This window comes from Paracoccus versutus (genome assembly GCF_000763885.1).
Lineage (GTDB): Bacteria > Pseudomonadota > Alphaproteobacteria > Rhodobacterales > Rhodobacteraceae > Paracoccus > Paracoccus versutus.
Window position 1 is genome coordinate 1 of the sequence record NZ_JRKO01000014.1, and the last position, 55,264, is coordinate 55,264.

At 64.2% G+C, this 55,264-nt stretch carries 54 protein-coding genes, 3 pseudogenes and 1 other annotated feature (1 of these 58 cut by a window edge); of the genes and pseudogenes, 35 read left to right on the forward strand and 22 right to left on the reverse strand.

The window, feature by feature from the left end; translation table 11 throughout:
* The 3 genes from IT40_RS07720 to IT40_RS30740 form a co-directional block, all read left to right on the forward strand.
* Window positions 1-212: 3-keto-5-aminohexanoate cleavage protein (locus tag IT40_RS07720; RefSeq protein WP_036752777.1), on the forward strand; the 212-nt coding region annotated here is incomplete at its 5' end.
* 4 nt (window positions 213-216) lie between these two features.
* Complete coding sequence (locus IT40_RS07725) at window positions 217-633, forward strand: acyl-CoA thioesterase (protein ID WP_036752780.1); 417 nt, start codon at window positions 217-219, stop codon at window positions 631-633.
* A 97-nt stretch (window positions 634-730) separates the two neighbouring features.
* Window positions 731-1,459, forward strand: coding sequence for an MFS transporter (locus IT40_RS30740; protein ID WP_425011725.1), 729 nt, complete (start codon window positions 731-733; stop codon window positions 1,457-1,459).
* Window positions 1,395-1,511, reverse strand: a sequence feature (AL1L pseudoknot). It overlaps the preceding gene by 65 nt.
* Before the next feature lie 90 nt (window positions 1,512-1,601).
* Here the strand turns inward: IT40_RS30740 and IT40_RS30745 are convergent.
* Window positions 1,602-1,790 (reverse strand): annotated as a pseudogene (locus IT40_RS30745) (transposase); the annotation flags it as partial.
* Window positions 1,791-1,831: 41 nt separating this feature from the next.
* Between IT40_RS30745 and IT40_RS30750 the strand changes: the two are divergent.
* Together IT40_RS30750 and IT40_RS07740 are read left to right on the forward strand one after the other, a co-directional pair.
* Window positions 1,832-1,963: pseudogene (locus IT40_RS30750) on the forward strand (transposase); the annotation flags it as partial.
* 309 nt (window positions 1,964-2,272) lie between these two features.
* Complete coding sequence (locus IT40_RS07740) at window positions 2,273-3,487, forward strand: M24 family metallopeptidase (protein ID WP_036752784.1); 1,215 nt, start codon at window positions 2,273-2,275, stop codon at window positions 3,485-3,487.
* A 56-nt stretch (window positions 3,488-3,543) separates the two neighbouring features.
* Here IT40_RS07740 and IT40_RS07745 read toward each other — a convergent pair whose 3' ends face one another.
* Window positions 3,544-4,323, reverse strand: a complete 780-nt coding sequence (locus tag IT40_RS07745; protein WP_036752787.1) for a creatininase — start codon at window positions 4,321-4,323, stop codon at window positions 3,544-3,546.
* A 100-nt stretch (window positions 4,324-4,423) separates the two neighbouring features.
* On the opposite strand from IT40_RS07745, the gene IT40_RS07750 reads away from it, so the two are divergent.
* The 5 genes from IT40_RS07750 (at window position 4,424) to IT40_RS07770 (ending at window position 9,391) form a co-directional block, all read left to right on the forward strand.
* Window positions 4,424-5,317 carry a LysR substrate-binding domain-containing protein gene (locus IT40_RS07750; protein WP_036752790.1) on the forward strand — a complete coding sequence of 298 codons (894 nt, stop codon included), beginning with the start codon at window positions 4,424-4,426 and terminating at the stop codon, window positions 5,315-5,317.
* 116 nt (window positions 5,318-5,433) lie between these two features.
* Window positions 5,434-6,561 carry a polyamine ABC transporter substrate-binding protein gene (locus tag IT40_RS07755; protein WP_036752793.1) on the forward strand — a complete coding sequence of 376 codons (1,128 nt, stop codon included), beginning with the start codon at window positions 5,434-5,436 and terminating at the stop codon, window positions 6,559-6,561.
* A 61-nt stretch (window positions 6,562-6,622) separates the two neighbouring features.
* On the forward strand, window positions 6,623-7,468 hold the full coding sequence (locus tag IT40_RS07760) for an ABC transporter permease (protein ID WP_036752796.1): 846 nt from the start codon (window positions 6,623-6,625) through the stop codon (window positions 7,466-7,468).
* A gap of 13 nt (window positions 7,469-7,481) precedes the next feature.
* A complete protein-coding gene (locus tag IT40_RS07765) occupies window positions 7,482-8,300 on the forward strand; it encodes an ABC transporter permease (protein WP_036752799.1) in 819 nt (272 codons plus the stop codon).
* 5 nt (window positions 8,301-8,305) lie between these two features.
* Entirely contained in the window at window positions 8,306-9,391 is a 1,086-nt protein-coding gene (locus IT40_RS07770; protein WP_116171150.1) for an ABC transporter ATP-binding protein, read from the forward strand.
* A 577-nt stretch (window positions 9,392-9,968) separates the two neighbouring features.
* Here the strand turns inward: IT40_RS07770 and IT40_RS07775 are convergent.
* Window positions 9,969-10,336, reverse strand: a pseudogene (locus tag IT40_RS07775) (IS66 family transposase); the annotation flags it as partial.
* A 173-nt stretch (window positions 10,337-10,509) separates the two neighbouring features.
* Here IT40_RS07775 and IT40_RS07780 point away from each other — a divergent pair.
* From IT40_RS07780 to IT40_RS26680, 7 genes are all read left to right on the forward strand, one after another.
* Window positions 10,510-11,355 (forward strand): ABC transporter substrate-binding protein, encoded by an 846-nt coding sequence (locus tag IT40_RS07780; protein ID WP_084196935.1) that lies wholly within the window; start codon window positions 10,510-10,512, stop codon window positions 11,353-11,355.
* 9 nt (window positions 11,356-11,364) lie between these two features.
* The gene (locus tag IT40_RS07785; protein ID WP_052095797.1) at window positions 11,365-12,030 is read left to right on the forward strand and encodes an amino acid ABC transporter permease; all 666 of its coding nucleotides are present in this window, start codon (window positions 11,365-11,367) and stop codon (window positions 12,028-12,030) included.
* A gap of 40 nt (window positions 12,031-12,070) precedes the next feature.
* A complete protein-coding gene (locus IT40_RS07790) occupies window positions 12,071-12,691 on the forward strand; it encodes an amino acid ABC transporter permease (RefSeq protein WP_166436103.1) in 621 nt (206 codons plus the stop codon).
* A complete protein-coding gene (locus tag IT40_RS07795) occupies window positions 12,688-13,410 on the forward strand; it encodes an amino acid ABC transporter ATP-binding protein (RefSeq protein ID WP_036752807.1) in 723 nt (240 codons plus the stop codon). Before IT40_RS07790 ends, IT40_RS07795 begins: the two co-directional genes overlap by 4 nt.
* 255 nt (window positions 13,411-13,665) lie before the next feature.
* On the forward strand, window positions 13,666-14,634 hold the full coding sequence (locus IT40_RS26675) for a cupin domain-containing protein (protein WP_147307286.1): 969 nt from the start codon (window positions 13,666-13,668) through the stop codon (window positions 14,632-14,634).
* A gap of 134 nt (window positions 14,635-14,768) precedes the next feature.
* Window positions 14,769-15,134, forward strand: a complete 366-nt coding sequence (locus IT40_RS07805) for a MarR family winged helix-turn-helix transcriptional regulator (RefSeq protein ID WP_036752811.1) — start codon at window positions 14,769-14,771, stop codon at window positions 15,132-15,134.
* Window positions 15,135-15,425: 291 nt separating this feature from the next.
* A complete protein-coding gene (locus IT40_RS26680; protein WP_084196940.1) occupies window positions 15,426-16,625 on the forward strand; it encodes an MFS transporter in 1,200 nt (399 codons plus the stop codon).
* Window positions 16,626-16,683: 58 nt separating this feature from the next.
* Here IT40_RS26680 and IT40_RS07815 read toward each other — a convergent pair whose 3' ends face one another.
* From IT40_RS07815 to IT40_RS07835, 6 genes are all read right to left on the reverse strand, one after another.
* Window positions 16,684-17,466, reverse strand: a complete 783-nt coding sequence (locus IT40_RS07815) for an inositol monophosphatase family protein (RefSeq protein ID WP_036752814.1) — start codon at window positions 17,464-17,466, stop codon at window positions 16,684-16,686.
* Window positions 17,467-17,491: 25 nt separating this feature from the next.
* Window positions 17,492-19,183, reverse strand: coding sequence for a putative 2-aminoethylphosphonate ABC transporter permease subunit (locus IT40_RS07820; protein ID WP_036752817.1), 1,692 nt, complete (start codon window positions 19,181-19,183; stop codon window positions 17,492-17,494).
* The gene (locus IT40_RS07825; RefSeq protein ID WP_036752819.1) at window positions 19,180-20,289 is read right to left on the reverse strand and encodes a putative 2-aminoethylphosphonate ABC transporter ATP-binding protein; all 1,110 of its coding nucleotides are present in this window, start codon (window positions 20,287-20,289) and stop codon (window positions 19,180-19,182) included. Before IT40_RS07825 ends, IT40_RS07820 begins: the two co-directional genes overlap by 4 nt.
* A gap of 63 nt (window positions 20,290-20,352) precedes the next feature.
* Entirely contained in the window at window positions 20,353-21,108 is a 756-nt protein-coding gene (locus IT40_RS07830; RefSeq protein WP_243700189.1) for an extracellular solute-binding protein, read from the reverse strand.
* The gene (locus tag IT40_RS29195) at window positions 21,048-21,377 is read right to left on the reverse strand and encodes a hypothetical protein (RefSeq protein ID WP_166436101.1); all 330 of its coding nucleotides are present in this window, start codon (window positions 21,375-21,377) and stop codon (window positions 21,048-21,050) included. The genes IT40_RS07830 and IT40_RS29195 overlap by 61 nt, the downstream gene beginning before the upstream one ends.
* 160 nt (window positions 21,378-21,537) lie before the next feature.
* Window positions 21,538-22,329, reverse strand: a complete 792-nt coding sequence (locus IT40_RS07835; protein WP_036752822.1) for a DeoR/GlpR family DNA-binding transcription regulator — start codon at window positions 22,327-22,329, stop codon at window positions 21,538-21,540.
* Between the two features lie 108 nt (window positions 22,330-22,437).
* Here IT40_RS07835 and IT40_RS07840 point away from each other — a divergent pair, with 108 nt between their 5' ends.
* From IT40_RS07840 to IT40_RS07855, 4 genes are all read left to right on the forward strand, one after another.
* Window positions 22,438-24,141 carry a GMC family oxidoreductase gene (locus IT40_RS07840; RefSeq protein ID WP_084196944.1) on the forward strand — a complete coding sequence of 568 codons (1,704 nt, stop codon included), beginning with the start codon at window positions 22,438-22,440 and terminating at the stop codon, window positions 24,139-24,141.
* Between the two features lie 171 nt (window positions 24,142-24,312).
* Window positions 24,313-25,386, forward strand: a complete 1,074-nt coding sequence (locus tag IT40_RS07845; protein WP_036752826.1) for a substrate-binding domain-containing protein — start codon at window positions 24,313-24,315, stop codon at window positions 25,384-25,386.
* A 32-nt stretch (window positions 25,387-25,418) separates the two neighbouring features.
* On the forward strand, window positions 25,419-26,216 hold the full coding sequence (locus IT40_RS07850) for an ATP-binding cassette domain-containing protein (RefSeq protein WP_036752827.1): 798 nt from the start codon (window positions 25,419-25,421) through the stop codon (window positions 26,214-26,216).
* Entirely contained in the window at window positions 26,209-27,423 is a 1,215-nt protein-coding gene (locus IT40_RS07855) for a sugar ABC transporter permease (RefSeq protein ID WP_036752829.1), read from the forward strand. Before IT40_RS07850 ends, IT40_RS07855 begins: the two co-directional genes overlap by 8 nt.
* Window positions 27,424-27,443: 20 nt before the next feature.
* On the opposite strand, the gene IT40_RS07860 is transcribed toward IT40_RS07855, so the two are convergent.
* A complete protein-coding gene (locus IT40_RS07860) occupies window positions 27,444-28,397 on the reverse strand; it encodes a LysR family transcriptional regulator (protein WP_166436100.1) in 954 nt (317 codons plus the stop codon).
* Between the two features lie 104 nt (window positions 28,398-28,501).
* Between IT40_RS07860 and IT40_RS07865 the strand changes: the two genes are divergently transcribed.
* Window positions 28,502-29,446 carry an amidohydrolase family protein gene (locus IT40_RS07865; protein ID WP_052095803.1) on the forward strand — a complete coding sequence of 315 codons (945 nt, stop codon included), beginning with the start codon at window positions 28,502-28,504 and terminating at the stop codon, window positions 29,444-29,446.
* Entirely contained in the window at window positions 29,443-30,660 is a 1,218-nt protein-coding gene (locus IT40_RS07870) for a metal-dependent hydrolase family protein (protein ID WP_036752832.1), read from the forward strand. Before IT40_RS07865 ends, IT40_RS07870 begins: the two co-directional genes overlap by 4 nt.
* A 7-nt stretch (window positions 30,661-30,667) precedes the next feature.
* Here the strand turns inward: IT40_RS07870 and IT40_RS07875 are convergent, their stop codons facing one another.
* The 9 genes from IT40_RS07875 to IT40_RS07915 all read right to left on the reverse strand — a co-directional run bounded on the left by IT40_RS07875 (window position 30,668) and on the right by IT40_RS07915 (window position 38,715).
* Complete coding sequence (locus tag IT40_RS07875) at window positions 30,668-31,537, reverse strand: DMT family transporter (RefSeq protein WP_036752835.1); 870 nt, start codon at window positions 31,535-31,537, stop codon at window positions 30,668-30,670.
* Window positions 31,537-31,851, reverse strand: coding sequence for an NIPSNAP family protein (locus tag IT40_RS07880; protein ID WP_036752838.1), 315 nt, complete (start codon window positions 31,849-31,851; stop codon window positions 31,537-31,539). The genes IT40_RS07875 and IT40_RS07880 overlap by 1 nt, the downstream gene beginning before the upstream one ends.
* A gap of 4 nt (window positions 31,852-31,855) precedes the next feature.
* Entirely contained in the window at window positions 31,856-32,617 is a 762-nt protein-coding gene (locus tag IT40_RS07885; RefSeq protein WP_208021331.1) for an SDR family oxidoreductase, read from the reverse strand.
* A gap of 3 nt (window positions 32,618-32,620) precedes the next feature.
* Window positions 32,621-33,418, reverse strand: coding sequence for an aspartate dehydrogenase (locus IT40_RS07890; RefSeq protein ID WP_036752840.1), 798 nt, complete (start codon window positions 33,416-33,418; stop codon window positions 32,621-32,623).
* Entirely contained in the window at window positions 33,415-34,212 is a 798-nt protein-coding gene (locus tag IT40_RS07895; protein WP_036752843.1) for an alpha/beta fold hydrolase, read from the reverse strand. Before IT40_RS07895 ends, IT40_RS07890 begins: the two co-directional genes overlap by 4 nt.
* 5 nt (window positions 34,213-34,217) lie before the next feature.
* Window positions 34,218-34,763 (reverse strand): cupin domain-containing protein, encoded by a 546-nt coding sequence (locus IT40_RS07900; protein WP_052095804.1) that lies wholly within the window; start codon window positions 34,761-34,763, stop codon window positions 34,218-34,220.
* Window positions 34,760-36,427, reverse strand: coding sequence for a choline dehydrogenase (locus IT40_RS07905; RefSeq protein WP_036752846.1), 1,668 nt, complete (start codon window positions 36,425-36,427; stop codon window positions 34,760-34,762). The genes IT40_RS07900 and IT40_RS07905 overlap by 4 nt, the downstream gene beginning before the upstream one ends.
* Window positions 36,428-36,439: 12 nt before the next feature.
* Window positions 36,440-37,462 carry a proline racemase family protein gene (locus IT40_RS07910; RefSeq protein ID WP_036752848.1) on the reverse strand — a complete coding sequence of 341 codons (1,023 nt, stop codon included), beginning with the start codon at window positions 37,460-37,462 and terminating at the stop codon, window positions 36,440-36,442.
* A gap of 74 nt (window positions 37,463-37,536) precedes the next feature.
* Complete coding sequence (locus tag IT40_RS07915; RefSeq protein WP_084196948.1) at window positions 37,537-38,715, reverse strand: substrate-binding domain-containing protein; 1,179 nt, start codon at window positions 38,713-38,715, stop codon at window positions 37,537-37,539.
* Between the two features lie 41 nt (window positions 38,716-38,756).
* On the opposite strand from IT40_RS07915, the gene IT40_RS07920 reads away from it, so the two are divergent.
* The 6 genes from IT40_RS07920 (at window position 38,757) to IT40_RS28475 (ending at window position 44,917) form a co-directional block, all read left to right on the forward strand.
* Complete coding sequence (locus tag IT40_RS07920; protein WP_084196950.1) at window positions 38,757-40,058, forward strand: ABC transporter substrate-binding protein; 1,302 nt, start codon at window positions 38,757-38,759, stop codon at window positions 40,056-40,058.
* A 60-nt stretch (window positions 40,059-40,118) separates the two neighbouring features.
* Window positions 40,119-41,045, forward strand: a complete 927-nt coding sequence (locus tag IT40_RS07925) for a carbohydrate ABC transporter permease (protein WP_052095805.1) — start codon at window positions 40,119-40,121, stop codon at window positions 41,043-41,045.
* Window positions 41,046-41,056: 11 nt separating this feature from the next.
* Window positions 41,057-41,899 carry a carbohydrate ABC transporter permease gene (locus IT40_RS07930; protein WP_036752857.1) on the forward strand — a complete coding sequence of 281 codons (843 nt, stop codon included), beginning with the start codon at window positions 41,057-41,059 and terminating at the stop codon, window positions 41,897-41,899.
* 4 nt (window positions 41,900-41,903) lie between these two features.
* Window positions 41,904-42,974 carry an ABC transporter ATP-binding protein gene (locus IT40_RS07935; RefSeq protein WP_036752860.1) on the forward strand — a complete coding sequence of 357 codons (1,071 nt, stop codon included), beginning with the start codon at window positions 41,904-41,906 and terminating at the stop codon, window positions 42,972-42,974.
* A 21-nt stretch (window positions 42,975-42,995) separates the two neighbouring features.
* Complete coding sequence (locus tag IT40_RS07940; RefSeq protein ID WP_036752863.1) at window positions 42,996-44,480, forward strand: aldehyde dehydrogenase family protein; 1,485 nt, start codon at window positions 42,996-42,998, stop codon at window positions 44,478-44,480.
* Between the two features lie 203 nt (window positions 44,481-44,683).
* Window positions 44,684-44,917 (forward strand): hypothetical protein, encoded by a 234-nt coding sequence (locus IT40_RS28475; protein ID WP_147307284.1) that lies wholly within the window; start codon window positions 44,684-44,686, stop codon window positions 44,915-44,917.
* A gap of 83 nt (window positions 44,918-45,000) precedes the next feature.
* Here the strand turns inward: IT40_RS28475 and IT40_RS07950 are convergent, their stop codons facing one another.
* A complete protein-coding gene (locus tag IT40_RS07950) occupies window positions 45,001-45,678 on the reverse strand; it encodes a GntR family transcriptional regulator (RefSeq protein ID WP_208021330.1) in 678 nt (225 codons plus the stop codon).
* Window positions 45,679-45,832: 154 nt separating this feature from the next.
* Between IT40_RS07950 and IT40_RS07955 the strand changes: the two genes are divergently transcribed.
* Genes IT40_RS07955 through IT40_RS07975 form a run of 5 tightly spaced genes read left to right on the forward strand, consistent with a single transcriptional unit; the run spans window position 45,833 to window position 51,374 of the window.
* Window positions 45,833-47,320: an ABC transporter substrate-binding protein gene (locus IT40_RS07955; protein WP_036752871.1), complete on the forward strand. Its 1,488-nt coding sequence runs from the start codon at window positions 45,833-45,835 to the stop codon at window positions 47,318-47,320.
* 43 nt (window positions 47,321-47,363) lie between these two features.
* A complete protein-coding gene (locus IT40_RS07960) occupies window positions 47,364-48,164 on the forward strand; it encodes an ABC transporter permease (protein ID WP_208855398.1) in 801 nt (266 codons plus the stop codon).
* 5 nt (window positions 48,165-48,169) lie between these two features.
* Window positions 48,170-49,090, forward strand: coding sequence for an ABC transporter permease (locus IT40_RS07965; protein WP_036752876.1), 921 nt, complete (start codon window positions 48,170-48,172; stop codon window positions 49,088-49,090).
* The gene (locus tag IT40_RS07970; RefSeq protein ID WP_036752878.1) at window positions 49,087-50,430 is read left to right on the forward strand and encodes a M20 family metallopeptidase; all 1,344 of its coding nucleotides are present in this window, start codon (window positions 49,087-49,089) and stop codon (window positions 50,428-50,430) included. The genes IT40_RS07965 and IT40_RS07970 overlap by 4 nt, the downstream gene beginning before the upstream one ends.
* Window positions 50,427-51,374, forward strand: a complete 948-nt coding sequence (locus tag IT40_RS07975) for a hypothetical protein (RefSeq protein WP_036752880.1) — start codon at window positions 50,427-50,429, stop codon at window positions 51,372-51,374. Before IT40_RS07970 ends, IT40_RS07975 begins: the two co-directional genes overlap by 4 nt.
* Before the next feature lie 6 nt (window positions 51,375-51,380).
* Here the strand turns inward: IT40_RS07975 and IT40_RS07980 are convergent, their stop codons facing one another.
* The gene (locus tag IT40_RS07980; RefSeq protein ID WP_036752882.1) at window positions 51,381-53,207 is read right to left on the reverse strand and encodes an ABC transporter ATP-binding protein; all 1,827 of its coding nucleotides are present in this window, start codon (window positions 53,205-53,207) and stop codon (window positions 51,381-51,383) included.
* A gap of 199 nt (window positions 53,208-53,406) precedes the next feature.
* Here IT40_RS07980 and IT40_RS07985 point away from each other — a divergent pair, with 199 nt between their 5' ends.
* Entirely contained in the window at window positions 53,407-54,402 is a 996-nt protein-coding gene (locus IT40_RS07985; protein ID WP_036752884.1) for a 1-aminocyclopropane-1-carboxylate deaminase/D-cysteine desulfhydrase, read from the forward strand.
* 60 nt (window positions 54,403-54,462) lie between these two features.
* Here the strand turns inward: IT40_RS07985 and IT40_RS07990 are convergent, their stop codons facing one another.
* Window positions 54,463-55,264: the 3' portion of a sulfurtransferase gene (locus IT40_RS07990; protein ID WP_166436099.1), read on the reverse strand. 35 nt of this gene lie beyond the right edge of the window; 802 of the gene's 837 nt are visible here — the last part of the coding sequence; its start codon lies beyond the right edge, outside the window; its stop codon occupies window positions 54,463-54,465.

The window sequence follows — 55,264 nt, forward strand, 5'->3', positions numbered from 1 at the left end:
TCGTGGCGCTGTCCACGATCCTGGGCGGCCATTGCCGGGTGGGGCTCGAGGACAACATCTACCTGGAACGCGGCGTCTTCGCCACCAACGGCCAGCTGGTCGAGCGCGCCAGCCGCATCATCGCCGATCTGGGCTGCGAGGTCGCCACCCCCGACGAGGCGCGCGGGATCTTGGGACTCGATGCGCTTGCCGAAAAACGCCTGGCGGGCTGAGGAGATGCGCTTTCCCGTTTCGCTCAATGCCGTGGTCGCGCATCGCTGGCATTGCGATCATTTCGGGCATCTGAACGCCCGCCATTACGCGGCCGCCTTCGACGACGCGACCTTCGTGTTTTGGAGCGGCCTTGGCTTCCGGCCTGACTCTGACAGTCCGATGCCGGTCACGTTGGAGGTGAAGATCAGTTTCCGCCAGGAAATTCCCGCCGGCAGCGTAGTCCGCATTGAGGCGCAGGTGAGCAAGGTTGGCAACAAATCTGTTGGCCTGACCTTTACTATGCGTGAAGCGGGCGGTGATGAACTGGCCATCTGTGAGGTGGTCGGGGTCTTTATACACCCAAAAAGCCGCCGGAGCTGTCCGATCCCTGCGGCCCTGCGGGCAGCTCTGTCGAAAGAGTCCCATTCACCGCCAGGTTGAGTAGCCCTTTGATCTGCATGGATACCCGGAGCATCTTCCTTCCAAGGCATTCGGAACCAAGGTCATGGGTAATCCCGAAGTGAGAAGACAGTCCAGCATGACGCTACGCCTGCTTATCCTGGCCTGTCTGACCAATGCGGTAATGGGGCTTCTCTATGTCTGGAGCCTGTTTCTCCTGCCGCTTGAGGCTGCGCTCGGGGCGCCGCGTTCAGCGCTTAGCCTGATTCCGGCGTTGGCACTCGTCACCTTTACTCTCGGCATGATGGTGCATGATCGGCTGCTCGCGGCATTGAGATTCCGAGCCTTTTCGCTGCTTGCCTTCGGCTTCGCAGGCGGCGGGCATCTTCTCTTTGCCTTCGACGGAGGCTACGCGGCGCTGCTGACTGGCTATGGTATGCTGTTCGGGCTGGGAGCGGGACTCGGCTATGGGCTGGCGCTCGCATTGGTGACCCGGCTACCCACCAGAGTTCGGAGCCTGGGTCTCGGGCTGGCGATGGCTGCCTTTGCGATCAGCGGGGTTGTTTTGTCGGGCCTCTTTGCCCAACCAATCCGTGAGACGGATCTGACCGCAGGCTTTCTGATCATCGGCCTCGCTATCCTTGCGGCAGGATCGGGGGTGACTGCCTTCCTGCCAACCCAGCCAGCGCGGCCAATGGCGGTGCAAGAGTGCGCGCGGCCGGCCGCAAAGCCTCGTCGCGGCGTGCGCGGTCCGACTGCAGCGCCGGGTCAGCCCGCTTCGCCAGATGATCGTAATAGGTGGACAGGGCGATCGGCAGCACGCTGCAGATCGGCTCGACCCGGTGTGTTTCCCGAAGCATATCAATGAACGACACCATCACTTCAATCGGCGGTCGAGCTCCGCCATGGCAAAATACGCGCTCGCCTTGCGCAGGATCTCGTTGGCTTGCCGCAGCTCGCGGTTCTCGCGCTCCAGGGCCGTCAGCTTCGCGGCCATCTCGGTCGGGATCCCTGTGCCTTCCGCTGTCCACCTCTGCCTTCTTGACCCAGTCGTTCAACGTCTGCGCCGAGCAGCCGATCTTCGCTGCAATCGACATGATCGCCTGCCAGCGCGATGGATGCTGGGCCTCGTTGTCGAGAACCAGTCGCACGGCACGTCCGCGCACTTCAGGGGAAAACTTGCTCGTCGTCTTGCTCATGATGCTCCATCCCTGAACTTGGTCAACTCGACCGACGACGGATCGCGGCCCTCGTCGGACTCGCACCACATGCCAATGAGTTGGGACACCGCCGCGGTAAACGCAGTATATGGGGTGGACGTGCTGCGATCAGGCCGGCTCTCTATCTAGCAGCACTCACCGCCAGCAGGTTCGACCCGCGGGTTCCACGCCTTCAAAGAGCACTTCCTTGCGTCCGGAAAGGCCAGGAAGCTCGTCATCGTCGCTTGCGCGCGCAAATTCCTGACTGTGCTCAACGCGATGATGAGAACCGGAACGGACTGCCGAGACGCAATCGCCTAAAACACAGTTCCTACTCAGGAGTTGGCGCCTCCGGCAAATCCGGCGCGGTTCACTGGCGCAGCCCCTCATTCGTCCAAATCCTGGGATTATCAAAACAAATTTTAGTCCCGCTGCAGCGGCGGATAGCCTCGTCCCCAGCAAACCGATGGAGGACGGATCCGATGACCGACGACATGCTTCATGTCATGGAATGGCACAATGGCGAGAAGGATTATTCCCCCTTCTCGGATGCCGAGATGCAGCGGCGCCAGGACGACATGCGCCGCTGGATGGCCGAGAACGGCGTCGATGCGACGCTGTTCACCTCGTATCATTGCATCAACTATTACTCGGGCTGGCTCTACTGCTATTTCGGCCGCAAATACGGCATGGTCATTACCCAGGATGCGGCGACGACGATCAGCGCCGGCATCGACGGCGGCCAGCCCTGGCGGCGCAGCTTCGGCAACAACGTCACCTATACAGACTGGCGGCGCGACAATTTCTATCGCGCGGTGCGGCAGTTGACCCCCGGCGTCAAGCGGCTGGGGATCGAGTTCGACCACGTCAACCTGGACTTCCGCCGCCAGCTGGAAGCGGCGCTGCCGGGGGTGGAGTTCGTCGATGTCGGTCAGCCCTCGATGTGGATGCGCTCGATCAAGTCGGCAGAGGAACACAAGCTGATCCGCGAGGGCGCCCGCATCTGCGACGTGGGCGGCGCAGCGGTGGCCGCGGCGGTCAAGGCGGGCGTGCCCGAGCACGAGGTTGCCATCGCCTCGACCAATGCCATGATCCGCGAGATCGCCGCCTCCTTTCCCTCCGTCGAGCTGATGGATACCTGGACCTGGTTCCAGTCGGGCATCAACACCGACGGCGCGCATAACCCGGTGACGAACAAGAAGATCAAGTCCGGCGAGATCCTGTCGCTGAACTGCTTCCCGATGATCTTCGGCTATTACACCGCGCTGGAACGCACGCTGTTTTGCGACAGCGTGGACGATGCGAGCCTGGACATCTGGGAAAAGAACGTGGCCGTGCATCGCCGCGGGCTGGAACTGATCAAGCCCGGCGCGAAATGCAACGAGATCGCGCTGGAGCTGAACGACATGTATCGGCAATGGGATCTGCTGAAATACCGCAGCTTCGGCTATGGCCACAGCTTCGGCGTGCTTTGCCATTACTACGGCCGCGAGGCGGGGGTCGAGCTGCGCGAGGATATCGAGACCGAGCTGAAGCCGGGCATGGTGGTCAGCATGGAGCCGATGGTCATGCTGCCCGAGGGCACGCCCGGCGCCGGCGGCTATCGCGAGCATGACATCCTGATCGTGACCGAGGACGGGGCCGAGAACATCACCGGATTCCCCTTTGGTCCCGAGCATAACATCATCCGCAATTGACCCGGCTGCGGGCAGGAAAGGGGCGGGCCCGCGATTGCGGGCCCCTTCCGCCTTGGTCAGGTGCCGAACTCGGCCCGCAGCGCGTCGACGATGCCTTTGGTGCAGACCTCGAGCAGGAACTCGCCCTTTTCGGCCGAGGCGTCCTTGGGCGAGGAAAGCGTGCCCGGCGCGGGCGTCCATTCCGGCTTGACCGGGTAGACGTCATAGGGCGGGAAGCTGGCCGGCGCGACATCCACCGCCCGCGACAGGTCCACGAATTGCGGGTAGAGCGCCAGCATCAGCGATGTCTCCAGCACGCCGCCATGCTCCAGATCCCAGCCGGGAAAGCCTTCGGGGTAAAGCCGGGCGATGTCCGCTTCGCCGACGAAATCCCAATAGGACAGCACCACGATCTTCATGTCGCGGATACCGTCCCAGCGCAATTCGCGCAGGGCCAGGTCGATGCCCTCGATGATGAACCAGGAATTCTCGAAATGCCCGTTCACCATGCAGATCCGGCGCACGCCATGGCGGGCGAATTCCTTGATCACGTCGCGCAAGGCCGCGACCAGCGTGGCGCCGTCCAGGCTGGTGGTGCCGGGCAGGTGGTTGCCGCCGCCGGATTTCTGATGCGACTTGTAGCCATAGGTAAAGGGGGGCGCCACCAGCCCGCCGATGTCCAGCGCGGCGCGGCGGGCGAATTCCGTCGGCAACAGCACATCGACATGCAAGGGCATGTGATGGCCGTGCTGCTCCATCGAGCCGATGGGGATCAGGATGGGCGTGGCGCCGTCCCTTACCGCGGCGTGGTAGTCGGGCCAGGCAAGCTCGGACGCGAATGCTGTCTTCTTCGGCATGATGCACCTTCTTGGGAAAGGGGGGATGCCGGAATTAGAGTTTCGCCTTGAATATAAATGAAATATATAGTCGCAATCCTTGCATTGCGGGGGCAAATCCATGGCTGGGATCACCAATCTTCCGACCGATCTGTTGCGCAGCTTCATCGCCGTGGTGGAACTGGGCGGCCATTCGCGGGCAGGCGCGGCGCTGGGGCGCAGCCAGCCGGCGATCTCGCTGCAGATCCGCCGGCTGGAGGAGCTGGTGCGCGCGCCGCTCTTGACGCAGGAGGGCCGCAACATCCTGCCCACCCCGGCGGGCGAGGCGCTGCTGAGCTATGCCCGCGAGATGCTGCGCATCAACGACGAGGCGGTCAGCTATTTCCACCGCTCGGACAAGACCGGCGTGTTGCGCATCGGCCTGCCGACCGATTATGCGGTGGCGTTCCTGCAAGGCACGCTGACCCGCTATATCCGCGACCATGCCGAGGTCGAGCTGGAGGTGCATTGCGACCTGTCCCGCGAATTGCACCAGCACCTGCGCTCGGACGACCTGGACATCATCGTGGCGGTGATGCCGACGGCGCGCATGCCCTATCTTTCGCGCATGTGGACCGAGCAGCCGATCTGGGCCGCGGCCGAGGACTTCCATCCGGCCGCCCATGCGCCGGTGCCGCTGGGCGCCCATCCAGAGGGCTGCGACTATCGCGCCCGCATGATCCAGGCGCTGGACGCCGTCGAGCGGCGCTGGCGCATCGTCTATACCGGGCCGGGCATCTCGGGCTTGCAGAACGCGGTTAGGAACGGGCTTTGCGTGACCGCCCTGACCCGCGCCACCATGCTGCCCGGCATGCGCATCCTGACCGAGGCCGAGGGATTCCCGGCGCTGGAACCCTTGCGGGTCGGGCTGTTCTACAAGCATCCGCGCCTGTCGGCGGCGGGGTTGCAGCTGGTCAGCGATCTGGTGGCCGACCTGGACAGCGTGGGATCGGGCATCCATGCGGTTTCCGTGTGAAACCGGGGCCATAACGCCTGCAAATGTCAGGATTGGAAGAACCGATTTTGCATGGATGCCGCCTTCTCCTAGCCTGTCCATAGCAAACAATCAGAACAATCAGACAGGGTGATGAGATGACACAGGATGATCGGGGCGCGCGCCCCGCGCTGTCGCGCCGAGGGGTGCTGGCGATGGGTGCGGCGGCGCTGGCCACGCCGATGCTGTCGCGCCGGGCATTCGCCGCGCCGACGCAGCTGACCATGCTGGCTTGGTACGGCCATGCCGAGCCCGACATCGTGGCCGAGTTCGAGGCCGAGAACAACGTCAAGTTCGTGCCGAAATACTATACCGGCGGCGACAACATGCTGGGGCTGATCTCGCAAAGCCCGCCCGGCACCTTCGACGTGATCCTGTCCGATGCGGAATATGTCCAGCAGCTGAACGCGGCCGGCTATATCGAGGCGCTGGACCCGGCCGACTATCCCTTCGACGAGTTCTTCCCGGAATTCCAGAAGTTCCCCGGCCATTGGGACGGCGACACGCTGTATTCCGTCATCACCCGCTTCGGCTTCCTGGGCGTGGCCTACAACACCGACGCGCTGACCAAGGCGCAGGCTTCGACCTATGACGTGTTCTGGGATCCGGCGCTGAAGGGCAAGGTCGGGCATTTCGACTGGCACCTGCCGAACCTTGGCCAGATGAGCCTGCTCAACGGCAATGCCAGCCCCTATGACATCGACGGGGCGGCCTGGGATGCGGTCAAGGAAAAGACCATGACCCTGCGCCCGCAGATCGGCGGTTTCTTCGACTATGGCGGCACCTTCTCGTCACTGAACAACGGCCAGATGCTGGCCTTCGCCGGGATCGGCGACTGGATCACCGGCACGCTGGAGCGAAACGGCGCCAAGGTTCGCTCGATCATCCCCGAGCAGGGCGGCTTGCAGTTCACCGAAAGCTTCTCGATCGGCAAGGGCTCGTCCAAGGCCGAGCTGGCGAAGAAATGGATCCAATACATCACCTCGGCCAAGGGGCAGTCGAAATCGGCGCAGATGGCGGCCTATCCCTGCCTGATCCCCAGCCAGAAGGGCTGGGAGGTGCTGAGCGCGGAAAATCCCGACGAGGCCCGGCGCCAGGGCATGGTGCCGGGGGAAAGCAACGTCATGGACCTGATCCGCTCGGGGCGCATCAAGTATCGCCAGCTTCCGGTGCAGCAATCGCTGGAAGAGTGGAACGACTTCTGGTCGGACTACAAGAGCGCCTGAGCCCGAGGTGGCCGGTGCAGCGCGCCGGCCGCGCCGCCCGTCCCCCGCCGGAGCTTGCTAGATGCGACGTCCCGTCTCGCTTTACGGACTGACTTTCTCTCTGCCGCTGCTGATCTGGCAGCTTCTGTTCTTCGTCTTCCCGCTGGTCTTCCTGGTCGCGCTCAGCTTCTGGACCGTGCGCAATTTCCGCCTGGAGGCGGGGTTCGACACGGTGAACTGGGTGACGATGTTCGGCCGCCCCGTCTTCTGGCAGGCTTACGCCACCACGCTGGCCATGGCGGCCGGCGCCGCGGCGCTGACCAGCGCGCTGGCCTTTCCCTGCGCCTATGCCATCGCCTTCAAGCTGTCGCCCGCCGCGCGCCGCTGGGCGGTGTTCCTGATGGTGATCCCCTTCTTCACCAGCTATCTGGTGCGGGTCTATTCTTGGCAGGTCTTCCTGTCGGATGTCGGCATCATCAACGTCATGCTGGGCTGGATCGGGCTGGGCCCCTTCCGGCTGCTGAACACCATCGGCGCGACCATGCTGGGCTACATGACGCTTGGCTTTCCGCTGGTCGTGCTGCTGCAGCTGTTCAGCCTGGTCTTTGTCGACCGCACGCTGATCGAGGCGGCGCATAACATGCGCTGCGGCAGGCTGCGCACGGTGTTTGCGGTGGTCATCCCCTCGGCGCGGGTTGGGCTGGTGATCGCGGCGCTGTTCAGCTTCATCCTGTGCTTTGGCGATTTCGTCAGCCCGATCTATCTGGGCGGGGGCGATCCGACCACGCTGTCCATCCTGATCACCGACACCACCAAGTCCGGCCAGCAATGGCCCCGCGCGGCGGTGATCGCGCTGACCATGATCGCGACGCTGATGGTCGTGGCCTTCCTGGCCGTCCGCTTCGCCTACAAGGGGCGCACGAAATGAGGGGTTGCACGAAATGAACGAACAGAACGAACTGAACCGCAATCCGCTGATCGACGCGGCGCTCAAGCTCTACGTGATCCTGGCCTATCTGTTCGTCTTCGCGCCGATCCTTGCCAGCTTCGTGTTTTCCTTCAACTCGGACCGTTTCCCGTCGATCCCGCTGGGGCATTTCTCGACGGAATGGTATCGCGCCGTCGCCGCGGACCCGCTGGTCTGGGAGGGGCTGCGCAACACGCTGGGGGTCGGCGCGGCGGTGGGGATGATCTCGACCGCGCTGGGGTTCGGGGCGGCCTATACGGATTACCGCTATCGGTTCTTCGGCAAGCAGGTCTACCTGGCGCTGGCGCTGCTGCCGCCCACGATCCCGGTGGTGATCATGGGGCTGGCGATGCTGGCTTACCTGTCGCGCATCGACCTGTCGGGCAATGCGCTGTCGGTCATCATCGCCCATGTGGTGATCTGCGCCCCCTTCGCCATGGCGGTGATCCGGTTGCGGCTGTCGCAGATGGACCCCTCGCTGGAGCCGGCGGCCTGGAACCTCGGCGCCTCGGAATGGGCGACGATGCGCCATGTCATCATCCCCTTCACCCGGCCGGCGATCCTGGGGGCGCTGTTCATCACCATGGCAGTCTCCTTCGACGAATTCGCCATCGCCTGGTTCGTGTCCGGCCTGAACGAGACGCTGCCGGTCAAGGTGCTGGGTTTCCTGCAGGGCCAGGTCAGCCCGCGCATCAATGCCATTGGCACCTTCGTCTTCGTGACTTCGATGACCCTCGTGATCCTGGCGCAGCTGCTGCTGTCGGGGCGCGGCCCCGCAACCGACAAGGAATGAATCCGATGCAAGAACCCCTGGTTTCCTTCGAGGGCGTCGCCAAGCGTTTCGGCAGCTATGTCGCCGTGCAAAAGATGGACCTGCAGATCCACAAGGGCGAATTCCTGGCCATCATGGGCTCGTCGGGCTGCGGCAAGACCACGACGTTGCGCATGCTGGCCGGGCTGGAGGCGCCCAGCGAGGGCGTGATCCGCCTGGCGGGCCAAGCCATCAACGACCTGCCGAGCTGGAGCCGCGACACGCCGATGGTCTGGCAGAGCCTGGCGCTGTTTCCGTTCCTGAACGTGATCGAGAATGTCGAGTTTGCGCTGAAGATGCGCGGCATAGGCCGTGCCGAGCGCCGGCGGCGGGCCGAGCAATGGTTGGAGCGCATGCAGATCGCCGAATTCGCCGACCGCAACATCGCCCAGTTGTCCGGCGGCCAGCGCCAGCGTGTCGCCCTGGCGCGCTCGCTGGTGGTCGAGCCCGAGATCCTGCTGCTGGACGAGCCCTTGTCGGCGCTGGACGCGGCGCTGAAGGTCAGGATGCAATCGGTACTGAAGAACCTGCAGCGCGAGACCGGCATCACCTTCGTCTATGTCACGCACAGCCAGTCCGAGGCCTTTTCGATGGCCGACCGCGTCGTCATCATGAGCCGCGGCAAGATCGAGCAGATCGGCACCCCGCAAGAGATCTATCGCACGCCGCGCACGCGCTTCGTCGCCGATTTCCTGGGCTCGTCCAACATCTTCCCCGGCCAGTTGACACGCGACGCGGGCGGCCGCGCAGCCATCGCCACCCCCAGCGGCGATTTCGTCCTTGCCGGGGGTGGGCAGGGGGCAACGCCGGGGCAGGCGGCCAGCCTGATCGTGCTGGATACCAAGATGCAGATCCATTTCCAGCCGCCGCCGGACGCCGTGAACACGATCGAGGCGCGCATGATCGGCGAGGAATTCATCGGCGCCACCGCCACCATCTATTTCGAAACCGGCGCGGGACAGGAAATACGGGTGCAGAAATCGCATGAAGAACTGGCTGATCTTCCGCTGGCCGTGGGCCGATCCTTCCATCTGTCCTGGTCGCCCGCCGACGGCCATCTCGTGCCGGAATAGCCCGGGACGTGACGCGCCGCCGCCCCTGGCCGGCGGTCCTGGCCGCCTTTCCCATGCCGGGGCCTATGGGCTGTTCTATGCCGGGCGGCTTTGCCCCCTTGCGCTTGCGGGAATTTCGGGCACGTCCCATCTGCCGTGTCGCGGGGACGGGAGTCTTCTCGCTGCTTGCCGGTCAGGGCCGGCATCAGGCAGGATGCCTGTTGGAATGGCCTTGTGGGTGAGACGGGTCCGGCGTTTCCTGCTTCCGCGATCCGAAACCGCGTAGCAGGGCGGCTGGGCCTGCCGGGCGGCAACTCCTCCCTTCTTGAGAGGTCAGCGCCCTATGCCTCGCGGATCTCTCGTGGCCGTCTGCGAGGATTGCCTTTCTAGGGGGTCAGTTTCCCGACATGCGCTGTTCCGGCTTGCAGCTTGGGCTTCGGGAAGTTTCTGCGGCTGGCAACGGAGTGGTTGTTTTCAAGGTCGATGATGACGCGGGAGGTTCTCATCTATACGGTCGCTTATGGTAGAGCCGACTGGATCAAGCGTATGCATCCGGCGTAGGCCGTTGTTACGCAGCTTTTGCAGCAGGGCCGCCCTTTCAGTTCCAGGGCAGTAATTCTGGCAGGCGGGACAGGGGTGTGTCGGGCAGTCGCGCGAGCACATCGGCGAGCCAAGCCTGGGGATCGACGTCGCTTATTTTGGCGGTGCCGATCAGGGAATACATGAAGGCGGCGCGGTCGCTACCGCGGGGCGAACCGGCAAAGAGCCAGGCTTTCCTGCCGAGGGCGATACCGCGTAGGGCCCGTTCGGCGGCATTGTTGGTAAGGCAGATGCGACCATCATCGTCGAGGAAGCATGTGAAGGCGTCCCAGCGGCCGTCTTCCTCGAGCATGTAGTGATGGCCTTGGCGACGGGGTTGTGCTTCGACATCCGGGCGCGTTCGGATCGCAGCCAGTCATGCAGATCGCCGAACCCAGCGCGACGGCCTGTCCCTCGAAGGCATGACCGGGATTGGTGGGTTGGGAACATATGGCATGCGTCCAATTGTGAAGTATTGACCTAAATTAAGAAAACGTTTTCTATCGTGATATTGCGATTCAGAATCATCTGTGGTGGTCGCGATCAAGAGGGAGTCTAGAATGATCAAAATAAAGAAAAATAAAGAGAAATTTTTTCAGTTTCGTCAAGTTTGCACAGTGCTTGGCATCGCGGCGCTTCCGCTTTTCCTAGTGGGGACCCCGGCATTGGCGGACAAGCTGGATGATATCGTTTCCAGCGGCGCGCTGCGCTGTGGTGTGATGCTTGATTTCCCGCCTTTAGGCTATCGTGACGCCTCGGGCAACCCGGCCGGCTTCGATGTCGAGACCTGCAATGACATTGCCGCGCAGCTGGGCGTCAAGCCCGAAATTGTTGAGACCCAGGCGCCGCAGCGGGTGCCGGCCTTGGTTTCGGGAACGGTGGACATCGTCGTTGGTGGCACTACCCCCACCCTGGAGCGCGCCAAGACCGTGACTTTCACCGACCCCTATAACGTCGGCAAGCTGGTTGTCGTGACAGGCAGCGCCAACAGGATCTCTGGCTTTGACGAACTCAAGGGCAAATCCGTCGCATTGGTTCGCGGAACTCTGCCTGAAACCGCCTACCTGGCGGCCTGTAACGGTTGGTCCGAAGGCTGCAAGAACCTGTCGCTGGCGAACAATGCCGAACAGATCACCGCTGTGCGGCAGGGCCGCGCAAATGCAATGATCGAGACAAACTCGTTCATGTCTGCGCTGAAGGCTTCGCCCCAAGGCGTGGACCTGGAGATCTGCTGCAACGTGCCCGGCTTTACCGACTGGACCTCGATCGCGGTGCCGAAAGGTGAATATGGTCTGCGCGACTGGTTGAACCTGTTCATCTTCTGGCAAGTAGACAGCGGTCGTTATGCCGAACTCTACCAGAAATACTATGGCACCGAAGCCCCCAGCCTGCAGCCGGGAAACTGAGATCGGGCAATGAGCTACAACTTTCAGTTCGGCATCGTCCTTGACGCTCTGCCCGATCTGATGCAAGGGGCCGCCTTGAGCCTGTCGATTGCCATCGTCACGATGGCGGTAGGCATCGTCTTGGCAATGCCCCTTGCCGTCGGATCATGGAATGGCAAGGGGCTAGTCACCTTCTTGTCGCGATCCTGGATCGAGCTTGCGCGGAATACGCCGTGCCTCGCCCAGATCTATTTTTTCTTCTACGGGCTTGGTGCCTTTGGCATCTTCCTCTCGCCTTGGCTCGCTGTCGGCATCGCGCTGTGCTTCAACAACGCGGGTTATCTGGCCGAGATCTTTCGCGGCGGCCTGAAAGGCGTGAACGCGAACCAGATGAAGGGCGCTCGCTCGCTAGGTTTCGGTCCTGTCGGCGCCTATCGTTATGTCGTCTTTCCGCAGGTTTTCACCAATACGTTCAGTTCGATCGGCAACCAGTTCATCTGGGCACTTCTGAATACCTCGCTGGGCGCGTTGATCGGACTTTACGATCTCAGCGGCGTTGCTATGGATTACCAGTCCCGGACCTTCAAGACTTTCGAGTTCTTCCTGGCCATTGCGGTGATCTATTTCATCCTGGCCAAATTGGTGCTGTTCCTGGCGAACCGTTTCAAGCCTGGAGGCGCACGCCATGCCGCCTGACATGTTTGCATCGGGGATCGCCCCGCAGGACTATTGGCTGATGGCCGAAGGCGCATGGCGCACGATTCTGATGACGCTATCGGCCGGAGTGCTGGCAACGTTGCTGGGTGTGGCGCTGGGGCTGCTGAAACTCATGCCTTGGCGCGGGCTGCGACATTTGCTTGATACGGTGACCGACAGCCTGCGCTGTGTGCCCCTGCTGGTGCAGGTGACGCTGATCTATTCCGGGCTGGCGGTGCTGGGATTTCGCATCGGTGCGTTTACCGCCGGGATGGTCGCGCTTGGTCTTTTTGCCGCGGGCTATATTTCCGAGGTGGTGCGCGAGGCCGCGCAAGCCGTGCCCGGCAATCTGCGGCGCGCTGCGCGTGGCCTGGGCATGACGCGTTTCCAGGAATATTGGTATGTGGTCCTGCCCTTGGGCATCCGGCAGGGCTTTCCGTCCTGGCTGGGGATCATCCTGGGCATCGTCAAGGACACATCGGTCGTGGCGGTGATCGGCTATGTCGAGCTTCTGCGTGCAACGCAGAACATCATTACCCGGACGCAGGACCCGCTGCCGCTGCTGTCGCTGGCCGCCGTGTTCTACTTCTTGATCTGCTTTCCGCTCTCGATGCTGGGGCGGCGGCTTGAGCACATGATGAACGGAGGTGCCGTGCGATGATCGAGATCAAGCAGGTGCGCAAGAGCTATGGCTCGCTGGAGGTTCTGAAAGGGATCGACCTGACCATCGATAAAGGCGAGGTCGTCGCCATGATCGGGCCTTCGGGGTCAGGCAAGTCCACGCTGCTGCAATGCATCAACGGACTGGAAACCATTTCCTCGGGCGAGATCATCGTGGATGGCGTCAGCGTCTTTGACAAGGCGACGAACCTGAACCATCTGCGCCGTAAGCTGGGCATCGTCTTCCAAAGCTACAATGCCTTCCCGCACATGACCGTGCGCCGGAACGTAACGCTGGCTCTGACCAAGGTGTTGGGCGTCTCTCGCGACCAGGCCAATGCCATCGCCGAGACACAATTGCAGCGGGTCGGCCTTCTGGCCAAGGCCGATGTCTATCCGACCGCGCTGTCGGGCGGACAGCAGCAGCGCCTGGGTATTGCCCGCGCGCTTGCCATGGGCCCGTCATATATGTTGTTCGACGAGGTGACTTCGGCGCTTGATCCCGAACTGGTGGCCGAGGTTCTGGCAACTCTCCGCCAGCTTTCCGCTGAGGGGATGACGATGATCCTCGTGACCCATGAGATGCAGTTCGCCCGCGAGGTCGCAGATCGGGTGGTCTTTTTTCATGAAGGGGTGATCGCAGAATCCGGCCCGCCCGAGCAGATATTCGGCAACCCCAAGTCCGAAAGGCTGCGGGCCTTTGTTTCTCGCGCGGGCTGAGCGCTGCGACATTTACCAGGCGGCCCGATCATGTGCCCGAACGTGGTTCAGGAGGGCCATGCGTTTGCCAGGTATTATCGCCTGCAACTGCGCAGTCTTTGCCAAGCTCTTTGCCCGTGGGATTTCCGGCGGGCGCCCTTTTCAGCGTATAAATATATCTTTATTACATAAGTAACAAATGTTATTTATGTATCAAATATAGCTACCGCGGCAGAAATCATCGGGAAAGGAGACAGTCTGGATATCGATCGTCAGATGGAGCAGCACTTTGGCCCCAAGGCCATAATCTTGCCGGATGATGGGCCGCGCTTCCGTATGAATGGCAAGGGTGTCATCGGGCAGATCAAGCTCGGTCCCGGAGAATACCCACATTACAAGTTCACCGCAGTTCGCTTCGATTTGCAGCCGGGTGCAAAGCTCGATCTTTATGCCTTCCGCTTTTCCGGGCGCATGATTTATTGTCTCGACGGCGCGGGCACCATCATCCTGAATGGCGAACGCAGTCCCTTCGCCGAGGAGCATTTCGCCCATATCGGCGAGGGTCATCACGTCGCGCTTGAAAACAACGGCGACAATGTGCAGCAAGTGTTCAGCATCGTCTTCGGCAGCAGCCCGGAGGCGCGTATCGATCTAATGCCCATCCAAGACGACGAGCCGACGCTGGAATTCAACATCGATCTGCGTGCTGTCTTCGGCCTGTTGACGCTGACCGAAACCAAGGATCTGTCGGAAAGACAGAAGGGCGAGCTGGTCTATCAACTGCCGGACACTGGTCCGTCCTTCTGGCAGGCGAAGCCCAGTGTTGGTTGGGTAGAGGTGAAGCTCGCGCCTTTCACCCACAATGTCCATCATTACGGTTTGTTGATGCAGACGCTCTATCCTGGGGCGGCCGTGCGCGAACATGCTCATAACCAGTTGAACGAATTCTTCATCATCACCAAGGGGACCGCCAGAGCCGCGTTGGACGGCGTCGAAGCGATCTCGGTCATCGTCATCGGCCGCAACGTCTGGCACTGGTGGGGCCATGCGGGGGAGGGAGATGCGCAGAACTTTGCCGTCATTGATCCGCCGGGCGTCGAGGGGGCGCTGGCTCTTGCCGGGCGTCTACGTACCAAGGGCGAGAGTTGGCCTGACGATATCGTACGCAGCCCGGAGACCGGCAAAATCCTGCATGACCGCTATGGCTTCGTGATCAAGGCCGGCGCGGCGGATGCGCAGCGGTAAGTATGGGCCGGATCTGTGGGGTCGGACGCTTGCACGGCCCTTCTAGCCTTGTGGATTGTGGCTGGTGTGCGGGGGGAAGCTATAGCTGGGCAAAGCGCCGCGCACGATCCGAAATCATAGAGAGAAACCATCCGATGGCAGAGGCCCAGCCTGACCCCGAACTGCGCTATCGCCCGGTGATTTATCAGCTCCTGCATGTTTCGAGCTTGATGCTGAAGACACGCGAGCATTACGCCGCTGCCGTAGGGGTGACCGCGCCGCAGTTCAGTGTGCTGACCGCAATCCGCGAATCCCCTGGCACCAGCGTGGGCGAGGTGGCCAACCCGCTGCTGGTTTTGGGTCCCTTCGTCACCACCGAGGTCGGCAAACTTGTCCGGGCGAGACTGGTGCATGAGCAGGCCTCCGGTCGTGATCGGCGCGTGGCCGAGCTGTTCTTGACCGATGAAGGGGTTGTGCGGCTGGATGCGGTGGAGGCGCTGCGTCGCGCGGCCAATGCATGATTTTTGATGGCATGTCCGACGCAGAGCTGCAGAAGCTTTACGCAAAACTGTGGGGCCTGACTCGTGGGTTGAGCCAGGCGCTGCACATGATGGGGGATCCGGCCAAGCGCGTCGCGGACTGATCTGTTGCTGATGCACGGAGTTCCTGTAATCGTTTTGGTGATTTATCGCTAGATAATCCTAAAATTTCATGGGGTAAGATCGATACTGCTAATTTATTAAGAAAACGTTTATAAGCTTCCGATTTATCCCTACATAGCCCTATCGGCCAGTTGGCAGGAGGGGACTAACATGATTGACAGATTTCCGGTTGCGCCGGCGATGCGTCGGGCGCGGATAGCGACGACCGCCGTCTTCTTCATCAATGGCATGGCGCTGGCGTTGTTCTTTTCCAACATCGCATTGCTCAAGGAGCTGATCGCGCTCAGCGATGCACGTTTGGGCACTGCGCTTGGGTTGCAGGGACTCGGGACCGTGATCTTCGTGGTCATTGGTAGCCTTGTCGCAACCAAGTTTGGCACCCGCGCCACCATGCTGTTTGGCGCGGTGTTGCTGGCACTGGCGCTCCAGGCCGTGGGCTTTGCATCGCAGTATACCGGGTTCCTACTGGCGATCCTGGCGCTTGGCGCTTCGAACAGCTTCATCGACGTGTCAATGAATGCTCACGCCTCGCTGGTCGAGCGTGAATACCGGACAGAAATCATGCCCTCCTTCCATGCCGCCTACAACTTCGGTGGTTTCGCGGGCGCCTCGCTTGCGGCACAATTCATTCGCGCCACCGGCGGCGCCTATTCCTCACTGACGTTTGCCGGCATCGCCATGGTTGCCGTGATTGTTGTCGGCTGGATCATCTTGGGCAATCTCAAGCCCATGATCGCGGAGAAATCAGAGGATCGTCGTCACACCGCTGCCGTAGTCCTGCGCTCGCCAGCTGTCCTGATCCTCGGCATTTTTGTCGCTATGGCGCTGTTCGTTGAGAACGCGATGAACGGCTGGAGCGGCGTTTATCTTAAGGATGTGGTCATGGCCGATCCGGCTACCGCCGCCACCGCCTTCGCCGCCTTCCAGTTCGCACTGGCGATCGGCAGGCTGCTCGGTAGCCCCGCCATCCGCCGCTTCGGCGCCGAACGTGTCGTGATTGGCGGCGGACTAATCGCTGCGGCCGGCGTGCTGCTGGCAGTCACTGTGGTTTCGCAGCCTACGGCGCTGATCGGCTTTGCAGCCATAGGCCTGGGCTTGGCAAACTGCACGCCGATGTTCTTCACCCGTGCAGCTGCTGCCTTCCCTTCATCGCCGGCGCTTGGCATCGCGTTGGTCAATACCATCGGCTACCTGGGTTATATCGGTGGGCCGCTGGCGCTGGGTCTAGTGTCGGAAAGCTGGGGATTGAAGTCCGCCTTCTTGCTGGTTCTGGTCGCTATGATGGTCATCGCCTTCGGCTGCCGCCTTGTGACGGCGCTGAAATCTTCAGCCGAGATTGCTGCTGGATGATCCTGCTATCCAAGCAGTATAGACGCCCCGGGCCAGCGGACCGGGGCATTTCTTTTCGTCAGGCTGCCGAAACGCGGCGTAGCACGTCGTCAAGCAGCGCAGGATCGCCAAGCGCTACCACCTCGATGCCGGAATCCAGCGTCAGCGGCATGCCTTGCCAGTCGGTAACGCGCCCCCCAGCACCTTCGATGATCGGGACGATGGGCATGAAGTCCCAAGGCTTCATGCCCGAATCCACGATTACATCGGCAAAGCCCGACGACAGCAGGCCATAACTGTAGGAATCCCCGTCCATTAGCCGGTTCACCCCATGCATGCCATTCCAGACTGCCATCGGGTCGTTGCGCCACATGATGCCGCTACAAAAGAAAACCGTCGCATCCTTGACGGCGGTGCAGGATCGGGTGCGGACCTCGCTTCGGCGACCCTGCCGAATATGCACGGTGGGCCAGCCATGGGCGCCGGACCAGCGCTCGTCCATGGCGGGGATGTCGATCACGCCAAGTATCGGCTTGCGGTGCCAGGCCAGCGCGATCAGGGTGCCGAACTGCGGATGGCCCGCAGCAAAACGATAGGTTCCGTCGATCGGGTCGAGGACCCATTGGTATTCCGCATCCGGGTTGTGAACCGGGAACTCCTCACCCACGATGCCATGGTCCGGGAACCATTCACGGATTGCATCGCGCATCATTGTTTCGACCGAGCGGTCGGCGATGGTCACCAGGGAGGTGTCGGCCTTGACTTCGGCGCCAATCTCGCCGCGGAAGAACTCCAGCGAGCGCGAGCGCGCCATATCGGCCAGATAGTTCGCCGCGAAGACGAACTCTTGGGGGCATTTCATCAGTCTTGTCCTTTGTTTGCGGGGGTCAGCGCCTACGCCAGGCTTGGCTGCGGGAAAAATATCGGCGCATGAACAGAGTCTTGGCGCCCATCACCAGTGCCGAGGTGGCGAAGATAGACACCGACATGGCGGCGGCCTCGGTCATCCGGCCGCTGTCGTTCCACTGCACGATGGCGATCGAAGCCAGCAGAGTATTAGCGGAGTAAAGAAAGATCACAGCCGAGACGGTCGTCATGGTGTTGACAAAGAGGTAGCCCCAGATGTCGACGATCGCGGGCATGCAGAAGGGTAGGGTGACGCGGCGCAGCATGACGTGGAAAGGCACCTTCAGCGAGGTCGCCACAACGTCCAAATCGCGGTCCAACTGCTTGAGCGCGGCGGTCGCGATGATATGCGGCACGGTGTAGAAGTGAATGATGCTCGACAGCACCAGGATGGCCATGGTGCCATAAGCGAAGTGCAGCGGATTGGCTGGGCTGTTGAAAAAGAAGATATAGGACAGGCCCAGCACCAATCCCGGCACCGCGACAGGCAGGGTCGCCATCAGTTGCAACAATGCCTTCGCTCCGTCCCACCCGCGTGTCCGTTCGATCAACCAGGCCCCGACGAAGGTCAGTGCCGTGCCGAAGGTCGCGGTCAGAAATGCGAGGGTCAGCGAGTTGACGTAAAGGCTCCAGCCTGCCGTGCTTGCCTCGCCGAAGCGATAATTCTTCAGCGTCAGGCCAAGGTTGTAGGGCCAATAAGTCACCAGAGAGCCGAAGACGGCGAAGCCGATGATGACCAGCAGGCAGGCCGCGATCAGCAGGCAAAAGGCTAGGCAGGCCAAGTCACGGGTTTTCCGCGGCCGGATGTCCAGCGGCACCGATTGCGCGGTCACCGTGGCGACTTCGAACCTTTGCAGGAAGCGCTGGAGAGCAAAGGCTAGCACGGCCGGGATCAACAGGAAGATACCCACCACCGCACCCATGCCGAAATCGAACTGTGCCACGACCTGCTTGTAGATCTCGGTCGCGAGCACAGGATAGCTGCCGCCGATCACTGCCGGAACGCCGAAATCAGTAAAGACCTTGACGAAGATCGCCAATGGGGTCGAGATCAGCCCGTAGCGGATCCCCGGCAGCGTGACCGTGGTGAAGGTCTTGAAGGGTCCGGCGCGCAGGGTCAGGGCCGCATCGTACAGCCTTTGGTCTGCCATGGCGAGCGAGGTAGAGAGGATCAGTACAGCCTGCGGAAAGGAAAAGATCACCTCGCCGATGACGATGCCGATGGGACCATAGACGCTGTTACCCATCAGGATGCCACGTGCCAGTCCCTTTTCCCCAAGCAGAAAGACAAGCGCGATGGCCGGCAGCAGCGAGGGGGCCAGCAGCGGGATCATGGCAAAGCTGCGAAACAGCGGCCGACCCGGCATTCGACTGCGGGTCAGGCCATAGGCAAAACCCAGCGCAAGCAGAATGGTGATCGCGGTTGAGAGGAAGGCGATGAAGAAGCTGTTCCAAGCCGCCAGCGCCAAAGTCGAATCCCCAAGGAAACGCTGGAAATTGGTTAGGCCGATGAAGACGCCGTCGCTGTCGCGGGTGCTGCGGGACAAGAGCGCGTAAAGCGGTGCGATCAGCGCGATGAACAGCACCGCCGCGACACACAGCAGCATGGTGCGCATGGCGCGGTCGTCCCCGGTTGCGGGGATGCGGATCGCTTGTGGTGTCTTTCCGCTCATGCCGCGTCTCCGTGAACCGGAAAGACATGCAGCGCGTCGGGTAGCAGATGTGCGCCGATGCTGATGCCTTCTGCAAGTTGTAGTTGTGTGAGCGTGGCAAGCGACAGCCTTGCACGCAGCGGTATGTCGCATAGCGTTGGCGCATGCAGGCGAACGACGGCCGAGGCCCCCGAGAATTCGACGGCATCCACCGTCGCCGTCACGGTGTTCGGGCCGGTTCCACTCTGGGTCAGCACCAGATCCTCCGGGCGGATGCCGATGGCGGTTGCACCTGTCGGCGCTCCTTTCCGCAGTTGGCCAAGCTCCAGCCGCTGCTGGCGGATGCGCACGGCGTCCTGCCCGTCCGACTGCCCGTCGATCAACGTCATGTCGCCGACGAACTCGGCGACGAAGCGGTTCGCGGGATGGCTGTAGATGCGCTGCGGCGTATCGAATTGCTCGACACGGCCGGCGTTCATCACCACGATGCGGTCGGCCAGGGAAAGCGCTTCCTCTTGGTCATGGGTAACCATGATCGAGGTGACGCCAACGCGACGTTGCAGATCGTGCAATTCTTCGCGCAGGCGGACGCGGACGCGGGCATCCAGCGCCGACAACGGCTCATCCAGCAACAGCAGACCGGGGGACATGGCCAGCGCTCGGGCTATGGCGACGCGCTGTTGCTGGCCACCGGACAGTTGTGAAGGATATTTCTGCGCGTGCTCCGCGATGCCGACCATCGCGAGCAATTCCTGAGCCTGTGTGCGGGCGTCCTTGGCCGAAACACCTGTATTGCGTAATCCAAAGGCCACGTTGTCGATCACCGAAAGGTTTGGAAACAAGGCGTAGGACTGAAACACGATGCCGAAGTCGCGCCGCGCGGGTGGCAGGAGCGAGATGTCTCGCCCGTCCTGCCAGATTTGGCCGGAGCTTTGCGGGTCGAGTCCCGCAATCGCGCGCAGGAGCGTGGTCTTGCCGCAGCCCGAGGGGCCGAGAAAGCAGACGAACTCTCCGCGCCGCACGGACAGCGATACGTCACGCAGCGCGTGATAGGGGCCATAGTATTTTTCGAGATTTGAGATCGTCAGATAGCCCTCGTCGGGCGCGGTGCCTGTCTTCTTGATCATGGGAAGGTCCGTGTGATGCGGGTAGCCGGCCTCTTGAGCGGCCACCCGAACTGGAGAAGAGGATCAGTTTTTCGGTGCGCTCTTGCTGCCGAAACGGTTCTTCCACTCGTCCAGCAAGGCCTGTTTGTGATCGGCCAGCCAGGTGTAGTCGATCAGCCGCATCCGGGCCTCTTCCTCGGCCGGATAGTTCGGAATGTCGGCATGCACACCCTTCCGCGCCACCACGGGCAGATATTTCGCGGTGATCTGCTGGGCCTCCTCGCTCATCATGAAGTCGATCAGCTTCTGCGCGTCAGCCACATTCTTGGAGCCTTTGACGATGGCATTGCCTTCGACCTCGGCGCCATTGCCTTCGGGCGGCAGGATGACTTGCAACGGCGCGCCCTGATTGATCTCCTTGACGCCGGGATAGGGATAGGAAAGGCCGATCAGCGTCTCCCCTCGCGCTGCCATCCGGCAGGGCGCCGAGCCGGAATGGACGTATTGCGTGACGTTGTGGTCCAGGGCCGCCATGAACCTCCAACCCTCCTCTTCGCCCATGACTTGCAACCAGTTAGCCACCATGGTCAGCGCCGTGCCCGAAGAGCCGGGGTCCGGCATGACGATCTTGCCGCGATATTTCGGATCGGCGAGATCCTTCCAGCTTTGGGGCGGCGGCAGGTCGCCGGCCTCAGCGGTGTTGAAGCAGATGGCGTTGGTCCATGCATCCTGCGCCACCCAGGTCGGAACAGGGTTGACCTCGTCCCGCATACCCGGTTTCAGCTCATCGAAGTCGGCGGGTCTATAGGGCTCCAGCATGCCCTGCTGGTCCAAAAGCACGAGTGCGTTGGCGGGAAGGGTGAAGATTGCATCGGCCCTCTGTCCTTCTCGGCAAGAAGCCGGGCAACGATAGCACCACCGGAATCGCGGATCATCTGCAGGTCGATGTCTGGGTGTTTCGCCCGAAAGACGGGGATCAATTCCGTCACAAGCGCCTCGTCTGCGCCGGAATAGACGGTCATTGTGCCCGCTTGAGCGCCCGCAGCAGAAAGATAGACGGCCAGTGCGACAACGGTCGCGGAAAGCCCGCGACGGATTGCAGTGTTCATGATGGTTTCCCTGTCGTTGCAGCCGGTCAGGGCGACCCGGCGATAGGTTTTTGCTGATCCCGGTGTCCGGTTTGGCCGGGCATCCCATTATGTTCTAAATCGAACATTTTGGATGATGCGTAGGCCCCTGCCGCTTGTCAATCAGTTTGTTCGCTTTCGATCAAAATGAGTGCAGGTTGATGCCGGCGGCAGAGACGCGGTTCATCAACCCGCGCGAGAGTCGTGTATTGGTAACGAAATCGTTGATTTTACTTATATCCATCAGCCGTTCAGGTGCCATGAATTCCAGCTTGGTGGCATCGACGGCAAGGATCACCCGACTGCTTGCTGCGACGGCGGCGGTGAGGATCGGCACTTCGATCGGGGTATCGATCGAGATGCCCCCGTCTTCGGATACGCCACCTGCGGTCATCACGAGTATGTCGAATCGCTGCTCTTGCAGCCATGGCGCCACCGACTCGCCGACGATGCTGTTGTCGCCGCCGCGCACCGTGCCGGTCGGGACATGCACGATGAAATCCTCGCGCTCGCTCAACTCGACGGCAATACGGGCGCTAGTCGTGGTAACTGTCAACCCGCGCCGCTTGCTGGCAAGTGCCTCGGCGATGATTTCCATGGTTGAGCCAGAGTCCAGGTAAACCGAGGATTCGTCATGCACCAAATCTGCCACGATGTCGGCGATACGGCGCTTGGCGGCGGTATTCTGGCTGCGCCGCACTCGCCGCGTCATCGCGTCGAAGGGCACGGCGGGGGTCATGCCGCCATGACAACGTCGCACCCGACCAGTGGCCAAAAGATCGGCTAGGTCACGCCGAGCTGTCTGGGGCGTCACGTTGAAACGGCGCGAGATTTCTTCAACCGAGACATAGCCGGTCCTGAGCACCTGTTCGAGCAGCAACTCCTGCCGGCGCAGCTTCTTGTCGGCCCCGGTAAAAAGAATGCTGTCGCTCATCCGCTCGCTCTATGCTGCTATCCGTCGCGGAAATGATGGCCTCCCCTGACAGAATGTGCAAATGCGAAAAATTGTCCCCTGCACGAGGCTCCATCATGACTCATAGTCATGGGTCTACGCGCAGCTCAATCTTGCCGAAGCCCCGCGATTGGGACAACCATCCCGATGAATGATCCCGATCGGAGAATTGGCGTGAGCAGGGTAGGCGCAACGGAATACGATTTCATCGTGGTGGGCGGCGGTTCTGCCGGCTCGATCCTCGGCGCTCGGTTGAGCGAGCGGGGCGCGCGCGTCCTGCTGCTGGAAGCGGGTGCGGACAGGCATGCGCTGCCCTACGACCTGCCTTTCCTTGCGGCCAAGCTGTTTTCGTTCAAGGCCAACAACTGGGCCTTCGAATGCGTGCCGCAGAAGGGCATGAACGGGCGCACTCAGTTCTTTCCGCGCGGAAAGATGCTGGGCGGCTCCTTCATCTTCAATGGCGCGCAGTATATTCGGGGCAACCCCTCGGACTTCAACCACTGGGCGCAGCTGGGTAATCCGGGCTGGAGCTACGAGGACGTGCTGCCCTATTTTTGCAAGTCCGAGGATTACCGTGGCTCTCCAGGCTCTTATCACGGCACCGGCGGACGGCTAGCCGTGGCCAAGCCCCGGATGTGCAACCCGCTGACCGACATCTATCTGAAGGCTTGCGTTGAAGCCGGCCATCCGCTGAACGAGGATTTCAACGGCGCGTCCCAGGAGGGTTTCGGCCTCTATGATTTCAACATCATAGACGGTCGTCGCATGACAACGGCGCGCGCCTTCCTGCGCCCCGCAATGTCGCGCGAGAACTTGAATGTCGTGACCGAAGCATTGGTTCGCCGCGTGATCCTGCACGATGGACAAGCGGTCGGGGTCGAATACGAGCGCGGTGACAGGATCGACACCGCCATGGTCCGGCACGAGATCGTGCTGGCGGCGGGTTCGTTCAATTCGCCCAAGATCCTGATGCTGTCGGGGATCGGTGATCCGCAGGACCTGGCACCGCATGGTATCCCCATTGCCCATGCACTGCGGGGTGTCGGTAAGAACATGCAGGACCATGTGAACGTGTCGGTGGCGCACGCAGCCACACAGCCGATATCGTTCGCGCGTACGCTGCGGGTGCATCGGCTGGCGGCGGCGATGCTGCAGGGCGTGCTGCTGAAACGCGGCCAGATTACACAAAGCCCGCTGGAGGCAGGGGGCTTCTTTTCCTCGCGAGATGGCGTGGACGCGCCCGAGTTTCAGGCGGTGTTCATTCCCTGGTATCCGGGCAGCGGGCTGCGCTTGTGGATGCCTTGGGCCGACAGGATGGAGGGGCACAGTTTCGTTGCCCATGTCTGGCCGAACCGGCCCGAGAGCCGAGGGCGAATGTGGCTGGCCTCGAATGATCCAAAGGCGCCGCCGGTATTCGATCCCAACTTCCTGTCGGAGGAATCCGACCTGGCACTGACCCGCGCGGCGATCCGCGAGACGCGCCGCATCTTTGCCCAGCCTGCCTTCGACGCGGTGCGCGGCGAAGAACTGGCACCGGGCGCAGACATACGCTCGGATGACGAGCTGGACCAGTATATCCGCCAGAGCTCGGGCATCGGGCACCACACCTGCGGCACCGCCAGGATGGGACAGGACGCCATGGCCGTGGTCGATCACCAGCTGCGGGTCCACGGCATCGGCGGGCTGCGGGTCGCCGATGCCTCGATCATGCCGACCATGGTCAGCGGCAATACCAATGCCGCCACCATCATGATCGCCGAGAAGGCGGCCGACATGATGCTGGCCGCGTCATGAGCCTGGCTCATGCAGCAATGACGGAGCGCCGCTTGAGCGCGCGCCGGGCCCGGCGCTAGCCTTTCCGGGCAACAGGACAAGCGGGCGCCGGCACGGCCGGAAAAGACCCGCAACAATGGCCGGAGCCTGCCGCGCCGATCACTCAGCATGCCACATCGACAGGGAACGAAGATGAAGAAACTCCTCACCGCATCGCTCATGCTCGGCGCAAGCTGGCTGGGCGCCATGCCGGCCGCGGCGGCGGACGCGCTGGCCGGCACGATCTACTTGCTGGTGCCGAACGTCACCACCAGCCGGATCGCCAAGTTCGACATTCCGAACATCACCGCCGCGGTCGCCCGGCACGCGCCGGGGGTCGAGTTGAAGGTGCTGAACGCCAATGACGACATGCAGGCGCAGATGGCGCAGGCCGATGCGGCGCTGGCCAGCGGCACCCGCGGCATCATCCTGATCTCGGTCGATCCGCCGCGCTCGGCCAGCATCCTCGCCAAGGCCGAGGCCGACGGGGTGCCGGTCGTCACCTATGCCCATGATCCCGGTCCCGGCCCGGTCAGCTATCACGTCTCGGTGCCCTTCGCCGATATCGGCGAGGCGCAGGGCAAGTATCTGGCCGAGAACCTGCCCGAGAAGCGCCCGATCAAGCTGGCGCTGATGCTGGGCGATCCGAAATTCGCCTTTTATGCCGAGCAGATGAAGGGTTTCGACAAATATCTGGAGCCGCTGATTGCCTCGGGCGAAGTCGAGATCGTCTGCCGGGCCGATGCGCTGCTTTACCTTGCCGCCAATGCGCAGAAGAACATGGAGCAATGCCTGACCCGGACCAATAACGAGGTCGATGGGGTCGTGGTCATGAACGACGATACCGGCGGCGGGGTGATCGCGGCGCTGGCGGCGCAGGATCTGGTCGGGGAGGTGCCGATCTATGGCGGCTACGATGCCACGCTGGAGGGGATCCAGCGCGTATTGCTGGGCTGGCAAAGGGCCGATATGGCGCCACCCTACCAGGCGATGGCCGATGCGGCGGTGCAACTCGTGGTGGCCGCCGCCCAGGGTGAAGCTGCGCCGGAGGGGCTGGTCAACGGCACCTGGGAAAACGGCTATGCCGAGGGTGGCGTGCCGGCCCGGATCGAACCGAATATCTTCATCACCCCCGAGAACGTGCAGGAAACCGTGATCGACGCCGGGCTCTATACCCGCGACGAGCTTTGCCGCGGGATCGGAAAACAGGCCGCGTTTTGCCAATGACGGCCGGGCGCCACAATCGACAGGGAATGGCAATGGCAACCCACACTCCTCCCCCCGTGCTTGAAGTGCGCAATGTCTCGGTTCGTTTCGGCGGGGTCGCGGCGCTGACCGATGTCTCCATGGTCGTCTGGCCCGGCGAGGTCGTGGCGCTGGTCGGCGACAACGGCGCCGGCAAGTCCACGCTGGTCAAGACCATCTCGGGTATCCAGCAGCCGGACTCGGGCGAGATCCTCGTCGCCGGTCGGGCCCATGCGATGAAGGGGCCGCAGGATGCGGCCGCTGCGGGCATCCAGACCGTCTATCAGGATCTTGCGCTCTGCGACAACCTCGACACCGTGCAGAACCTGTTCCTGGGGCGCGAGATCTGCCTGCCCTGGTGGAAGGGCCGCCGCATGGACCGCGCGCGGATGGAAAAGCGCGCCCGAGAGGTGCTGTCCGACCTGGACGTCAAGATCCGCGATACGCGAGTGCCATCCAGCTCGCTTTCGGGCGGGCAGCGGCAATCGGTGGCGATCTGCCGCTCGATCCTGGCCAACCCGCAGGTGGTTCTGCTGGACGAGCCTACCGCCGCGCTTGGCGTGGCGCAGCGCAAGCAGGTGCTGGCGCTGATCGAGCGGCTCAAGGCGCAGGGCAGGGCGGTCGTCATCATCTCGCATGACATCGGCGACGTGCAGCAGATCGCCGACCGTGTCGTGGTGTTGCGCCTTGGCCGCAAGGTGGCAGAGGTGACGCGCGGCGGCTACAGCCGCGACGAATTGATCGCCGCGATGACTGGTGCCCTCGACGCGGCCGAACTTGCCGCCCTGCGCAAGGAGTTGGCCCATGGCTGACCTGAGTTCGGACCCCAAGGCCCTCTCGGGCAGGACAGGATTTCCCCCCATGAACCGCCACGACCTGATGACGGCGCTGGCCACGCGCTGGCGCATGGTGCCGGTGCTGATCGCGCTGGCGCTGATCTGGACCTATTTCAGCTGGGCGAACCCGCTGTTCATCAGCCCCCGCAACCTTTCGAACCTGTCGCTGCAGATCGTGGTGACCGCCATCGTGGCGCTGGGGCTGATGTTCGTGCTGGTCATCGGCGAGATCGACCTGTCGGTCGCTGCCTCGGGGGCGGTCTCGGCCGCGATCTCGGCCGGGCTTGCGGTCAATGCCGGCGTGGATATCGGCATCGCCATCCTGGTCGGCCTGGGCGTCGGTGCGGGGATCGGCGCCTTGCAGGGGGTGATCGTCACATGGTTCCGGGCGCCTGCCTTCATCGTGACCCTGGGCATGTCGCTGATCCTGCAAGGCATCCTGCTTGACCTGCTGCCAGAGGGCACCAACCTGATCTCGCTGGTCGGCACGCCCTTGGGCAAGATCGCGACGCTGTATCTGTCGCCCGGCATGGGCATCGCGCTGCTTGGGGCGATGACGGCGCTTTATGGGTTCCTGTCCTGGCAGTCCTGGCGGGCGAGCCATCAGCAGGCGCTTGGCGGCTCGTTGTTGCGCGAGGTCTTGCTGCCCACCGCCGCCATCGCCATCGCCGGGGCAGCCGCCGTCGCGGTGTTCAACGCCTATCGCGGCGTGCCGGGTCTGGTCGCCTTCCTGCTGGTGCTGCTGGCCGCGTTTTCCTATGTCACCACGCAGACGCGTTTCGGCCTTTACCTTTACGCCGTCGGCGCCAATGCCGAGGCGGCGCGGCGGGCCGGGATCTCGGTGCCCTTCGTGCGCATCGCCGCCTTCACCCTGACCGGGCTGTTCGCGGCGCTGGGCGGCATGATCGCGGCGGGGCGGGTGCTGGGGGTTTCGCCGGACTCGGCCGATACCACCTTGCTGCTGGAAGCCATCGCGGCGGCGGTGATCGGCGGGGTCAGCCTGTTCGGCGGGCGCGGCTCGGTCTGGGCGGCGCTGATCGGTGCCTTGGTCATCGGCTCGGTCTCGAACGGCATGCTGCTGATCAACGCCTCGACCCAGACCCGGCTCGAGGTGCAGGGCGCGATCCTGACCTTGGCGGTGGTGCTGGATGCGCTGTTGTCGCGCCGCGGCGGCGCGAGATAGCGTCGGAGGGCAGGGCGCGGTCAGCCGATCATCTGCGCGGTCTGTTGCAGGCTGCGCCGCGCCTCGGCCCGGATCCAGCTGCGGAACTTCTGCACGGCCGGCTTGGACCGCTTGGCCTTGGGATAGACCAGGTAATAGCGCCAGGGCGAGGCGACGGGCAGGTTGTGCAGGGCCACGAGCTGCCCGTTCCGGATTTCCTCGGATACCATGAAGGGCGGCATCAGGATCGCGCCAAGGCCGGTCTTGGCCGCCTCGATCCCCATCTGATACTGTTCGAACCGCATGCCGCGCGTCGGGTTCGGATGTTCGATGCCGACCTCGCGGAACCACTCGCGCCAGGCGGTGGGACGATGCAGGTGCTGGATCAGCGGCAGGTCCAGCAGCAGCCGGGCTTGCGGCACTGTGCCCCGCAGCAGCGCCGGCGCGCAGAACGGGACCAGCACCTCGTCCATCAGCATCTCGCTGAGGCAACCCGCCCAGACCTCGTTGCCGTAATGGATCGCGGCGTCGATGGAGCTGCCCTCGAAATCGAAATGCCCGATCTGCGCGGTGATCGAGACCTCGATGGCGGGGTTCTGGGCGATGAACCGGCCGATGCGCGGCGCCAGCCAGCGCCCGCCGAGGCTGGGCAGGGTGGCGATGGTCAATTGGTCCGCCACCTCGGCATAGGTGGACAGCCGCAGCGTTGCGGCGCCCAACTCGCTGAGGATCGAGGTGATCTCGTCGTAATAGATGCTGCCCGGCTCGGTCAGCACCAGCCCGTGGCCGGTGCGCTCGAAAAGCTGGGTGCCGGCCATGTCCTCGATGCTGCGCACGGCGCGGCTGATGCCGCTCTGCGTGATGTCCAGCTCATCCGCCGCGCGCGAGAAGCTGCGGAACTGTGCCGCCATGACGAAGGCGCGCAACGCGCTGACCGAGGGCAGGTCGCCCTCGCGCTCGACCGCGTCGCGGGGGGCGGGATTCGGGGTCTTCATGCCGGCCTCATGATTTTCAGTCATGGGATTACAACTGCCGCCCGATTGTCAATCCATCCCGTCGCGCCGCAGTCTGGCCGCAGAGAAGGAACCATGAAAAGCCCATGAATCCCGCAGAAACTCCGCCAATCATCGATGCGCATCACCATCTTTGGGATATCGATGCGCATGACTATCCCTGGCTGCGGCCGGGCAGGCCCAGCATCGTGGGCGACACCAGCGCGATCCGCCGCAACTATCTGGCCGGGGATTTCCTGGCCGACAGCGTTGGGCTGAACCTGGTCGGCACGGTGCATCTGGATGGCGGATTCGATCCGCGCGACCCGGTGGGCGAGACGCGCTTCGCCGATGCCGCGCATCGGGAGCATGGCTTTCCGAACGCCATCGTCGGCGCGGTCGATCTGGCTGCGCCCGAGGCGCCGGCGCTGATCGAGGCGCATCAGGCGGCCTCGTCCCTGTTCCGCGGCGTGCGGCAGATCCTGGCCTGGCACCAGAACCCGCGTCTCAGCTACGGCGTGCGCCGCGACCTGATGGACGATCCCGCCTGGCGGCGCGGTTTCGCTCGACTGGGGCCGGCGGGCCTGTCCTTCGACCTGCAGGTCTTTCCTGGCCAGATGCGCGATGCCGCCCGACTGGCGCGCGACTTCCCAGACACGCAGATCATCCTGAACCAGGCGGGCATGCCCGACGGGCTGATCGACGGCGACCTGCGGGCATGGCGCGCGGGCATGGCGCGGCTGGCAGAACTGCCCAATGTCAGTGCCAAGGTCTCGGGTCTGGCGATGCTGAAGCCGGACTGGACGCTGGCCGAGTTGCGGCACGTCATGGAGGTGACGGTCGAAGCCTTCGGCGCGGACCGGGTCATGCTGGGTTCTAACTTCCCGGTTGACCGGCTGTTTCGCGGCTATCGCGAGATCTTCGACGGCTACCTGACCGTGACGGGCGGCTATTCGGCCGCCGAGCGCATGGCGATTCTTTCGGGCACGGCGGCGCGGATCTATCGCCCCGCGGCCCTGTCCCCCCTGCATGAACGGAACCTCACGGCATGACCACCACCCTTCTGAAAAACGCCAGCATCCTTGATGTCGATGCCGGCAGCCTGTCCGCGACCTGCGACGTGCTGATCGCCGAGGGGCGCATCGCCGAGATCGGCAGCCGAGCCATGACGGCCGAGCGGGTGATAGACCTCAAGGGCCGCACGCTGATGCCTGGGCTGTGCGACGCGCATGTCCATGTCATCGTGCCGATGAACAGCTTCGCGCTGCTGACGAAATGGTCGCCCTTCTACACCGCGATCCGGGCCATGCCGATCCTGCGGGACATGCTGATGCGCGGCTTTACCACCGTGCGCGACGCGGGCGGAGCCGATTTCGGCCTGGCCCGCGCGGTCGAGGAGGACCTGATCCCCAGCCCGCGCATCCTCTATTCCGGCAAGGCGCTGTCGCAATCTGGCGGTCATGGCGACATGCGCGGCCCGGGCGAGACCGCTTATGACGACCATTACTATGTCCCCAGCCTCGGCCGCATCTGCAACGGCGTGGCCGAGGTCCGGGCGGCGGTGCGGGACGAGATCCGGCGCGGCGCGCATCAGGTCAAGCTGATGGTCGGCGGCGGCATCGCCTCCTATACCGATCCGATCCATTACGTGCAGTTCTCGCGCGAGGAGATCCGCGCGGCGGTTGAGGAGGCCGGGAACGCCTCGACCTATGTCATGGCGCATGCCTATACCAACCGCTGCATCCGGCATGCGGTGGAATGCGGTGTGCGCTCTATCGAGCACGGCAACTTCCTGGACGACGAGACCGCGGCGCTGATGCGCGAGTCCGGGGCCTATCTGGTGCCGACGCTCTCGGCCTATACCACCATGTGGGAGGAAGGCCTGCAGGTCGGCATGCCGGCCGAGCTTCACGCCAAGATCAGGCCGGTCCTGGACGCCGGGCCGCGGCAGCTGGAAATCGCCGCCCGGCATGGCGTGCCCATGGTCTACGGCACCGACCTGATCGGGCCGCTGCACCGCCACCAGTCGCTGGAGTTCCGCATTCGCGGCGAGGTGCTGCCCGCCGCCGAGGTGATCCGGCAGGCGACCTGCAACGCCGCGGCGCTGTTCAACATGCAGGACCAGATCGGCCGGGTGAAAGAGGGACTGCGCGCCGACCTGATCGCGCTGCGGGGCAATCCGCTGGAGGATCTGGGCCTGCTGCAGGCGCCCGAGAACCTGTCGCTGATCATGAAGGACGGCCGCATCTATCGCGAGGCGGCGTGAATGGCCGCTAGGGCCGCGGCCGGCTGCTGGGCAGCGCCACGGTGACGCCGCCCAGCAGGATCAGCCCGATCCCCAGCAGTGCCGGCGCATCGGGATATTGCCCCAGCACCACCATGCCCAGGAAAGTCGCATAGACCAGGATGCTGTAGCGGAAGGGCGAGACGAAGCCGCTTCCCCCCGTCGCGGTGGCCAGCGCCAGAAAGACATAGCCCACGGCGATGGCCGTCGCCGCCAGCGCCAGCAGGGCGATCTGCGTCGGTTCCGGCGCGGCTATCCCGCTGGTCGTCAATGCACCCAGCCCGAAAAGACTGGTGCAGGCCGCGCTCAGCAGCGCCAGGCAGATGGGCGAGGGCATCAGGCTGTCCCGCATCAGCAGGTCGCGCGCGACCGAACACAGGACTGCGACGACGACCGCCAGCGCATGCGGGTCGAGCATAGCGCCGTCGGGCCGGATCACCAGCAGCACGCCGGCAAAGCCCAGGGCGGTGCCGATCCAGCCGCTGCGCGGGATCGCCTCGCGCAGCAGGGCGGCGCTGGCCAGCATGAATACGATGGGAGTCATTTGGTAGATCGCGGCCGCATTGGCCAGCGACAGGCCGGTGAGCGCGTGGACATAGCCGATGGTGGCGCCGGTATCCAGCAAGGCGCGCAGCAACGCCCGGCCCGTAAGGCTGGCACGGATCTGCCAGATCTCGCGCCGCAGGGCCAATAGCCCCAACAAAAGCAGCATGGCCATGGCCGACCTGATGGCCAGGATCATCGCGGCGGGGAGGTGCGCGGCGACAAGCTTGACCATCAGGTCGTTCAGCCCGTAACCGGCCATTGCCAGCAGCATGAAGCCGGCGCCGCGCCAGTCATCGGACCTTGCAGTCGGCATCAGCGCAGCGGTGAAAACGGCGCCGGTGCCAGGATGCGGACGGTCTGGACCTCGATCATGCCCTTGATCGCGTCCAGATAGGCCGGCCAGTCTGGATCGGCCAGCATGGCTGCCCGCCGCGCGCTGCGCTGCGCATAGTCGTCATGTCGCCACATCGAGACCACATGGTTCAACTCGCCGATATCGGTGGTGAAGAAGCCCACGGGCTCACCCAGATGCTTGCGCTGCACCGGCAGGCCGAGCGTTTCATAGGCCTTCAGGAAAGGCCCTGTCATGCCTTGCACAAGGCGATAGTCGCGTTCCTCGAGGATCATCGCATCACCAGATCGAGGCGCCGCCGTCCACGGTCAGCATGGTGCCGACAGCGAAGCGGGCGCGGTCAGAGGCCAGCCAGACGATGGCCGAGGCGATGTCGTCGGGCTCCCCCCAGCTGTTCGAGGGGGCGCGAGCGCGCAGCCCAGCCTTGAACGCCTCGGGGTCGGGAACCTGCGTCAGCATCTTGTTGTAATAGTTCGACCAGATCACGCCCGGCGCCACCGAGTTCACGCGGATGTTGTCCGCCGCGAAGTCCAGCGCCATGGCGCGGGTCAGCGAGGCGACGCCGCCTTTGGCCGCGACATAGGCGGCGCGATCCTTGATCGCCATCGCCATGGCGATGTTCGAGGCGGTGTTGACGATGGCGCCGCCGCCGCGCTTGCGCAGCGCCGGCACGGCATATTTGCTGCACAGGTAGACGCCTGTCAGGTTGACGTCGATGATGCTGCGCCAGTCGTCCTCGTCCTGGGTCTCGACGGTGCCCAGCGAGCCGCGCCCGGCATTGTTCACCAGCACGTCCAGCCCGCCGAACTCGGCCACGGCGAAATCGACCATTGCCTTGCAATCCTCGGCCTTCGAAACGTCTACGGTGAAGGCACGGGCGTTTTCGCCCAGCTCGGCCGCGACCTGTCCGGCGGCATCGCCCAGATAGTCGGCGACCACGACCTTGGCGCCTTCCTCGACGAACAGCTTCGCCGTGGCGGCGCCGATGCCGGCGCCCGCGCCGGTGACGAGGACAACCTTGTCCTTGAGATGCATATCCATGGTTCAAACCTCCAGAGAGCTGAAATGACGCAACACCGCCTGTTCGACGCTGAGCGCGGCAAGCCAGGAGGTTTTCGGGTTTTCGGGCAGCGGCTTGTTGTTCAGCAGGATGTGGAAGCTGCCGAACGCGCCTTTGGCTTCCAGTTCATGCGTGTTGCCGGATGCGGCGGGATCGGCGATCAGTCGCACTCTGGTGTCCTTGAAGCCAAGCCCCGCCAGAGCCACGGCGGCGGTGACGTTGGTATTCTTGGGATAGTCGCGGGCGGCCTCGACGGCATCGCCCTCGTAGAAGACGGTCGCCTCCTTGAGGTTCGGCAGGTCCAGAAGCTGTTCTGCCGGCGTGCCCTTCCATGCTGTTGGAGGTTTCCTGCCGATATAGGCGACGCTGTCGAGCCCGGCGAGCTTGGCCGAGCGCAACACGTCGAGCCCACCAATGGCGCCCGAGACCGCGATGGCGCGCGCACGGCCCGTCTTGGCCGCCGCTTCGATCCGCGCCACGGTTCCGGCATCGCCAAGCGCGCCGATCGAGACGATCACCACGTCGATACCCGCTTCCAGAAGTTGCGGCACGGTTTCGCGCACCGCCTCATGCGTGGCGCATTCGATGACCAGATCGGGCTTGGCAGCGATCAGTTCATCGACGCTGTTCCAGCGCTGCATCCCCGCGGGAGCGTCGTTCGGCAAGTGTTCGGGCACCAGGAAGCCGCCCAGATGCAGGCCGCTGTCGCCCTTTTCCAGCGATGCAGCAAGGCTGCGCGCCATGGCGCCGAATCCGATCGAGACGATGAGCGGAGAGGTCATATGTCGATCTCCTTGAGAAAATCGGCCAGCAGCGCCGCATAGGGCGCCGGATAGGCCTTGGGAAAGAAATGCCCGCCCGGCAGCGAGGCAAGCCGCGCGCCGGAGATCGCCGCCGCCAGCCGCTCGGACGAGGCGAAGGGGATCAGCGCATCGTCGCTGCCGCCGATCACCAGCGTCGGCGCGGTGATCCGGCCCAGCCGGTCGAAGACGTCGTGTTCCATCAGCATGCGGATGCGGGCGGCCTGCACCGCGATGGGTTGCAGGCGCGCCTCGGCCTGCTCCAGCTCGGCGTCCAGCGCGGCGCGATTGGCCTCGATCCAGCCGGCGTCATAGCCGAGTGCCTGGGTCAGCTTGTGATAGGCCACCGGCCCGGCCTGTTCCAGCAGCGCCAGCCGGGCCTGGAACAGCCGGGTGAAACGGGTATCCACCCGTTCCCATGTGCCGCTGAGCACGAGGCCGGCGACGCGCTCCGGCGCCTCGACCGCCAGGGTCTGCGCGATCATGCCGCCGGTCGAATGTCCGACGACATGCGCGCGCCGGATATGCAGGTCGTCCAGCACGCCCAGCACGTCCCGCATGATGCGGGGGATGGAATAACCGCCTGTGGGGCGATCACTGTCGCCGGCGCCGCGATGGTCGATGCGGATCAGATGGTAATCGTTTTCAATCGTGGATGCGACCCCTTGCCAGAATCCGGCCTCGCCGCCCAGGCCCGGAATCAGCAGGCAAGGCGGGCCGTTGCCGTCCAACTGGTAATGGATGCGGCAGCCGTCATCGGCGACGTGGACCGGCATCGGCCTTACTCCGGCCGGCGCTGGTCGGCTGGCTGAGGGGCGAAGGCGGTGCGGCGCTCGATCTCCAGCACGTTGTCGGGGCGGGGGAAGGGCGTCGGATCGGGCTCTCCGGGGATCACCGGCCGGCCGACCTCTTCGAAGAACACCTCCAGCCCGTTGGGTTGGATGAACCACAGCCAATGCAACTCGGCATCGGAGTCGTTGATGAACATGTGCCGGCGGTTCCTGCCGACAAAGATCGTCACGCCCGGCTCGATCGGATATTCGACGCCATCCACCACGGCCTTGCCGGTGCCGCGGATGAAATGCAGCGCCTCGTCATGTTCGGGGTGCGAATGCTCGCGCACATAGCCGCCGGGCGGCAGGGTCTGGGTGCCGATGCTGAACGGGCTTTGGATATCCACGAATTCCGGCGCGATACGGACCGAGATATTGCCGTTGGCGGGCACGGGCTGATAGAAATTCTTGCCCTCCTGCGGGCCAAGAACCAGAATCTGGCCCAGGTCGTTTTCAGGATCGGCGGCCCATTCGGGTTTCTTCGACGGGATCATGCTGCATCTCCTTCGGGGCGGTAATAGGGGGCGTCCGAGCGCGGCAGGGGCTGCTTGCCCAACACGATATCGGACAGTTTCTCGGCCATCATGATGACGGGGGCATTCAGGTTGCCGCTGACAATTTCCGGCATGATCGAGGCATCGACCACGCGCAGGTTGTCAAACCCATGCACCCGTGCCTGGGCATCGACCACGGAATTGTCGTCATTGCCCATGCGGGCCGAGCAGCAGGGGTGATAGTTCGTCCCCGCCTCCTTGCGCAGGAACTCCATGATCTGCTCGTCGGTCTGGAACAGCTTGCCGGGCGTGACTTCTTCGCCGCGATAGGGGCCCCAGGCCGGCTGCGAGACGACATGCCGGATGGCGCGCACGGCGTCGATGGCGTCGCGGCGGTCCTCCTCATGCTCGAAATAGTTGAACACGAAGCGCGGCGCGGACAGCGGGTTGGCGTCGCGCAGCCACACCCTGCCCTCGCTTTTGGGCCGCATCAGGCTGAAGAAATACTGGAACCCGTTCTCCAACTTGACGCTGCCGTGCTGCATCTCGCCCAGCATGGGGACGAATTCGAACTGGACGTTCGGCACGGCGATTTCCGGCCGGGTGCGCATGAAGACGCCGACCTCGAAGAAATTCGTGGCGCCGAGGCCCTTCTTGGCCAGCAGCCATTGCAGGCCCAGCTTGAGCTTGCCGAAATTGTTCAGATGCCGGGCGGCCGAGACGTTCTGCGTGGCGCGATACTGCACCGGCGCGGCGACATGGTCCTTGAGCCCTGCGCCCACGCCCGGCATGTCCGCCAGCACGTCGATGCCGACGCTGCGCAACATGTCCGCCGGGCCGATGCCGGAAAGCTGCAAGAGTTGCGGCGAGTTCAGCGCGCCGGCGCAGAGGACGATCTCGCCGTCGATCTCGACCGCCTGCCGCTCGCCATTGACGAGGATGTCGGCGCGGGTCGCCCGCCTGTTCGAGAAATTGATCTTCAGCAGTCGGCCGCCCACCACCACGTCCAGGTTGGGCCGGTCGCCGCGGGCGTGGATATAGCCTTGCGAACTGCTCCAGCGGATGCCCTTGCCGACATTGCGCTGGGTGATATGCACGCCCTCCTGACGATAGGCGTTGTGATCCTCGACATGCCGCATGCCGGCCTGCTTGGCGGATTGGATGAAGGCGTCGTAGAGCGGGCCTTCGGCCTTGCAGGTCTCGACCAGCATCGGGCCCTTGTCGCCGCGATAGTCGTTAGCGCCCTTGTCGAAGCTTTCGGCGCGGCGGAAATAGGGCAGGATTTCGGCATAGGACCAGCCCTCCAGCCCCATCGCGGCCCAGTTGTCGTAATCCCAGGGATTGCCGCGCACCCAGTTCATGCCGTTGATCGAGGACGAGCCGCCCAAGACCTTGCCGCGCGCTTCAAGGATGGTGCGGCCGTTCAGGCCCGGCTCGGGCTCGGATTCGAAGCGCCAGTTGAAACGATCGCTGCCCAGGGGCAGCCCCAGGGCGGCGGGCATGCGGATGTGGATATGCTGGTCCGAGGGGCCGGCCTCGAGCAGCAGGACGCTGTTCTTGCCGTCCTCGGCCAGGCGCGAGGCCATGACGCTGCCCGCAGAGCCGGAACCGATGACGACGTAATCGTATTTCTTGCGCTTCGGGGCGCGCAGCAGCGTGGCCATGAGGCGGTCCTTTTACCAGGTGTCGTTCAGGCGGTAGCCGGTGGGAAAGGGATCGCCAGGATCCAGCACATGCTGGTGAAATCCGGTGATCCAGGCCGTGCCCGTGATGGCGGGGCGGATCGCGGGCAACGCGCCGACCTTGGTGGTGCCGATGACGGTGCCGGTGAACTCGGTGCCGATGATGCTTTGATGGATGAAGGTCTCGCCCTCGGCGATCTGGCCGCGGGCATGCAGGACCGCCAGTCGGGCGCTGGTTCCGGTGCCGCAGGGCGAGCGGTCCAGCCGCCCGGGCGAGACGATCACACCGTTCTTCGAGACCTTGCCGCGTTCGGTTTCCAGCAGCGGGCCGGCAAAGAGCGTCTGGTTGATGGTGTGGATACCGGGGTTTTCCGGATGGATGGCGGGAAGCTGTTCGGCGGCGGCCGCCTTGATGCGCTCGCCGATCTCGACCATATGCCGGGCCTCTTCGGGCTTGATCTCGAAGCCGACCGCCGCGGCATCGACCAGCACGTAGATCATGCCGCCATAGGCGACATCCACCGTCAGCCTGCCGAGGTTCGGCACCTCGACGGTCTGGTCGAGGCCGAAGACGAAAGAGGGCACGTTGTCGAAGGTGACGCTTTCGACCTTGCCGTCGCGGCATTTCGCGGTGACGGGGACCAGCCCGGCGGGCGCTTCCAGGACGATGCGGGTCTCGGGCTCGGTCATCGGCACCATGCCGGTTTCGAGCGCGACGGTCACGGTGCAGATCGTGTTCGTGCCCGACATCGGCACATAGTAGTCCGATTCCATGATGACGAAGCCGAAATCCGCCTCGGGATTATTCGAGGGCAGGATCAGGTTCATGCATAGGCTGACCTTGCCGCGCGGATCATTGAGCAGGAACAGGCGCAGGTCGTCGCCCTTGTCCCGCAGCCAGGTCATCTTGTCGAACATGGTCTGGCCGGGCACGTTCAGCACGCCGCCGGTGATGACGTCGTTGGGTTCTCCGGCGGCGTGGGCGCTGACGACATTGACCATTCGCCTGAAGCGCATGGCGAACCTCCCGTTCAGATGATTTGTAAACGTTTTCTTTATCTGACGGAGCAACCCCCTTCTGTCAAGCAGAATTATGCCGGGGCGCGAGGGCGAGCGACGGATCGGCGCAAGATCACCTCGGTCTCAAAGCGCCGGCTGCCCAATGGAGCGCCGGTTTCCAGATGCGCAATCATGGCCTTGGCGGCGGCGCGGCCGATCTTTTCCGAAGGAACCGCGACCGTGGTCAGGGACGGGTCGAACAGCGCCGCATAGTCGATATCGTCGAAACCCGTCAGCGACAGATGCTCGGGGACGGCGATACCCAGGCGGCGGGCCTCGACCATGACGCTGAAGGCGATCACGCAACGATTGCAGACCAGCGCCGTGGTCTCGGGGTGGTTTTCCATGATTCGCCGCAGGGCGGCGCCGCCATCCGCCATGTCGAAATCCATATGGGTGAATTCGATCACCGGTTCCTGCCCCAGCTCGGCATTGATGTCGCGAAAGGCGCGGATGCGGGATTGCTGCCGGTCGTTGCCCTTGTCCGAGCCGGAGATCATGGCGATCCGGCTGTGGCCCAAGGTGTGCAGCATTTCGACCAGCTGCCGGGTGGCCAAGTAGTTGTCGAAGCCGATCGTCGGCACTTCGGACTTTTCGAAATAGGAATAGGCAGACAGCAAGGGCAGTTGATGGGCGCGGCAATAGTCCAGCAGGCGCTGATCGTCGATTCGACCAAAGATGATCAACCCCTCGGTGCCGTGCTCGATCAGCCGTTTCGCGCGGTCGAACAGGTTCGTGTTGTCGAAGCCCGAGGTCTGCACGAATCCCAGGTAACCGTTTTCTTCCAGCGTTTCCTGAATGGCGCTGGCCACGGCCGAGAACAGCGGGTCTGCCAGCCGGGGCAGCATGGTGCTGATGATCTGGGTGCGCTGGCGGCGCAGCGCCTTGCCTACCGAATCGGCCATGTAATCCATTGAATCAGCAGCAGCCACCACACGCTCGCGCAACTCCTTTCGCACCGAATCGGGGGAATTGAGCGCGCGCGACACCGTGGCGATGGAAACCCCTGCCGCCTTGGCGACGTCATGGATCGTCGGGCGGATCCGGCGCGCCTGGATTGCCTGGGATTTGGGCTTAGCCACGGGGTTTTCTCCTGTTTGCTGCAAGTTTTCTGAATCACCTGCCCCTATCTCGGACCCGAAATGACACGGATTGGCAAGTTTTTCTTGACACGGGATGCATGCTGAGGACAGTAAACGTTTACAAATCACGATAAGAAACGCCCACGGCTACGCCCACAGGAGGTTGCACCATGACCCGATTTCAGTCCCGTTCCGACTTTACCCGCCGGCACATGCTCAAGACGCTGACGGCCTTGACGGCTGCCTTTGCCGCCGCGCCGCGCGGCGTCTTTGCGCAATCCGGGTCGGCGCTCAACATTCTCAACAGCAATACCGCATGGGCGGAGGCACTGACCGCATCGGTCGCCGATGCCTATGACGGCGCCCGGATCACCGGCGAGGCCAATCCCTATGAGGCGCATTACGAAAAGCTGCTGATCGAGCTTAGCCAGGGCTCCTCCACCTTCGACCTGTTCACCACCGACAATCTCTGGATCCGCCAGCCCATGCGCAACGGCTGGGCCGCGCCGCTGGACGAGATCCGGGCGGGCAATGCCGAGCTGCCAGAGCTGCAACTGCAGAACTTCGCCCCCGCCTCGCTGACCTATACCGAATACGAGGGGAAACGCTGGGGCCTACCGCTGGTGATGACTACCCCGGTCTTCGTCTATCGCAAGGATCTGCTGGAAGCGGCCGGCATCGAGGTGCCGAAGAATTGGGACGATTATCGAGAGGCTGCGGCGAAGCTGCATTCCTCGGATGTCGCCGGCAACGTGTTGCTGCTGGGAGGCCAGGACGCGCACATGAGCGGCGACTGGGGGTCACGTCTGATGGGCATGACCCAGATCGCTCCCCATGACGACGGCGTGCTGGATGAGGCCAACAAACCGGTGTTCAACAGCGAGGGGCAGGGCGCCCGTGCCATCGAGCGGCTGCGCGAGGTGCTGCCCTATACCCCGAACGGGGTCGAGGGGCTGGACTATGCCGAGGGCTCGTCGCTGATGCAGCAGGGCCGCGCTGCCATGATGATCACCTGGTCGGACGTGATCGTCGGCATCGAGGACGGACCGATGAAGGGCCGCTTCGGGTATACCGTTGCCCCGACCGAACGATATGAACAGCAGATGGTTGGTGGCTGGTCGATCATGGCCAATGCCGCTTCCGAACAGCTCGAGGATGCCTATCGCTTCCTCGCCTGGATGAGCGAGGGCAGGGCCTATGAAATGTTCCGCGAGGCCGGCGAATCCTCGCTTTGCCTGCAGCGCGACATCGACAACCCCCAGACGGTCGAGGCGATCCCGATGTTGCAGGCCTTCCACGATTTCGAGACCCGCGGCACCGCGCCGATCTCGATCCCGCCCTATCGGTTGCAGAACGCCGTCGAGGTGCAGCGCGTGCTTTACGAAGAGATCCTGGCGGGCGTGAACGGCCGCAAGACCCCCGAACAGGCGATGGCGGATGCCGAATCGCGCCTGGCGCGAGTCATTCGCTGATCCGCCTGGGCGGGGCGCGTCCACCACGGCGCCCCGCCGCTTTTCGCGAAGGGACCAACCATGGCTCGTTCAGACACCAAGACCGCCGACAAGGCGCAGCGCGCGGGAGAGGGTCGGATCGCGATGCTCCTGCTGGCGCCGACGATGATCGTCATGACCGTCGTCGGGCTCTATCCGCTTCTGCATTCGCTCTATATCTCGCTGACGAACTACAACCCGACCTTCGGCGGCGGCTCCAGCTTCGTCTGGTTCGAGAATTACGCCCGCGCCTTTTCGGACCCACAGTTCTGGAACGCGGTCGGGTTGACGCTGATCTTCACCGCCATCAGCGTGGCGGCTTCGCTGGTGCTGGCGGTGGCGCTGTCGGTGCTGTTCAACCAGCGCCATCCGGGTTTCGTCGTGCTGCGCACCATCATCCTGGTGCCGATGCTGATCACCCCCATCGCGGTCGGCATCACGTGGCGCGTGATGATGATGCCGGACCTGGGCGTGCTGAACTATCTGCTGGGGCTGATCGGCATTCCGCCGCAGCTCTGGGCCAGCAATGCCTCGACGGCGCTGCTGTCGGTGATCCTCGTCGATATCTGGCAATGGACGCCCTTCATGTTCCTGATCGTCTTTGCCGGTATCTCCTCGCTGCCGAAAAGCCCGTTCGAGGCGGCGGCCATCGACGGCGCCTCGCCGCTGCGCAGTTTCTTCTCGATCACCCTGCCGATGCTGAAGCCGGTGATCGTGATCGCGACGCTGCTGCGCATCGTCGATGCGTTCCGCACCTATGACACGGTCTACATCATCACCCGCGGCGGTCCCGATTTCTCGACCGACCTGGTCAGCGTCTATCTGCAACGGGTGAACTTCCGCTTCTTCGATCTCGGCTACGGCTCGGCGCTGTCCTGGCTGGTGCTGATCATCGTGTTGCTTGTCGTCCTGATCTTCGTCCGCCTGACCGGCTTCATGAAGCTCGTGGCCGACAAGGAAAACCGCTGAGGAGGGCGGACATGGCATCGCAAAAACCCCTGCTGTCCCGTGCGGTCAAGCTGGCCGCTGCCTATGCGCTGGCGCTGGTCGCCACGGCCTTCTTCGCCTTCCCGGTGTTCTGGATGGCAGGCTCCTCCGTCAAGAGCGAACTCGACATTTCGCAATACCCGCCGGTCTGGAGCTTCACCCCGACATTCGAGAACTATGCCAAGCTGGCCAGCGAGCTCGACGCCTTCGACGCTTTCGTCAACAGCGCCGTGATCGTCGGGCTGGCCACCACGCTCGCCATGGTCTGCGGCACCATGGCCGCCTATGCGCTGGCGCGCTTCGACGTGAAGGGCAAGGAGATCATCGCCTTCGAGGTGCTCTCGATCCGCATGCTGCCGCCTATTGTCAGCGTCATCCCGATGTTCATCATCGCCCGCGCGCTGGGAATCTTCGACACCTATTGGCTGCTTGCCGCCGCCTATGGCCTCGCGGGCCTGCCCTTCGTGGTCTGGGTGATGCGCGTCTTCATCCAGGACATCCCGCAATCCATCGAGGAGGCCGCGATGATCGACGGCTGCTCGCGGTTCCAGACCTTCTGGCGGGTCACCCTGCCGCTGCTGCTGCCGGGGCTCGCCGCCACGATGGTCATCGTCTTCATGTTCGCCTGGAACGAGTTCCTGCTGGCCTCGATGCTGACCTCGCAGAACGCCAAGACCCTGCCGGTGATCGCCGCCAATGCGATCAAGCCCAAGGCCATCGCCTGGGGGCTGGCCTCGGCGGCGGGGGTGGTGATGTCGCTGCCGGTCGTCGTGCTGGTCCTGATGATGCAACGCTATCTTGTCCGCGGCCTGACGCTTGGCGCGGTGAAAGGCTGATCCCATGGGTATCGAGATCAAGAACATCTACAAGCGCTTCGGCAGCCTGACCGTCGTCAACGGCGTGTCGGTGGATATCGCGGATGGCGAGTTCTTCGTCATGCTCGGCCCCTCGGGCTGCGGCAAGACCACCACCCTGCGCATGGTCGCGGGGCTTGAGACCGCCAGCGAGGGCCAGATATTCATCAACGGCCGCGACATGACCCATGCCGAGCCGCGCCACCGCGACATCGCCATGGCCTTTCAGGATTATGGCCTCTATCCCAACATGACGGTGTTCCAGAACATCGAGTTTCCCTTGAAGATCCGCAAGCTTGCCCCCGCCGAGCGGCGCAGGAAGGTCGAGGAGACGGCGGGCCGCCTGGGCATTTCCGACTATCTTGGCCGCAAGCCGGCGCAGATGTCGGGTGGCCAGCGCCAGCGGGTGTCGCTGGCCCGCGCGCTGGTGCGCAATCCCAAGGTGTTCCTGATGGACGAGCCGCTGTCGAACCTCGACGCCAAGCTGCGCGCCGTGATGCGAACCGAGATCAAGAAGCTGGTCACCGACCTGGGCATTACCACCATCTATGTCACCCATGACCAGATCGAGGCCATGTCGATGGCCGACCGCATCGCCGTCATGCGCAAGGGCGACATGGTACAGGTGGCGCCGCCGCTTCAGGTCTATGACCGCCCGGCGACCTGTTTCGTCGCGGATTTCATCGGCTCGCCGCCGATGAACCTGTTCAAGGCCGAGCTGGCCAACAACGGCCGCGTCGTCTGCCAGGTCCAGGGCTTCGGCGACGCGCTGGACGATGCCGAGCGTGAACGCGCGCGCGCCATGGCCGACCGTCACGGCCATTTCGCCGTCGGCATCCGCCCCGAACATCTGCAATGCGTCGCCGCTGGCACGCCCGGCTCGGTCGAGGGCATCGTCGAGCTGGTCGAGCCGCTGGGCCAGACCACCAACATCTACCTGCTGTCGGGCGACACGAAATATGTCGTGGTGACCGACCGCACTAGCCTCCGCGCCGGAGACACGATCGGGGTCATCGCCCCGGGCGACAAGGTCCGCGCGGTGGGTCTTGATCGCTGAACGCATAAGGAAGGATTCACGATGACCGTTCGCAGCTATGTCCATTTCATCGACGGGGCCGAGCGTCCCGGCGCCTCTGGCGAGACGATCCGCCGCCATTCGCCCGCCCATGGCGCGGCGCTGGCCGATTTCGCCGCCGGCACGGCCGAGGATCTGGACGCCGCCGTCCGCGCTGCGCGCGAGGCTTTCGAGCATGGTCCCTGGCGGCAGATGGCCGCCACGCAGAAATCGGCCATCCTGAACGCCTGGGGCGACCTGATCGCCGCCGACCTGGAGCGGCTGGCGGTCATCGAGGCCGAGGAATCCGGCAAGCCGATCCGTTTCGCCCGCGGTGAGATCGAGCACTCCGTATCCATGCTGCGCTATGCCGCCGCGCTGGGTCTGCAGCTGCATGGCGAGGCGTTCGAGAATGTCGGCCCGCAGGCGCTGGGCCTGGTCAGCCGCGAGCCGCGCGGTGTGGTCGGCATGATCGTGCCCTGGAACTTTCCCATGGTCACGCTGTTCCAGAAGCTGCCCTATGCGCTGGCGGCAGGCTGCTCGGCGGTAGTCAAGCCCTCGGAACTGACCTCGGGCACCGCGCTCGAAGTGGCGAAACTGGCCATCCGCGCCGGGTTGCCGAAGGGTGTCTACAACGTCGTGACGGGAACGGGCGGCGTGGTGGGCGAGGCGATGACCCGCCACCCCGAGGTGGACATGATCTCCTTCACCGGTTCGACGAAGGTGGGCAAGGCCATTGCCCGCACCTGTGCCGACAGCGTCAAGCGCGTCGCGCTGGAACTGGGCGGCAAGGCTGCGAACGTCGTCTTTGCCGATGCCGATCTGGATGCGGCTGTCGATGGCGTGCTGTTCGGCTATGTCCTGAACCAGGGCGAGGAATGCGTCTGCGGTGCCCGCCTGCTGATCGAGGAATCCGTGGCCGATGCGTTCGTCTCGCGCCTTGTCGAGCGCACCCGCAAGATCCGCACCGGCCTGCCGCTGGACGAGGATGCCGACCAGGCCGCGATGATCCATCAGGCGCAGTTCGACCAGGTGATGAACTACCTGGAAATCGGCAAGGCCGAGGGGGCGACCGTTGCCGTCGGCGGCAGCCGTGCAGATCAGGGCGCGCTCGCTAAGGGCTATTTCGTCATGCCGACGATCTTCACCAATGTGACCCCGGACATGCGTATCTTCCGCGAGGAAATCTTTGGACCCGTGCTGACCGTGACCACTTTCAGGACGGTGGACGAGGCGGTGGCGCTGGCCAACGACACGGTCTATGGTCTCGGCAACGGGCTTTGGACCAAGGATCTGGACAAGGCGATCCTGGTCTCGCGCCGGCTGCGCTCGGGCACGGTCTTCGTGAATACCTTCCTCGAGACTTCTGTGCAGATGCCCTTCGGCGGCTTCAAGCAATCGGGCATCGGTCGCGAGAATGGCATCGACGGCCTTCTGGAATATACCGAGGTCAAGTCGACCTTCATCAAGCTGGGCGAGCGCAATGCGGTCTTGCCCCATACGGTATGACCGGGTGAGGGGATGGATCTGGGCCGATTGGCCAAGCGTCCTCGCAGCACCGTTGCGGGGGCACCTTCTACAACATGAGAGGAGGCATAGCCATCGCCATTCCTGATTCCACTCCCATACGCGTCAAGCACGATTCGATCGGGAGCAGGGAAGTTCCCGCACCCGCATACTCGGGTGTCCATACCCTGCGCGGGGTCGAGAACTTGCCGATTGCCGGTAAGACGCTCTCGATCACGTCCGACCTGATCGTCGCGATGGCCGCGATCAAGGAGGCAGCGGCCCATGCGAACTGCGACTTCGGCTTGCCGGACTCGATTTGGCCGATACAATTCTTGCTGCCTGCCGAGCGGCCCCATCTCGGCTACCGCAACATGGGCCGCAGACCCGTCGAAACCGTCCTGTTGTTCGGTAGCCAAGAAGGTCAAGAGGACAGCTGAAGAAATGGCCCTGCAAGCCCGCGGCCTTGCGCAATGGCGCGCCACACTATTCATCCGCACAGGCGGAGCGCGTTCGCCAATGCTTATGCTTCCTGTCGGCGGCGCAACGCAGACAGCACTTGATCGGCCCCATCGTCGATCGCCCGCATGATGGCAGCGCTGGCCGCGAGGGAATCGCGTGCGCGAAGGGCCTGGACAAGATGGGTGTAATTCTGGTGATCCTCGCCGGCGGTGCCGATACTGCGGGGCAGATAGGCAAAGCCAGGCCCGGCTCGTAACCAGAGTGTCTCGATGAGTTGAAGCAGCACTGGCATCCCGGCAGCCGCGTAAAGGGTGAAGCGCAACTCCTTGTTGGCTTTCAGGGCCAGATGCAGATCCGGTGCGTGACGCAAGTCGGTATAGGCGGCGATCTGTGCTTCGAGCCGGGCGATGCCCTCATCGGCGATTCGCTGCGTTGCCATTTCGGCTGCCAGCCCCTCGACACGCTTGCGGATCAGCCTGATTTCTTCGTGCCGCTCCTCGGTCAGTTCTGGAACCCGGAAGGAGGACGCCGGCTCGGCCGCAAGAATGCCCGAAGCCGCAAAACGCACAAGCGCTTCGCGCGCCGGGGTGATCGATGTTCCCAGCCTGTCGGCCAGTTCCTTCGTCACAAGCCGCGTGCCGGGTGCGAGCCTGCCTTCGACCAATGCGTCGCGGATCTGCGCCTCGACATGCGAAACCAGGCTGCGGCGGGGCACCTGTTCAAATGCTTCAAAATCCAATGCCATTCCTCGCGTGACACAATGCACATCCTATCAGCACAAGCGCAGAAGTCGCATGCCGAATGACAATATATGATATATTTTCACTTGCGCAAAGGCGATTCCGCCGGAATGATGGCCAGGCAAGGGGTGGCCCACCAACAGGAGAAAACTGATGCGTCTTCTTTCCGCTCTGACACTCGGGGTCGCGCTTGCGATCCCTGCGATCCCCGCTCTTGCACAGGACACGGAACTGGTCATCGGCCGCGCCGTCTCGACCAATGCGATGGACCCAGGCTTCATGCGCGAGGCCGCGACCATCGTGGACAACATCTTCGACACGCTGGTCATGCGCGACAAGCAGATGAACCTTGTCCCCGGCCTGGCCACCGAATGGCGCGCTGTCGATGATCTGACCTGGGAATTCAAGCTGCGGGAAGGCGTCACCTTCCACAATGGCGAGCCCTTCGATGCCGAGGCGGTCAAGTTCACCCTCGACCGCGTGCTGGACCCTGCGGCGAACTCGCCGGCGATATCCTATATCCGCACCGTCGCGTCGGTCGAGGTGGTGGATCCGCTGACCGTGCGCATCACGACGTCGGCGCCCGATCCCCTGCTGCCGACCCGGATGAGCCGCTATCCCGCCTACATCGTGCCGCCGAAATACGTAGCGGAGATGGGCGATGCCAAGTTCGCCTCGCAGCCGGTGGGAACCGGCGCCTACCGGTTCGAGGAATTCGTGCCCGATGAGCGGGTGGTGCTGGCGGCCAACGAGAACTACTGGCGCGGCAAGCCGGCGCTGGACGAAGTGACCTGGCGCCCGATTCCCGATAGCACCGCCCGCATCACCGCGCTCGTCACCGGTGAGGTGGACCTGATCGAGGACGTGCCGGTGGATCTGGCGCCGATGCTGACCGCCTCTCCCGATGTGGAGCTTGTCCAGGTCAAGGATGGCGGCCTGACGATCTATCTTGGCTTGCGCATGGACAAGGAGCCACTGGATGACGTGAAGGTGCGTCAGGCGCTGAATCACGCGATCGACCGCCAGGGGATCACCGACAACCTGCTGCAAGGCATGGCAACTCCGGTCGGAGGTCAGGTCGGCAAGAGCGATTTCGGCTATCTTGACCTGCCGGTCCCCGCCTACGACCCCGAGCTTTCGCGCAAGCTGCTGGCCGAAGCGGGCCTTCCCGACGGTTTCGAGATCACCATGCAATCCTCAACCCGTTATATGAAGAACAACGAGGTGGCGCAGGCCATTGCCCAACAGCTTGGCGATGTCGGCGTCAAGGTGAACCAGCAGGTGCTGGAATGGTCGGTCTATACGCAGAAGCAGCCCTTCGACGGCCCGATCTACATGCTGGGCTGGGGCTCGACGCAGACGCTGGATGCCGATGCAGCGATCTATGCCATCATGCGCTCGGGCGAGCCCTATTCCGGCGCGGCCTTGCCTGAACTGGACCGGCTCTTGGACGGAAGCCGGCAGGTCGTCGATCCTGCCGCGCGCGAAAAAGTGCTGCATGAGGTGCAGGAACTTGCCGCGAGGGAAGTGCCGTTGATCTCGCTTTACCGCGAGGACGCACTGCTGGGCCGTGCGTCGGACGTGCATTTCGAGGGCCGCCCGGATGCCCGCATCGTCCTGTTCGACATCACGAAGGACTGACGGGATGTGGACCGGGGCAAGGCTGCGGGGAAACGAGGATGCCGTGTTCGCGGTGCTTTTGATCGTCGCGGTCGTGACGGTCAGCATCCTTGTGCCGCTGTTCTGGCCCCTGGACCCGCTGCGCGGCACCCTGACCGCCACGTTCAAGCCTCCGATGACGATGACCGAGGCGGGGCTGCATCCGCTTGGCACCGACCAGCTTGGCCGGGATCTGTTGGCCCGGCTGGGCTTGGGCACGCTGATCTCGCTGGGGATCGTGCTGGCCTCGGCCGCGATCTCGGTCGTTCTGGGCACGATCCTGGGCATGGTTGCGGGTTATTTCGGCGGCTGGGTGGACGTGCTGATCATGCGGCTGGTGGACATCCAGCTGGCGATTCCCTTCATCCTTCTGATCCTGCTGTTCGTGGCGATCCTTGGGCCAAGCATCGCCAACCTGGTGGCGATCCTGGGGCTGACGGGTTGGGCGGTGTTCGCGCGCGTCGCGCGGGGGCAGACCCTGGCGGTGCGCGAACTGGAATATGTCGAGGCCGCCCGCGCCATCGGCCAGAGCGACGGCACGATCATCCTCCGCCATGTCCTGCCCAATATCGTTGCCCCGCTGACCGTGCTGCTGACGCTGGACCTGCCGCGCCTCATCATCCTTGAGGCCTCGGTCGGCTTCCTGGGCCTCGGCGTGCAGCCGCCCTGGCCGACGCTTGGCAACCTGATCGGCGAGGGGCGATCCTTCATCCTGATTGCCGACTGGCTGGTGCTGTATCCTGGCCTGATGATCGGGGCGGTGGTGGTCGGCTGCAACCTGCTTGGCGACTGGCTGGTCCGCCGGGCCGATATGAAGATGTCGTAACTGCCATGAAGGGTCTGCGCTTTCTGCTTTCGCGTGCGCTTCAGGGGTTGGTGGTGATGCTGGGCGTGTCGGCGCTGGTCTTTTTCGCGCTGTTCCTGACCGGCGATCCCGCCGCGCTGATGATGTCGCCCGACGCCAGCCAAGCCGAGATCGAAGCGTTTCGCCGGGCCATGGGCTTCGACGATCCGATCTGGCTGCAGTATCTGCGTTTTCTCGGCAACCTGCTTCAAGGCGATCTGGGCCTGTCGCTGCGCTATCAGCGGCCGGCGACCGATCTCTTGTGGGAGCGCCTGCCGGCGACCGCGCTTTTGGCCCTTTCGGCGCTCATCTGGTCCTCGGCCATCGGCATGGTGCTGGGGGTCGTCTCGGCCGTGCGCAAGAATTCGGGGCTGGATTTCGTCATCCGCGTCATCGCCCTGCTGGGGCAGGCGGTGCCGGTCTTCTGGCTTGCGCTGCTGATGATCCTGCTCTTCTCGCTGCGCCTGCGGTGGCTGCCCTCGTCGGGGATGGGGGGCTGGCAGCATCTGGTCATGCCGTCCATCGCGCTGGGAGCCTATTATGTGTCGGCCATGACCCGGCTGGTCCGCGCCTCGCTGATCGAGGTGCTGGGCCAGAACTATATCCGAACCGCCCGCGCCAAGGGGCTTGGCCAGTGGCGGATCGTCGTGCGGCACGGGTTGCGCAATGCCATGATCCCGGTGATCACCGTGCAGGGCATGTATTTCGCGGCGCTTCTGGGCGGGGCGCTGGTGACCGAGATCGTCTTTGCCTGGCCGGGCATCGGAAGGCTGGCGGTCGAGGCGATCCAGAACCGCGATTTCCCCGTCGTGCAGGCGGTGGTGCTGTTCACCGCCGCCGTTTTCGTCATAGCCAATTTCCTGGTCGATATCGCCTATACCTGGCTCAACCCCCGGATCCGGCTGTGAGCGCGCTGGATGATGCCCTTGCCCTGACGGCGCGCTGGTGCGCGATCCCATCGCACGCCGGCGATCCCGCCAGCCAGATGCGGCAGGCCCGCGAGTTGCGATCCTGGCTGTCCGGCGAACTGGGCGCGGCGCTGCTGTCCTCTTCCCCGTCCGAAACCGAGCCGGCACCGGTGATCCATGCGCGGATCGATAGCGGCTTGGCCCGCACGGTGCTGCTTTACAACATGTACGACGTCATGCCCGCCACGCCCGAGGGCTGGCTGCGCGACCCCTGGGCGGGCGGCATCGCGGATATGCCCGGTATCGGCCGTGCCTTCGTCGCGCGTGGGGCCGAGAACAACAAGGGGCCGCTGGCCGGCATGCTGATCGCGCTGCGCGACCTGAAGCGCTCCGGCCGGCTGCGCGTCAATGTCGAAATCCTGCTGGACGGGCAGGAAGAGCGCGCCTCGCCCGCGTTGCGCCGCTGGCTGGCGGCGCCGGACTGCCCGCTGCGACCTTCGGTGGGGGCGTTGTTCCCGTCCTTCTGCGAATATGGCGGCGGGCCGCCCCGGCTGTATCTGGGGTTTTCCGGCATGGCCAAGGGCAGGCTGGAGGTGGCTGCGGGGGGCTGGGGCGGCCCTGCGCGGGCCATCCATTCCTCGAATGCGCCATGGATCGCCAATCCCGCACGGGTTCTGGTCGATGTGCTGGCAAGGATCGGCGGACCCGAGACCGGAGAGCTTGCGCAGATAGATCTGGATGCCGATGCGGCGCGTGTGGTCGCGGCGCTGGCGCGGGATTTCGATCCTGCGGCCGAACTGCGCTTCCGGCATGCAGCCTGTTTCGCCCGGCCCCGATACGGCTGCTTCGATCCCGAGGCTTTGTTGCGCCATGTCCTGACCACGGCTTCCTTCAACATCGCCACCTTGGCGACCGATCCCGTAGCCGGCGACGCAGTCATCCCCGCGGCGGCTACGGCCGCGTTCGATCTGCGCGCCCCGCCCAGCCTTGCACCGGATGCACTTGTCGCCGGCATCCGCGACCTGCTGGCCGCCGAGCCTGCCTTTGCCGGGGCTGCGCTGTGCGTTGATGACAGCTATCCGGGCGCGCGGGTTCTAGAGTCCGCTGCCGGCGTCCGCGCCCTGCACGATGCCTATGCCGGTGGTCCGGCGCCGCAGGTCTGGCCCTGGGCGATCGGCGCCGCGCCGGCCTATGCCTTCGGCCGCCATACCGAAAGCTTCCTGATCGGTGGCTCGGGGCGGGGCGGCAATGCGCATGGCGTCAACGAGTTCCTGCATATCGAGGGGTTTGGCCGTTTCATCGCCTCGGTCTCGGCATGGATCCAAGGGATGGCGGCATGATCTGGCTGGGACGCAAGGATCTGCTTCGCGCCGGCGCGCTGGACTGGCAGGCCGCGCTGGACGATGTGGCCGAGGCTGTGCGGCTGTTGCGTCGGGGCGATGCGGAGATGGTTGCCGAATCCGTGCTGCCGCTTGGCGATGATCCGCGCGCCAAGGCATACGGGCTTCCGGCCCGGCTTGGGGGCCGCTTTGCCGCCGCCGGGATCAAATGGACCGTGCATCGGCCCGCGCCACCCGAGGACGGCGAGGCCATCACGTCGACCACGCTGATCGAGGATCTGGCCACCGCCCGGCCCTTGGGCATGGTGGAAGCGGCGCTGCTGACGCGGGTGCGGACGGCCGCCGTTTCGGCCCATGTGCTGCGCGCATTGCGGCCCGGTCTGCGGCGGATCGCCTTGCTGGGCGCGGGTGCGCAGGCGCGGGCGCATCTCGCCATGCTGCGCGCCCTGTTCCCGGACCTTGAGCGGATCACGGTCTGGAGCCGCTCGGGTCGTGAGGTCGAGCGGCTGGGGCCAGGGATCACCGTCCATCCAGGTCCCGAGCAGGCCATCGCGAATGCCGAGGCGGTGCTGATGTGCAGTGCCGCGCCTCAGCCCTTCCTTGGTCCCGAAGCGGCGACCGGCGGCCGGCTGGTCCTTCAGATAGGCTTTCACGAGATGAGCTTCGCGGGCATCGCCGCCTTCGACCGGGTGACTTGCGACCTGTGGGGCGAGTTCGCCCGGACCAGTGCCAAGAGCCTGTTCCAGATGTATCGGGCGGGGCTTTTCGATCCCGCACAGGTCGCGGCCGACCTGCCGGCCATCCTTTGCGACGGCTGGCGGCCCGCGCCGGGCGAGTCGGTTTATTTCTCGAGCTTCGGGCTGAACATCTTCGACATCGCGCTGGCGGCGCGGCTGCTGCGCGCCGCGTCGGGGCAGGGGATCGGCACGCGCCTGCCCGGCTGATCCCGCTCAGGCGGCCTGCCATTCCGGGCCGGCAACCTGCACCTGATGGCCGGGCGAGACCTCGCGCCATTCGCGGGCCGGGGGCTGATAACCCACCGGATGCAAGGGGCTTTTCAACTCGCGCAACTCTCCGGCGGGTCGGTTGCCGCGAAGGGCGGGGTCGGGTACCGGGATCGCCTGGAGCAGTCGCTGGGTATAGGGATGCGCGGGGGCTCCAAAGATCGCCTCGCGAGGGCCGATCTCGACGATCTCGCCCAGATACATCACGCCGACGCGGTGGCTGATTCGTTCGACCACCGCCATGTCATGGCTGATGAACAGATAGGACAGGCCAAGCTCGGCTTGAAGATCCAGCATCAGGTTCACCACCTGCGCCTTGACGGTCACGTCCAGCGCGGACACCGCCTCGTCCGCGACGATCAGCTTCGGCGCGATGCCAAGGGCGCGGGCGATGCAGATGCGCTGCCGTTGCCCGCCCGAGAACTCGTTCGGGAAACGCCGCGCCATGTCGGGGGAAAGCCCGACCTGCGCCAGCAAGTCCGCGACCCTGTCCTTCAGTTCCGATCCTCGCGCCAGGCCATGCGTCACCATCGGCTCGGCAATGGCATCGCCGACCCGGCGACGGGGATCGAGGCTGGCGAAGGGGTCCTGGAAGATCATCTGCATCTGCCGCCGCATTCGGCGCAGGGCCGGGCGGCCAAGCTCCAGTAGCTCGGTCCCGTCCAGTCTTACCGAGCCCGAGAAGGGCTGCGTCAGCCGCAGGATCGAGCGCCCGGTCGAGGATTTGCCGCAACCGGATTCGCCCACCAGGGCCAGCGTCTCTCCCTGCCGGATGTCGAAAGAGACGTTCTCGACCGCATGAACGCGCGCCTGCGTCCGGCCCAGGAGGTCCGTGCCGGCATCATAGCGGGTGGTCAGCCCGCGCACCTCGAGCAGCGGCGCCGTGCCGCGCAGGGTGTCGGGCAATTCGGTTCCGGGACTGGCCGCGCCGGTTGCCGCATCGACCAGCGGGAATCGCGCCGGCCGGCCGGTTCCGGCCATCGAGCCGAGCCGGGGCACGGCCGCCAGAAGCGCGCGGGTATAAGGCTGCTGCGGATGGGCAAAGATTGCGGCGGTCAGCCCCTGTTCTACCGCATCGCCGCGCAGCATGACCAGCGTGCGATCCGCCACCTCGGCCACGACGCCCATGTCATGGGTGATGAACAGCACCGCCATCTGCTCCTCGGCCTGCAATTCGCGGATCAGCTCCAGGATTTGCGCCTGCACCGTCACGTCCAGCGCGGTGGTCGGCTCGTCCGCGATCAGCAGGCGCGGCCGGCAGGCCAGGGCCATGGCGATCATGAAGCGCTGCCGCATCCCACCCGAGGACTGGTGCGGATATTCCAGCATTCGCCGCTTGGCCGCCGGGATGCGCACCCGCTCCAGCAGTCGAACGGTTTCCGCCATGGCCTTCTGCCGGTCCATGCCGCGATGGGTCGTCAGAACCTCGGCGATCTGCTCGCCGATCTTCATCGACGGATTCAGCGAGGTCATCGGTTCCTGGAAGATCATCGCGACCCGGTCGCCCCGGATGCGGCGCATCGCGCCTTCGGAAAGGGACAGCAGGTCGCGCCCCTCCAGCCGGACCGAGCCGGTGATCCTGCTGGCGGCCGGGTCCAGCAACCGCATCACCGCCAGCGAGGTCACGCTTTTGCCCGAGCCGCTTTCGCCGACCAGCGCCACCGTTTCGCCGGGGGCGATGTCGAAATCCAGGCCATGCACGACCTCTGTCCAGCCGCGACGGCCGCGAAACGCCACACGCAGGTCGGCGACGGAAAGCACGGGGTCTGTCATCGGCACTCCTCGCGTCTTCTGGCTGTGCTCCGCGGCGATGCGCGCCGAGATGCACGCGATGGCCGGAGCGGCTTGCCAATATCAATATATGATATATCTTTATTCATAACCGAGGCAATGCAAGGTTTTTCCCATCCAGGGGGCATTGCCTTGCCCATGTCCTCGCAAGAGGACGCAATCTGCACAGGAAGATGGCACGATGAAACTTGGAGATGTCCCGAAGATCCCGCTTGCATTCGCACCGACGCCTGTGGAGCGGCTGATGCGGCTGGGCGCGGATCTGGGGATCGAGCTGTTCGTCAAGCGCGACGATTACACCGGCTTCGGCGGCGGCGGGAACAAGGTGCGCAAGCTGGAATACCTGATGGCCGATGCCGTGGCGCGGGGGGTGAAGGTGCTGATCACCACGGGCGGGCACCAGTCGAACCACGCCCGCATGACGGCGGCGGCGGCGCGGCATTTCGGCATGCACCCGGTCCTGGTGCTGCGCGGCAATGAACCGTTCGGCTTTCAGGGGAACCTGTTGCTCGACCGGCTGTTCGGGGCCGAGATCGAGTTTCTGGACCCCGATGCCTATTTCGACCTGATCGGGCCGCGGATGCAGGCCCATGCCGACCGTGCGCGCGAACGGGGGCAGGAACCCTATATCATGCCGGTCGGCGGGGCGACGCCGCTTGGCGCGCTGGGTTATGCCAGCGCGGTGCGCGAGTTGGCCGAGCAATTCGCCGCCCTTGCCCTGCCTGCGCCGGATGTCATCGTCACTGCCGTCGGGTCCGGCGGCACGCTGGCCGGGATCGAGATCGGCCTGACGCAATACTGGCCCGGCACCAAGGCAATCGGCATCGCTGTTTCGGGCTCGGCCGTCCCCTTTCCCGACCGCATCGCGCCGATGGCGACCGAGGGGGCCAGGCTGGTTGGGCTGGACCGGGTGTGGCGGCCCGAGGAGATCCATGTCGAGACCGGCTATTTCGGCGAGGCCTATGCCGTGCCCTCCGAGGCGGGCAATGCCGCGATCAAGCGGCTGGCCATGCAAGAGGGGCTGCTGCTGGACCCGGTCTATACCGGCAAGGGCATGGCGGGCCTTCTGGGGCTGGTCGAGGACGGCACGATTCCGAAGGGAGCGCGGGTGCTGTTCCTGCACACGGGCGGCTCGCCGGCGCTTTATCCCCATGCCGAGCAGCTTGCGAAGCTGTGACCCGGCCATCGTGACGGGGAGGGGGCGCCGCATTTCCGGCGCCCCTCGTGCTTCCACGCCTCAGCGGTGGACGAAGGCGCCGGTTCCTTCGACGGCGGGCAGGTCGGGCTCGCCCGCCCATTCGTGCCAACTGCCGGGATGGATGGCGACATTGTCGAAGCCGGCCGAGCGCAGCCCGTAAAGCGTGGTCGCCGCCCGTGCGCCCCGGTGGCAATAGGTGACGATGCGCTGGCCCGGCCCAAAGCCCGCCGCCGCGGCGATGCGGCGGATCTCGTCGGGGCTGCGATAGCGGCCGTCCTGCAACAGGTCTTCATAGAACAGCAGGTCCGCGCCGGGGATGCGGCCCGCGCGGGCGCAGCAGGCGTGGACATAGCTTCCGTCCCATTCGGCTGGGCGGCGTGCGTCCAGGACATGCAACTCCGGCGCACCCGGCTCCAGCAATTCCGCGGTGGCTGCGACCAGTTCGCTGCGAAAGGCGCCTGCCTGTGCTGGATCGCCGTCGCCGATCCTGCCGGTCGCACCGGCTCCGGCGGCGGTCCCACCGCCCGTCGCGCGCCAGGCAGCCAGCCCGCCGTCGAGAATGCGGCCGCCGTCGAAGCCGCAAAGCTCATGGAACCACAGCCCGCGCGGCGACCGCATCCCCGTTTGCTCTTCGAAGAAAACGACCAGCGGCGCCCGGTCGAGGCCAAGCTGCCGGAACGCCGCGCGGGCGCCGGCCACCATCGCGGCAATGCCCCTCTCGTCGCTGTGGGCGATGAAATAGTCGTAGACGTTCAGGCAGGTGGCGCCGGGAATCGTCGCCTTTGCCCAATCCTCCCTGGGGCGGGTGTCGACGAAGACGGCTCCTTCCGGCGCCGCCAGC

What these genes read in the sequence shown, in the direction of transcription:
- IT40_RS07725 (WP_036752780.1), top strand. Translation starts at nt 217, where the DNA reads ATGCGCTTTCCCGTTTCGCTCAATGCCGTGGTCGCGCATCGCTGGCAT.
- IT40_RS30740 (WP_425011725.1), top strand. Translation starts at nt 731, where the DNA reads ATGACGCTACGCCTGCTTATCCTGGCCTGTCTGACCAATGCGGTAATG.
- IT40_RS07740 (WP_036752784.1), top strand. Translation starts at nt 2,273, where the DNA reads ATGACCGACGACATGCTTCATGTCATGGAATGGCACAATGGCGAGAAG.
- IT40_RS07745 (WP_036752787.1), bottom strand. Translation starts at nt 4,323, where the DNA reads ATGCCGAAGAAGACAGCATTCGCGTCCGAGCTTGCCTGGCCCGACTAC.
- IT40_RS07750 (WP_036752790.1), top strand. Translation starts at nt 4,424, where the DNA reads ATGGCTGGGATCACCAATCTTCCGACCGATCTGTTGCGCAGCTTCATC.
- IT40_RS07755 (WP_036752793.1), top strand. Translation starts at nt 5,434, where the DNA reads ATGACACAGGATGATCGGGGCGCGCGCCCCGCGCTGTCGCGCCGAGGG.
- IT40_RS07760 (WP_036752796.1), top strand. Translation starts at nt 6,623, where the DNA reads ATGCGACGTCCCGTCTCGCTTTACGGACTGACTTTCTCTCTGCCGCTG.
- IT40_RS07765 (WP_036752799.1), top strand. Translation starts at nt 7,482, where the DNA reads ATGAACGAACAGAACGAACTGAACCGCAATCCGCTGATCGACGCGGCG.
- IT40_RS07770 (WP_116171150.1), top strand. Translation starts at nt 8,306, where the DNA reads ATGCAAGAACCCCTGGTTTCCTTCGAGGGCGTCGCCAAGCGTTTCGGC.
- IT40_RS07780 (WP_084196935.1), top strand. Translation starts at nt 10,510, where the DNA reads ATGATCAAAATAAAGAAAAATAAAGAGAAATTTTTTCAGTTTCGTCAA.
- IT40_RS07785 (WP_052095797.1), top strand. Translation starts at nt 11,365, where the DNA reads ATGAGCTACAACTTTCAGTTCGGCATCGTCCTTGACGCTCTGCCCGAT.
- IT40_RS07790 (WP_166436103.1), top strand. Translation starts at nt 12,071, where the DNA reads ATGGCCGAAGGCGCATGGCGCACGATTCTGATGACGCTATCGGCCGGA.
- IT40_RS07795 (WP_036752807.1), top strand. Translation starts at nt 12,688, where the DNA reads ATGATCGAGATCAAGCAGGTGCGCAAGAGCTATGGCTCGCTGGAGGTT.
- IT40_RS26675 (WP_147307286.1), top strand. Translation starts at nt 13,666, where the DNA reads ATGGAGCAGCACTTTGGCCCCAAGGCCATAATCTTGCCGGATGATGGG.
- IT40_RS07805 (WP_036752811.1), top strand. Translation starts at nt 14,769, where the DNA reads ATGGCAGAGGCCCAGCCTGACCCCGAACTGCGCTATCGCCCGGTGATT.
- IT40_RS26680 (WP_084196940.1), top strand. Translation starts at nt 15,426, where the DNA reads ATGATTGACAGATTTCCGGTTGCGCCGGCGATGCGTCGGGCGCGGATA.
- IT40_RS07815 (WP_036752814.1), bottom strand. Translation starts at nt 17,466, where the DNA reads ATGAAATGCCCCCAAGAGTTCGTCTTCGCGGCGAACTATCTGGCCGAT.
- IT40_RS07820 (WP_036752817.1), bottom strand. Translation starts at nt 19,183, where the DNA reads ATGAGCGGAAAGACACCACAAGCGATCCGCATCCCCGCAACCGGGGAC.
- IT40_RS07825 (WP_036752819.1), bottom strand. Translation starts at nt 20,289, where the DNA reads ATGATCAAGAAGACAGGCACCGCGCCCGACGAGGGCTATCTGACGATC.
- IT40_RS29195 (WP_166436101.1), bottom strand. Translation starts at nt 21,377, where the DNA reads ATGAACACTGCAATCCGTCGCGGGCTTTCCGCGACCGTTGTCGCACTG.
- IT40_RS07835 (WP_036752822.1), bottom strand. Translation starts at nt 22,329, where the DNA reads ATGAGCGACAGCATTCTTTTTACCGGGGCCGACAAGAAGCTGCGCCGG.
- IT40_RS07840 (WP_084196944.1), top strand. Translation starts at nt 22,438, where the DNA reads ATGGGTCTACGCGCAGCTCAATCTTGCCGAAGCCCCGCGATTGGGACA.
- IT40_RS07845 (WP_036752826.1), top strand. Translation starts at nt 24,313, where the DNA reads ATGAAGAAACTCCTCACCGCATCGCTCATGCTCGGCGCAAGCTGGCTG.
- IT40_RS07850 (WP_036752827.1), top strand. Translation starts at nt 25,419, where the DNA reads ATGGCAACCCACACTCCTCCCCCCGTGCTTGAAGTGCGCAATGTCTCG.
- IT40_RS07855 (WP_036752829.1), top strand. Translation starts at nt 26,209, where the DNA reads ATGGCTGACCTGAGTTCGGACCCCAAGGCCCTCTCGGGCAGGACAGGA.
- IT40_RS07860 (WP_166436100.1), bottom strand. Translation starts at nt 28,397, where the DNA reads ATGAAGACCCCGAATCCCGCCCCCCGCGACGCGGTCGAGCGCGAGGGC.
- IT40_RS07865 (WP_052095803.1), top strand. Translation starts at nt 28,502, where the DNA reads ATGAATCCCGCAGAAACTCCGCCAATCATCGATGCGCATCACCATCTT.
- IT40_RS07870 (WP_036752832.1), top strand. Translation starts at nt 29,443, where the DNA reads ATGACCACCACCCTTCTGAAAAACGCCAGCATCCTTGATGTCGATGCC.
- IT40_RS07875 (WP_036752835.1), bottom strand. Translation starts at nt 31,537, where the DNA reads ATGCCGACTGCAAGGTCCGATGACTGGCGCGGCGCCGGCTTCATGCTG.
- IT40_RS07880 (WP_036752838.1), bottom strand. Translation starts at nt 31,851, where the DNA reads ATGATCCTCGAGGAACGCGACTATCGCCTTGTGCAAGGCATGACAGGG.
- IT40_RS07885 (WP_208021331.1), bottom strand. Translation starts at nt 32,617, where the DNA reads ATGGATATGCATCTCAAGGACAAGGTTGTCCTCGTCACCGGCGCGGGC.
- IT40_RS07890 (WP_036752840.1), bottom strand. Translation starts at nt 33,418, where the DNA reads ATGACCTCTCCGCTCATCGTCTCGATCGGATTCGGCGCCATGGCGCGC.
- IT40_RS07895 (WP_036752843.1), bottom strand. Translation starts at nt 34,212, where the DNA reads ATGCCGGTCCACGTCGCCGATGACGGCTGCCGCATCCATTACCAGTTG.
- IT40_RS07900 (WP_052095804.1), bottom strand. Translation starts at nt 34,763, where the DNA reads ATGATCCCGTCGAAGAAACCCGAATGGGCCGCCGATCCTGAAAACGAC.
- IT40_RS07905 (WP_036752846.1), bottom strand. Translation starts at nt 36,427, where the DNA reads ATGGCCACGCTGCTGCGCGCCCCGAAGCGCAAGAAATACGATTACGTC.
- IT40_RS07910 (WP_036752848.1), bottom strand. Translation starts at nt 37,462, where the DNA reads ATGCGCTTCAGGCGAATGGTCAATGTCGTCAGCGCCCACGCCGCCGGA.
- IT40_RS07920 (WP_084196950.1), top strand. Translation starts at nt 38,757, where the DNA reads ATGACCCGATTTCAGTCCCGTTCCGACTTTACCCGCCGGCACATGCTC.
- IT40_RS07925 (WP_052095805.1), top strand. Translation starts at nt 40,119, where the DNA reads ATGGCTCGTTCAGACACCAAGACCGCCGACAAGGCGCAGCGCGCGGGA.
- IT40_RS07930 (WP_036752857.1), top strand. Translation starts at nt 41,057, where the DNA reads ATGGCATCGCAAAAACCCCTGCTGTCCCGTGCGGTCAAGCTGGCCGCT.
- IT40_RS07935 (WP_036752860.1), top strand. Translation starts at nt 41,904, where the DNA reads ATGGGTATCGAGATCAAGAACATCTACAAGCGCTTCGGCAGCCTGACC.
- IT40_RS07940 (WP_036752863.1), top strand. Translation starts at nt 42,996, where the DNA reads ATGACCGTTCGCAGCTATGTCCATTTCATCGACGGGGCCGAGCGTCCC.
- IT40_RS07955 (WP_036752871.1), top strand. Translation starts at nt 45,833, where the DNA reads ATGCGTCTTCTTTCCGCTCTGACACTCGGGGTCGCGCTTGCGATCCCT.
- IT40_RS07965 (WP_036752876.1), top strand. Translation starts at nt 48,170, where the DNA reads ATGAAGGGTCTGCGCTTTCTGCTTTCGCGTGCGCTTCAGGGGTTGGTG.
- IT40_RS07975 (WP_036752880.1), top strand. Translation starts at nt 50,427, where the DNA reads ATGATCTGGCTGGGACGCAAGGATCTGCTTCGCGCCGGCGCGCTGGAC.
- IT40_RS07980 (WP_036752882.1), bottom strand. Translation starts at nt 53,207, where the DNA reads ATGACAGACCCCGTGCTTTCCGTCGCCGACCTGCGTGTGGCGTTTCGC.
- IT40_RS07985 (WP_036752884.1), top strand. Translation starts at nt 53,407, where the DNA reads ATGAAACTTGGAGATGTCCCGAAGATCCCGCTTGCATTCGCACCGACG.